This is a genomic window from Rhizobacter terrae, from assembly GCF_003852895.1.
In the GTDB taxonomy this organism is placed as follows: Bacteria; Pseudomonadota; Gammaproteobacteria; order Burkholderiales; family Burkholderiaceae_C; genus Albitalea; species Albitalea terrae.
This window is the reverse complement of sequence record NZ_QUSW01000007.1, coordinates 225,609-281,995: the sequence shown is the minus strand read 5'-3', so window position 1 is coordinate 281,995 and position 56,387 is coordinate 225,609. Positions and strand designations below refer to the sequence as shown.

At 65.8% G+C, this 56,387-nt stretch carries 46 protein-coding genes and 18 tRNA genes (2 of these 64 cut by a window edge); 20 read left to right on the top strand and 44 right to left on the bottom strand.

Going from position 1 to position 56,387, the window contains the following annotated elements:
- Both DZC73_RS23140 and DZC73_RS23135 read right to left on the bottom strand, forming a co-directional pair.
- Window positions 1–1,216, bottom strand: partial view of a cellulase family glycosylhydrolase gene (locus DZC73_RS23140; RefSeq protein ID WP_161974709.1) — the 5' portion only. The gene continues 98 nt to the left of window position 1, outside the view; 1,216 of the gene's 1,314 nt are visible here — the first part of the coding sequence; its start codon is at window positions 1,214–1,216; its stop codon lies off the left edge, out of view.
- Window positions 1,217–1,395: 179 nt separating this feature from the next.
- Window positions 1,396–2,085 carry an aspartate/glutamate racemase family protein gene (locus tag DZC73_RS23135; RefSeq protein WP_124542729.1) on the bottom strand — a complete coding sequence of 230 codons (690 nt, stop codon included), beginning with the start codon at window positions 2,083–2,085 and terminating at the stop codon, window positions 1,396–1,398.
- Between the two features lie 240 nt (window positions 2,086–2,325).
- Here DZC73_RS23135 and DZC73_RS23130 point away from each other — a divergent pair, with 240 nt between their 5' ends.
- Window positions 2,326–2,802 (top strand): hypothetical protein, encoded by a 477-nt coding sequence (locus DZC73_RS23130; RefSeq protein ID WP_124542728.1) that lies wholly within the window; start codon window positions 2,326–2,328, stop codon window positions 2,800–2,802.
- Here DZC73_RS23130 and DZC73_RS23125 read toward each other — a convergent pair whose 3' ends face one another.
- On the bottom strand, window positions 2,803–3,393 hold the full coding sequence (locus DZC73_RS23125) for a beta-1,3-glucanase family protein (RefSeq protein WP_124542727.1): 591 nt from the start codon (window positions 3,391–3,393) through the stop codon (window positions 2,803–2,805).
- Between the two features lie 163 nt (window positions 3,394–3,556).
- Window positions 3,557–6,952 carry a glycosyl hydrolase gene (locus DZC73_RS23120; RefSeq protein ID WP_161974708.1) on the bottom strand — a complete coding sequence of 1,132 codons (3,396 nt, stop codon included), beginning with the start codon at window positions 6,950–6,952 and terminating at the stop codon, window positions 3,557–3,559.
- A 495-nt stretch (window positions 6,953–7,447) separates the two neighbouring features.
- Here DZC73_RS23120 and DZC73_RS23115 point away from each other — a divergent pair, with 495 nt between their 5' ends.
- From DZC73_RS23115 to DZC73_RS23105, 3 genes are all read left to right on the top strand, one after another.
- Window positions 7,448–9,775, top strand: a complete 2,328-nt coding sequence (locus DZC73_RS23115; RefSeq protein ID WP_124542725.1) for an NADP-dependent malic enzyme — start codon at window positions 7,448–7,450, stop codon at window positions 9,773–9,775.
- A gap of 123 nt (window positions 9,776–9,898) precedes the next feature.
- Window positions 9,899–11,491 carry a S10 family peptidase gene (locus tag DZC73_RS23110; protein ID WP_235835247.1) on the top strand — a complete coding sequence of 531 codons (1,593 nt, stop codon included), beginning with the start codon at window positions 9,899–9,901 and terminating at the stop codon, window positions 11,489–11,491.
- 15 nt (window positions 11,492–11,506) lie between these two features.
- Complete coding sequence (locus DZC73_RS23105) at window positions 11,507–11,881, top strand: EF-hand domain-containing protein (RefSeq protein ID WP_124542724.1); 375 nt, start codon at window positions 11,507–11,509, stop codon at window positions 11,879–11,881.
- Window positions 11,882–11,902: 21 nt separating this feature from the next.
- Here the strand turns inward: DZC73_RS23105 and DZC73_RS23100 are convergent, their stop codons facing one another.
- The 7 genes from DZC73_RS23100 to DZC73_RS23070 all read right to left on the bottom strand — a co-directional run bounded on the left by DZC73_RS23100 (window position 11,903) and on the right by DZC73_RS23070 (window position 19,534).
- A complete protein-coding gene (locus tag DZC73_RS23100) occupies window positions 11,903–12,598 on the bottom strand; it encodes a hypothetical protein (protein WP_124542723.1) in 696 nt (231 codons plus the stop codon).
- A gap of 155 nt (window positions 12,599–12,753) precedes the next feature.
- Window positions 12,754–13,800: an RNA 3'-terminal phosphate cyclase gene (gene rtcA / locus DZC73_RS23095; RefSeq protein ID WP_124542722.1), complete on the bottom strand. Its 1,047-nt coding sequence runs from the start codon at window positions 13,798–13,800 to the stop codon at window positions 12,754–12,756.
- Window positions 13,793–14,620, bottom strand: a complete 828-nt coding sequence (locus DZC73_RS23090; protein WP_124542721.1) for a nucleotidyltransferase domain-containing protein — start codon at window positions 14,618–14,620, stop codon at window positions 13,793–13,795. Before DZC73_RS23090 ends, rtcA begins: the two co-directional genes overlap by 8 nt.
- Window positions 14,621–14,651: 31 nt before the next feature.
- Window positions 14,652–15,869, bottom strand: a complete 1,218-nt coding sequence (locus DZC73_RS23085; RefSeq protein ID WP_124542720.1) for an RtcB family protein — start codon at window positions 15,867–15,869, stop codon at window positions 14,652–14,654.
- 524 nt (window positions 15,870–16,393) lie between these two features.
- Window positions 16,394–17,971, bottom strand: coding sequence for a vWA domain-containing protein (locus DZC73_RS23080; RefSeq protein WP_124542719.1), 1,578 nt, complete (start codon window positions 17,969–17,971; stop codon window positions 16,394–16,396).
- A 44-nt stretch (window positions 17,972–18,015) separates the two neighbouring features.
- The gene (locus DZC73_RS23075; RefSeq protein WP_124542718.1) at window positions 18,016–19,155 is read right to left on the bottom strand and encodes a slipin family protein; all 1,140 of its coding nucleotides are present in this window, start codon (window positions 19,153–19,155) and stop codon (window positions 18,016–18,018) included.
- A gap of 308 nt (window positions 19,156–19,463) precedes the next feature.
- Window positions 19,464–19,534 (bottom strand) — tRNA-OTHER (locus tag DZC73_RS23070).
- Window positions 19,535–19,869: 335 nt separating this feature from the next.
- Here DZC73_RS23070 and rtcR point away from each other — a divergent pair.
- The gene (rtcR, locus tag DZC73_RS23065) at window positions 19,870–21,486 is read left to right on the top strand and encodes an RNA repair transcriptional activator RtcR (RefSeq protein ID WP_124542717.1); all 1,617 of its coding nucleotides are present in this window, start codon (window positions 19,870–19,872) and stop codon (window positions 21,484–21,486) included.
- 58 nt (window positions 21,487–21,544) lie between these two features.
- Here rtcR and DZC73_RS23060 read toward each other — a convergent pair whose 3' ends face one another.
- From DZC73_RS23060 to DZC73_RS22960, 20 genes are all read right to left on the bottom strand, one after another.
- On the bottom strand, window positions 21,545–22,126 hold the full coding sequence (locus tag DZC73_RS23060) for an HNH endonuclease (RefSeq protein WP_124542716.1): 582 nt from the start codon (window positions 22,124–22,126) through the stop codon (window positions 21,545–21,547).
- Between the two features lie 51 nt (window positions 22,127–22,177).
- A tRNA-Val gene (locus tag DZC73_RS23055) sits at window positions 22,178–22,252 on the bottom strand.
- A gap of 15 nt (window positions 22,253–22,267) precedes the next feature.
- A complete protein-coding gene (locus DZC73_RS23050; RefSeq protein ID WP_124542715.1) occupies window positions 22,268–22,816 on the bottom strand; it encodes an RNA ligase 1 family protein in 549 nt (182 codons plus the stop codon).
- Window positions 22,817–22,924: 108 nt separating this feature from the next.
- Window positions 22,925–22,998 (bottom strand) — tRNA-Lys (locus DZC73_RS23040).
- Window positions 22,999–23,009: 11 nt separating this feature from the next.
- Window positions 23,010–23,099 (bottom strand) — tRNA-Ser (locus tag DZC73_RS23035).
- Window positions 23,100–23,111: 12 nt separating this feature from the next.
- Window positions 23,112–23,186, bottom strand: a tRNA-Ile gene (locus DZC73_RS23030).
- Window positions 23,187–23,271, bottom strand: a tRNA-Leu gene (locus DZC73_RS23025).
- A 77-nt stretch (window positions 23,272–23,348) separates the two neighbouring features.
- Complete coding sequence (locus DZC73_RS30715) at window positions 23,349–23,624, bottom strand: SEC-C metal-binding domain-containing protein (RefSeq protein ID WP_124542827.1); 276 nt, start codon at window positions 23,622–23,624, stop codon at window positions 23,349–23,351.
- Between the two features lie 70 nt (window positions 23,625–23,694).
- Window positions 23,695–23,765 (bottom strand) — tRNA-His (locus DZC73_RS23015).
- A gap of 26 nt (window positions 23,766–23,791) precedes the next feature.
- A tRNA-Pro gene (locus DZC73_RS23010) sits at window positions 23,792–23,867 on the bottom strand.
- 9 nt (window positions 23,868–23,876) lie between these two features.
- A tRNA-Ile gene (locus DZC73_RS23005) sits at window positions 23,877–23,951 on the bottom strand.
- 4 nt (window positions 23,952–23,955) lie between these two features.
- A tRNA-Asn gene (locus tag DZC73_RS23000) sits at window positions 23,956–24,031 on the bottom strand.
- Window positions 24,032–24,038: 7 nt separating this feature from the next.
- Window positions 24,039–24,124 (bottom strand) — tRNA-Cys (locus tag DZC73_RS22995).
- A 7-nt stretch (window positions 24,125–24,131) separates the two neighbouring features.
- A tRNA-Trp gene (locus DZC73_RS22990) sits at window positions 24,132–24,207 on the bottom strand.
- 6 nt (window positions 24,208–24,213) lie between these two features.
- Window positions 24,214–24,300: transfer RNA gene (locus DZC73_RS22985), tRNA-Tyr, on the bottom strand.
- Between the two features lie 8 nt (window positions 24,301–24,308).
- Window positions 24,309–24,385 (bottom strand) — tRNA-Arg (locus DZC73_RS22980).
- A 4-nt stretch (window positions 24,386–24,389) separates the two neighbouring features.
- Window positions 24,390–24,465: transfer RNA gene (locus tag DZC73_RS22975), tRNA-Phe, on the bottom strand.
- An 8-nt stretch (window positions 24,466–24,473) separates the two neighbouring features.
- Window positions 24,474–24,549, bottom strand: a tRNA-Asp gene (locus tag DZC73_RS22970).
- A 92-nt stretch (window positions 24,550–24,641) separates the two neighbouring features.
- Window positions 24,642–24,716, bottom strand: a tRNA-Glu gene (locus DZC73_RS22965).
- Window positions 24,717–24,877: 161 nt separating this feature from the next.
- Window positions 24,878–24,953: transfer RNA gene (locus DZC73_RS22960), tRNA-Gly, on the bottom strand.
- A 550-nt stretch (window positions 24,954–25,503) separates the two neighbouring features.
- Here DZC73_RS22960 and DZC73_RS22955 point away from each other — a divergent pair.
- The 5 genes from DZC73_RS22955 to DZC73_RS22935 all read left to right on the top strand — a co-directional run bounded on the left by DZC73_RS22955 (window position 25,504) and on the right by DZC73_RS22935 (window position 32,209).
- Window positions 25,504–25,872, top strand: a complete 369-nt coding sequence (locus tag DZC73_RS22955; RefSeq protein WP_124542714.1) for a hypothetical protein — start codon at window positions 25,504–25,506, stop codon at window positions 25,870–25,872.
- A gap of 61 nt (window positions 25,873–25,933) precedes the next feature.
- Window positions 25,934–27,055, top strand: coding sequence for an AAA family ATPase (locus tag DZC73_RS22950; RefSeq protein ID WP_124542713.1), 1,122 nt, complete (start codon window positions 25,934–25,936; stop codon window positions 27,053–27,055).
- Window positions 27,052–27,504, top strand: coding sequence for a bpX5 domain-containing protein (locus tag DZC73_RS22945; RefSeq protein ID WP_124542712.1), 453 nt, complete (start codon window positions 27,052–27,054; stop codon window positions 27,502–27,504). Before DZC73_RS22950 ends, DZC73_RS22945 begins: the two co-directional genes overlap by 4 nt.
- The gene (locus DZC73_RS22940; protein ID WP_124542711.1) at window positions 27,501–29,351 is read left to right on the top strand and encodes a hypothetical protein; all 1,851 of its coding nucleotides are present in this window, start codon (window positions 27,501–27,503) and stop codon (window positions 29,349–29,351) included. Before DZC73_RS22945 ends, DZC73_RS22940 begins: the two co-directional genes overlap by 4 nt.
- Window positions 29,348–32,209, top strand: a complete 2,862-nt coding sequence (locus DZC73_RS22935) for a bpX6 domain-containing protein (protein WP_124542710.1) — start codon at window positions 29,348–29,350, stop codon at window positions 32,207–32,209. The genes DZC73_RS22940 and DZC73_RS22935 overlap by 4 nt, the downstream gene beginning before the upstream one ends.
- A 3-nt stretch (window positions 32,210–32,212) precedes the next feature.
- Here the strand turns inward: DZC73_RS22935 and DZC73_RS22930 are convergent, their stop codons facing one another.
- The gene (locus DZC73_RS22930) at window positions 32,213–32,944 is read right to left on the bottom strand and encodes an NUDIX hydrolase (protein ID WP_124542709.1); all 732 of its coding nucleotides are present in this window, start codon (window positions 32,942–32,944) and stop codon (window positions 32,213–32,215) included.
- 92 nt (window positions 32,945–33,036) lie between these two features.
- Here DZC73_RS22930 and DZC73_RS22925 point away from each other — a divergent pair, with 92 nt between their 5' ends.
- The 5 genes from DZC73_RS22925 to DZC73_RS22905 are packed head-to-tail and all read left to right on the top strand — an operon-like array spanning window position 33,037 to window position 36,798.
- A complete protein-coding gene (locus DZC73_RS22925) occupies window positions 33,037–34,092 on the top strand; it encodes an SPFH domain-containing protein (protein ID WP_124542708.1) in 1,056 nt (351 codons plus the stop codon).
- Window positions 34,076–35,008: a diacylglycerol kinase catalytic domain-containing protein gene (locus DZC73_RS22920; protein WP_124542707.1), complete on the top strand. Its 933-nt coding sequence runs from the start codon at window positions 34,076–34,078 to the stop codon at window positions 35,006–35,008. Before DZC73_RS22925 ends, DZC73_RS22920 begins: the two co-directional genes overlap by 17 nt.
- A 38-nt stretch (window positions 35,009–35,046) precedes the next feature.
- A complete protein-coding gene (locus tag DZC73_RS22915; protein WP_124542706.1) occupies window positions 35,047–35,607 on the top strand; it encodes an RNA 2'-phosphotransferase in 561 nt (186 codons plus the stop codon).
- Window positions 35,608–35,623: 16 nt separating this feature from the next.
- On the top strand, window positions 35,624–36,205 hold the full coding sequence (locus DZC73_RS22910) for an NADAR family protein (RefSeq protein WP_124542826.1): 582 nt from the start codon (window positions 35,624–35,626) through the stop codon (window positions 36,203–36,205).
- Window positions 36,202–36,798, top strand: a complete 597-nt coding sequence (locus tag DZC73_RS22905; protein ID WP_124542705.1) for a DUF4291 domain-containing protein — start codon at window positions 36,202–36,204, stop codon at window positions 36,796–36,798. Before DZC73_RS22910 ends, DZC73_RS22905 begins: the two co-directional genes overlap by 4 nt.
- 4 nt (window positions 36,799–36,802) lie before the next feature.
- Here DZC73_RS22905 and DZC73_RS22900 read toward each other — a convergent pair whose 3' ends face one another.
- From DZC73_RS22900 to DZC73_RS22885, 4 genes are read right to left on the bottom strand one after another with little or no spacing between them, the layout of a single operon-like run.
- Complete coding sequence (locus DZC73_RS22900) at window positions 36,803–37,870, bottom strand: bifunctional nicotinamide-nucleotide adenylyltransferase/Nudix hydroxylase (protein ID WP_124542704.1); 1,068 nt, start codon at window positions 37,868–37,870, stop codon at window positions 36,803–36,805.
- Window positions 37,871–37,880: 10 nt separating this feature from the next.
- Complete coding sequence (locus tag DZC73_RS22895) at window positions 37,881–39,581, bottom strand: NAD+ synthase (protein WP_124542703.1); 1,701 nt, start codon at window positions 39,579–39,581, stop codon at window positions 37,881–37,883.
- Between the two features lie 10 nt (window positions 39,582–39,591).
- On the bottom strand, window positions 39,592–40,779 hold the full coding sequence (gene pncB, locus DZC73_RS22890) for a nicotinate phosphoribosyltransferase (RefSeq protein WP_124542702.1): 1,188 nt from the start codon (window positions 40,777–40,779) through the stop codon (window positions 39,592–39,594).
- 19 nt (window positions 40,780–40,798) lie between these two features.
- A complete protein-coding gene (locus DZC73_RS22885) occupies window positions 40,799–41,668 on the bottom strand; it encodes a cysteine hydrolase family protein (RefSeq protein ID WP_124542701.1) in 870 nt (289 codons plus the stop codon).
- 153 nt (window positions 41,669–41,821) lie between these two features.
- Here DZC73_RS22885 and DZC73_RS22880 point away from each other — a divergent pair, with 153 nt between their 5' ends.
- Complete coding sequence (locus DZC73_RS22880) at window positions 41,822–42,514, top strand: NUDIX hydrolase (protein ID WP_124542700.1); 693 nt, start codon at window positions 41,822–41,824, stop codon at window positions 42,512–42,514.
- Window positions 42,515–43,004: 490 nt separating this feature from the next.
- Here the strand turns inward: DZC73_RS22880 and fusA are convergent, their stop codons facing one another.
- The 7 genes from fusA to DZC73_RS22845 form a co-directional block, all read right to left on the bottom strand.
- On the bottom strand, window positions 43,005–45,041 hold the full coding sequence (gene fusA, locus DZC73_RS22875) for an elongation factor G (RefSeq protein ID WP_124542699.1): 2,037 nt from the start codon (window positions 45,039–45,041) through the stop codon (window positions 43,005–43,007).
- A 455-nt stretch (window positions 45,042–45,496) separates the two neighbouring features.
- Complete coding sequence (locus tag DZC73_RS22870) at window positions 45,497–46,081, bottom strand: YceI family protein (protein WP_124542698.1); 585 nt, start codon at window positions 46,079–46,081, stop codon at window positions 45,497–45,499.
- 116 nt (window positions 46,082–46,197) lie between these two features.
- Window positions 46,198–47,385: a maltoporin gene (locus DZC73_RS22865; RefSeq protein ID WP_124542697.1), complete on the bottom strand. Its 1,188-nt coding sequence runs from the start codon at window positions 47,383–47,385 to the stop codon at window positions 46,198–46,200.
- Between the two features lie 126 nt (window positions 47,386–47,511).
- Window positions 47,512–48,636 carry an ABC transporter ATP-binding protein gene (locus tag DZC73_RS22860; protein ID WP_124542696.1) on the bottom strand — a complete coding sequence of 375 codons (1,125 nt, stop codon included), beginning with the start codon at window positions 48,634–48,636 and terminating at the stop codon, window positions 47,512–47,514.
- A 13-nt stretch (window positions 48,637–48,649) separates the two neighbouring features.
- The gene (locus DZC73_RS22855) at window positions 48,650–49,468 is read right to left on the bottom strand and encodes a carbohydrate ABC transporter permease (protein WP_235835256.1); all 819 of its coding nucleotides are present in this window, start codon (window positions 49,466–49,468) and stop codon (window positions 48,650–48,652) included.
- A gap of 68 nt (window positions 49,469–49,536) precedes the next feature.
- A complete protein-coding gene (locus DZC73_RS22850; RefSeq protein ID WP_124542694.1) occupies window positions 49,537–50,451 on the bottom strand; it encodes a carbohydrate ABC transporter permease in 915 nt (304 codons plus the stop codon).
- Window positions 50,452–50,475: 24 nt separating this feature from the next.
- Window positions 50,476–51,732: an ABC transporter substrate-binding protein gene (locus tag DZC73_RS22845; RefSeq protein WP_124542693.1), complete on the bottom strand. Its 1,257-nt coding sequence runs from the start codon at window positions 51,730–51,732 to the stop codon at window positions 50,476–50,478.
- Window positions 51,733–52,049: 317 nt separating this feature from the next.
- On the opposite strand from DZC73_RS22845, the gene DZC73_RS22840 reads away from it, so the two are divergent.
- Genes DZC73_RS22840 through DZC73_RS22830 form a run of 3 tightly spaced genes read left to right on the top strand, consistent with a single transcriptional unit; the run spans window position 52,050 to window position 55,445 of the window.
- The gene (locus DZC73_RS22840; protein WP_161974707.1) at window positions 52,050–53,255 is read left to right on the top strand and encodes an ABC transporter substrate-binding protein; all 1,206 of its coding nucleotides are present in this window, start codon (window positions 52,050–52,052) and stop codon (window positions 53,253–53,255) included.
- Complete coding sequence (locus DZC73_RS22835) at window positions 53,252–53,983, top strand: response regulator (protein ID WP_124542691.1); 732 nt, start codon at window positions 53,252–53,254, stop codon at window positions 53,981–53,983. Before DZC73_RS22840 ends, DZC73_RS22835 begins: the two co-directional genes overlap by 4 nt.
- On the top strand, window positions 53,976–55,445 hold the full coding sequence (locus tag DZC73_RS22830; protein WP_124542690.1) for an ATP-binding protein: 1,470 nt from the start codon (window positions 53,976–53,978) through the stop codon (window positions 55,443–55,445). Before DZC73_RS22835 ends, DZC73_RS22830 begins: the two co-directional genes overlap by 8 nt.
- Here DZC73_RS22830 and DZC73_RS22825 read toward each other — a convergent pair.
- Complete coding sequence (locus DZC73_RS22825; protein WP_124542689.1) at window positions 55,442–56,035, bottom strand: PEP-CTERM sorting domain-containing protein; 594 nt, start codon at window positions 56,033–56,035, stop codon at window positions 55,442–55,444. The two genes, DZC73_RS22830 and DZC73_RS22825, sit on opposite strands and share 4 nt — an antisense overlap.
- A 199-nt stretch (window positions 56,036–56,234) precedes the next feature.
- Here DZC73_RS22825 and DZC73_RS22820 point away from each other — a divergent pair, with 199 nt between their 5' ends.
- A protein-coding gene (locus DZC73_RS22820) for a hypothetical protein (RefSeq protein WP_124542688.1) crosses the window boundary here: on the top strand, window positions 56,235–56,387 show its 5' portion. It continues 192 nt past the right edge of the window; the window shows 153 of its 345 coding nt (coding positions 1–153); the start codon lies at window positions 56,235–56,237; the stop codon falls past the right edge of the window.

Genomic DNA, 56,387 nt, shown 5'->3' with positions numbered 1-56,387 from the left:
CGTTGTAGGCGTTGTAGGACCAGCGCGACCAGTGCAGGTCGTTGGCCTCGAAGAAGTCGATCAGGTCCTTCTCGTAGGCGATCTGGCCCGCGGCCTTGCTGCTCGCGCCGAACTGGTCGACGTAGAACGGCACGTTGTACTTGGCCCGGAAATCGAGCGGCCACTTCAGGTACCAGTTGATGAAGCCCTTGCTCAGGGTCTTCTTGTAGTTCGCTTCGCTCACGCGGTTGATGTTGAAGGTGCGCTCCCAGGGCACGGCGTCACTCTTGCCGTCCAGCAAGGACAGGTAGCCGTCCTTGGGATCGCTGTACGGGTAGTGCGGCGTCGCGCACGGCGGTGTGTCGCAGGTCACGCTCCAGCTGCCGTCCTGCACCCATTCCTTGGGCATGAGGAAGTTCACCTCGTAGACGATGCGGTTCGGATACAGCCCGATGCGCGGATAGGTGGCCGGCCGGTACTCCATCGTGTCGTAGTTGAAGGCCGGCCCGATGAAGAAGGGCGTGTGGTCGTCGATGCGCGTGATCTCCGCCATCAGCGCCTTCTGGAAGTTGACCAGCAAGCCCACCGGGTCCGGGTCGCCCGTCTTGTCGGTGCTGGGCTCGGCCAGCAGGCCGTAGCCGGCGACATAGTCGGTGTTCTGGTAGGTGCGCGCGAGGTACTGCCAGGCCTTGAGGTAGTAGCCGTAGTTGGGACAATGCGCGGCGTCGGTGGGGGCATCGCAGGCACCGGTCTTGGTCGTGTCGTAGAGGTCACGACTGTTCGCGACGTTGTCGTTGGCGCGCATCTCCAGCACCATCCAGACCTTGCGTGCGCGGGCCGCATCGACCCAGCTGCGGATCGCATCCTCATAGGTGGACTTGAAGCCCGACGCCCTGGTGCCGGTCTCGTCGCGGTTCTCCGGCGTGAACGAGATGCGCAGGCGGATCAGGTTCATGTGGAACTTGCCGACGATGTCGTCCAGCGCCTTGTCGTCCACCCCCTGCACGTTCACGCCGCGAAGGCGGATGGGCTGGCCGTCCGGGCCGAAGATCTTCGCGCCGTTGATGCTCAATCGGACTGGCGCGGGCAGCCCTTGGGCCACGGACTGGGCTTGCGCGGTAGCGCCATCGGTGCCCTGCTCGCCGCCTCCTCCGCAGGCGGCGAGCAGGGCTGCGGCGATGACCGTGGCCCCGATGGCTCCAACGCGGAACCGAAGGGTGTCGAATGTCGCGTGCATGGATGTCCTCCTCTCGGTGCCAAGCCGCCAGGCTCGGACTCCCCTGTCCGCCAGCTGCTTCTTCAGGCTTGACAGCCTAGCGAAGATGGCCCGCGGCATCGACAGCCACTGCAGTGAATCGACGGATCGGCCCGGTCAGCGGAAGGAATCGGATGTCGAACGGAAGCCTTGGCAGCGCATCAGCCCACCGCGCGACGCAAGGCCGCCCGTGCCAGCAGCCGGGTCGAGTCCAGCGTGGGCAAGGCGGAATTCGCGTCGCTGATGACCAGCGGGATCTCGGTGCAGCCGAGCACCACGGCATCGCAGCCCTGGGCCTTCAAGCGCTCGATGACCTGCTGGAACACCTGGACGCTGCCAGGCCGGACGATGCCGGCCACCAATTCGTCCATGATGATCTGGCCGATGCGGTCGCGATCGGCATCGTTCGGCCGCACCGCATCGATGCCGCGCGCTGCCAGCGCCTGCGGGTACACCGCGCTGTTCACGAGCCACGTCGTTCCGAGAACACCCACGCGCCGAAAGCCGCGCGCGGCAGCTTCATCTGCCGCCACTTCGGCGATGTGAAGCCAGGGCTTGGGCGATTGCGGCCGCACCAGGTGCATGGCCTGGTGGATGGTGTTGTCCGGGCAGATGAGAAAGTCCACGCCGATGGCGGCGAGCTTGCGGGCGGAATCGAGCATCAGTGCAGCCACGCCTTGCACGTCGCCGCGATCAAGGCAGGCGACGTATTCATGCAGGGACGGCGTGTGCATGGACACCTCCGGATGCGAATGCGCACCCAGCAGCGCGGCGCCTTCCGCGCAGATGGTGCGGTAGCACAGCGATGCGCCTTCGGCCGAGCAGGCGACGATGCCGATGTGTGCGGGCATGGGGGTTCCTCTTGTCGAGCGATCGCACATTGTTGCGGCATCCGCCACCAGCCCATGGCGCAGCCGAGGCCTCCGGATTGGCAGGGCACATCGTTGAACTGAAGGCCACTGGGGCCCCAGTCTCTCCATCAAACGTGGGAGGCATCCCCCTAACGCACAGGATGTGACCCCGCGGCAGCGGCGCCTAGAGTGAATCCACGGTCCGTGCAGGATCGCACTCGCACGCGAAGGGAATTCGCCATGACATCCGTTGCCGTCTCTCGCCGGGCCATGCTCGCCGGCCTGTGCCTCCCGGCCCTGGGCTGGCCCCTGGCCTCGCGGGCGCTGTGCGCTTCGCCCAGCGAAGCGGGCCGCTGGCGCAACATCGACGCCAAGGACACCGACCCGGCCGTCCTCGACGTGCGCATGACCAGTTGCGGTGATCAGGTGCTCAATGGTGAGCAGACCGAGACCGCCTACAAGCTGCGGGTCTGGGTCCGCCAATCCTCAGGCCAGTTCTATGGCCGGCCCAGCGTGGCCGCGTCCTACAAGACCTGGAAGGGCCAACGCTGGATGACGGGCCGCGTGCCCACCGGCGGCTACATCGACAACCTGTGGATGCGCTCCGTGGAGAACAACGGCCAGCGCCAGTTGCACGTGCTCATCAAGCACGAGTCGCTGGACAGCAAGCCGAGTTCCACCTCGGAGCATTGGTTCAGGTACGAGAAGGCGGTCTGATCACCACCCGACCGTGATCGTCACGCTGTCCGGATACGGCTTGGCCGCCAGGTTCGGAATGATGATCACCGAGCTCTGGTCGTTCGCGTCGTCATAGGCGAACGCGTAGGCCTTGCCGTTGATGCCGTTCACGTGCCAGAAGTGGGCGTACTCGTTCTGCATCACGCCGTTCTGGTAGTAGCTCGCCGGGGTGTGCCAGTTGGCGGTGTTGTGCGCCACGCCGCGGTTGAACGCGCCGCAGAACCCGGCTTCCAGCGCCAGCTCCATGGTCGAACCCTTGGCGAGGTAGCCGGTGCAGCCGAACACGTCGAAGGTGGTGGGCTTGTCGATGAAGAACGGACCCGCACCATTCCACGTGAACTGCAGACGTCCCGCGACGACACGGCCGCGGAAGGTGTCGCCCGGCCGCGTGAACACGAAGTCAGCGGCCGTGTACTGGTTCCACACCTGGTCGATGTAGCCGATCGACACCGACTGGATGCCGGCGTAGCTTCCGCCCGGCGGATTGAAGCTCGGCGCCGCCACTGTGGTGCCGCCACCTCCTCCACCGCCACCGCCACCGCCCTGCGTGAAGCTGGAATGCGGCGTCACGTACAGGGGCCCGTTCTTCTCGTAGGTGAACCAGTACTCGACGCCACGCGAAGGCGAGCGCGGTCCTTGAGATGATCCTCATGAATGTCTCCTCGGAAGTTGGGGCGGACGCACGCCGTGCGCCGCCCGCCCCGGGGTCAACTGCGTCAGCGCCGGTCAGTGATCAGCGGAACTGGATCCAGTCCACATTGACGAGGCCGTTCGGGTCGACGTAGGGGGTGTTGAACTGGATGTACAGGTCGTGCACGCCGGTCGTGGGTGTGGTGAGGTTCATGGCCACCTGTTGCCAGGACGACCATCCCCCCGTGTTGCCCACGCCCAGGCTCGCGATCTTGTTGGCCGCGCTGATGCCGTCGCGGTACAAGGTGACCGAGCCGCTGCCCGAAATGCCCGATGCGATGTTGAGCACGAAGTCGATCGGCGATGTGCTGCCGAAGTCGATGCTGCCCAGCTTGATCCAGGTGCCGTCCGCCGTCGTGCCCACCGCGGTGCCGCCGGCGACCTTGGTGATGCGCGGGTCGGCGCTGCTGTAGTTCTCCACCTGGATGGTGCTGCGTGCAGGCGTCGTGCTGCTCGCGCTCGCGGTCTTGCCGTTCACGGACGTGCTGGCGCCCGACACATTGCCTGCTGCATCGCGCGCCTTCACCGTGTAGGTGTAGGTGGTGTTCGCGGCCAGGCCGGTGTCGTTGTAGCTCGTGGCTGTGGGCGTGCCCACCACCGCGCCGTTGCGCAGCACCTGGTAGCCGGTCACGCCGACGTTGTCGGTGGACGCCGACCACGACAGCGCGATGCTGCTGGTGGTGACCGCACCAACGGCCAGGCCCGTGGGCACCGTTGGCGCGACCGTGTCCGATGCCGCCAGCGTGGTGGCATTCACCGCCGGGCTGCCTGCCGACTTGTTGCCCGCCGCATCCTTGGCGCGGATGCTGTAGCCATAGCTCGTGCTGGCCGCCAGGCCGGTGTCGACGTAGCTGGTGGACGTCGGCGAGCCCACCACGGCGCCGTTGCGCAGCACCTCGTAGCCCGTCACGCCCACGTTGTCGGTCGACGCCGCCCACGACAGCGCGATGCTGTTGGAGGTGCGTGTTCCCACCGTGACGCTGCCCGGCACGCTGGGCGGCGTGGTGTCGCCGCCGCCGCTGCAGGCGCCGCCATCCACCACGAGCTGCTTCGCAGCGACGCTCATGCTCTTGCCGTCGGAGTAGCTCACGCACACCGCCGACGCACCCGGGTTGTAGGCCGCGTAGTGCTTGATCCCACCCTTGTTGAACACCTGGTAGGACGCGATGTTCGCGGTGACACCGGTCTCCAGCTTGCCCCAGGTGTTGAGCGCCGACAGGAAGTTGTAGATGTCGGCCTTGGTCTGGCCCCACTCCGGCGGCGCGCTCGGGTTGGCGTTGAACTGGCCGAGAGCACCGGCCGGGTCGTTCACCGCCTGGTACGACCAGAACAGGTCGCTCCACTCCAGCGGACCCATCAGCGGCTTGAAACCGGGGGCCGAGGGTGCCGGCAAGCCCTGGTACTTGGCCTGGTAGGTGTTGGTCGCGTTCATGAGGCGCGTGACCTGGTCCGCACGCCGGCCGAAGTAGATCGAGCCCGAGGTGACGGGCAGGATGTTGATGCCATGCACCGCGCGCGGCTCGGCCGTCCACCAGGTGCCGTACAGGCCGCCGTTGCCCCAGATGATGCCCACCTGCGGCGGCTTGAACTCCGCAGGGTGGTTGCTCTGGTCCACGTCGAACCAGTATTCCTCGATGGCGCGCGACTGGTTCGCGTAGTACATGACGCCCAGGTCGCGGATGGCCTTGTTGCTGGTCGCCATGCCCCACAGCGCAACGCCGGTGGCGAAGTTCATGCCTTCGCTGGACGACTCTTCGTTCAACCCGTTGCCGAAGGCCATGCCGCTGGCCCAGCTGTGCCCTTCCACCGGGCTGAAATGACGCAGGAACCCGTACCTGGTGTCGCTGCGGTCCCAGTTCATCGGGTCCTTGATGAGCTGCTCCACCATCGGGCCCCACTGTCCCGCCCAGCTCGCGCCGTTCGGATCGAACATCGCCACGATGGCCGCCGCACGGATGAAGTAGCCGTTGATGAAGTGGTGGTCCGACATGTCGCGGCAGGCGTAGTGCATGTCGTAGATGGGGCACAGCGTGCGCCACTTGCTGTCGTAGGCAAAGTGCTTGTTGGCCTTGCCGGGCGTGTAGCTGAGCCAGTCCTGCAGCTTGGCCTTCACCTCGGTGAGCAGCTTGTCGCGCGCGGTCGTGTTGCCCGTCTGCTCGGCAATGGAGATCAGGCTCGCGAGCCGGCCCAGCGAGCGGCCGGTCCAGTAGGCGTCATCGATGGTGCCCTCGGGCGGCGTCTGCCAGATGCTGCCCGCGTTGTTGGCGACGTCGTTGACGTAGCCGTTCAGCTTGGCCACATCCGCCGAGGCCACCGGCATCACCGGCAGCAGGCCGTTGAAGCGCATGTTGCTGGTGTAGCTGGTGCCCTTCACCACCTTCATCTGCCCGCGCGGCGAGGCGTAGGCATAACCGGTGTTCACCGGGTTGTTGAGGTTGCCCTTCCAGGTGTGCGGGAACACCGCCGACAGCGTGGGCTGGTTGGTGGCCCCCGTGTCCTGGTTGGTGGTGCTGAAGCTGAAGGTCGACGACAGCGTGGCCGTGGCGTCGTTGTAGTTCCAGCTCAGCTGCGTGTCGGTGATGTGGTTGTGGGCGTACTGCGCGTAGTCGGTGACGGTGGCGTTGGATGTGTCGGGCAAGGCCGCGACAGTGAAGAAGCCCTTGCCGCCCAGCGGCGCGGTGAACACGCTGCCCGACTGCACCCAGTTCACGCCCGAGGGCGCGACCAGCAGGTAGTGGTGCAGCGTGCCCGGACGGTAGTTGGCCGCGGCCTTGCTCACCGACACGCCGATGACGTTGCCCGCGCTGTAGAACACCGTGAGGCCGCCGGTGGCCTCCACGCGCGCGTTGGCCGAGCCCGCCGTGCGCTTGAAGAAGAAGTACGGCGAGCCGCTGGCGCTGGTCATCTGCAGCGTGCTGCCGCCGCCCGTCCACTCCGCAGTCACGGCCCAGTCGGAATAGCCCGCGACCAGCGGGTCGCCGCTCACCAGGCCCTCCAGGCCCGCGATCAGGTCCTGGTCGTAGAAGTTGAAGTGCTGCGAGTTCGGGTAGCCGTTGTTGATGAACTCCATGCCGTCAATGGGTGTGCCGGCCATCCAGTCCGTGCCGCCGCCGTTGACGCGCAGGATGCTGGGCTGGTCGGGCTGCCACACGCCCGCGCCGCTGGGCACGGCCATGAAGGACAGCGGCAAGGCGTAGTTGGGCACCGAGTTGAGGCCGCTGGATTGCGTGCCCCAGTAGTTCCAGCCCAGGCCCGACCACCACTTGTTGCTGACGGCCGGCACGCCGGCCTTGAACTTCGGGGTGGCCGGGCTGTAGATGGGCACGCCACCCGGGCCCCAGCTGGTGATCTGCGATGGCACGGCCCAGCCGCTGTCGGCGGGGTTGCTGGTGGGCAGGCCGTCGCGGTAGCTGCCGCTGCCGAACTGGGCAGCGTGCAAGGGGGCCTGGGAAAGCGTTGCGGCGGCGGCAACGGCAAGCAAACGAACACGCATGGGAACACGTCCCGGATGACGGTCCCGGCGCTGGCTCTTCATGTCTCACTCCATCGGGTTGGGGGTTCACCGGGGGATGGGCGAAGACTTCGTCCCATCGGATGGCGCTTCTTGCGGCGCTCGTCCGGCGTTGCCGAGGACTGCGACAACCACTGCTTTTATGAAACCGCTTTCATCGGCGGAGGGGATTCTTGATCCACGGTGCCGGAGGCGTCAATCGGGTACGGGTGGGTTACATCCCCTCGGAAACCCTGAAAGCGGTTTCTTGACGTAAGTATGGCGTTGGCGCATGAGCTGATGCAAAAGCTGTCTTTGCACTGCGGGACTTGCGTATCCCAGGCGTGCCGGGCGGTCGCACAATGGCTCCCCCTCTCAATCGTCACTTGCCTTTCGGTCTCCAACGAGTCCCGAACGAGCCGTCCACAACAGGAGACATTGCCAATGTCCGCTGAAACCACCCGGAAACCCAAGGCCGAACTGTCCGCCGCCGAGCAGGCCCTGCGCGACGCCGCGCTGGAATACCACCGCTCGCCGGTGCGCGGCAAGATCGCCGTCACGCCCACCAAGCCGCTGGTGAACCAGCGCGACCTGTCGCTGGCGTATTCACCCGGCGTGGCCTATGCATGCCTGGCCATCGAGGAAGACCCGACGCTCGCCGCAGACTTCACCTCGCGCGGCAACCTGGTGGGGGTGGTCACCAACGGCACCGCGGTGCTGGGCCTGGGCGACATCGGCCCGCTGGCCGGCAAGCCTGTGATGGAGGGCAAGGGCTGCCTGTTCCAGAAGTTCGCCGGCATCGACGTGTTCGACATCGAGCTGGCCGAACGCGATCCCGACAAGCTGGTGGAGATCATCGCGGCGCTCGAACCCACGCTGGGCGGCGTGAACCTCGAAGACATCAAGGCGCCCGAGTGCTTCTACATCGAGAAGAAGCTGCGCGAGCGCATGAACATCCCCGTCTTCCACGACGACCAGCACGGCACGGCCATCATCTCGGCCGCTGCGCTGCTCAACGGGCTGGAACTGGTGGGCAAGAAGATCGGCGAGGTGAAGCTGGCGGTATCGGGCGCAGGCGCCGCCGCCATTGCCTGCCTGGACCTGATGGTGGAGCTGGGCGTCAAGCGCGAGAACGTGTTCGTGTGCGACTCCAAGGGCGTGATCCACGACCGCCGCGAGGACAAGCTGGACGAATCCAAGAAACGCTACCAGCAGAAGACCCCGGCCCGCACGCTGGCCGACGTGATGCAAGGCGCCGACGTGCTGCTGGGCTGCTCGGCCGCCGGTGCCGTCACGCAGGACATGGTGCGCAGCATGGGCCCGAAGCCCATCATCCTGGCGCTGGCCAACCCGGAGCCGGAGATCCGCCCCGAGCTGGCCAAGGAAGCGCGGCCGGACTGCATCATCGCCACCGGCCGGTCGGACTATCCGAACCAGGTCAACAACGTCCTGTGCTTCCCCTACATCTTCCGCGGGGCGCTGGACTGCGGCGCCACCCGCATCACCGAAGCAATGAAGATCGCCTGCGTGCGCGAGATCGCCGACCTGGCCAAGGCGGAGATCAGCGCGGAGGTGGCCAGCGCCTATGCCGGCCGCGAGCTGCGCTTCGGGCCGGACTACATCATCCCGACGCCGTTTGATTCGCGGCTCATCCTGCGCATCGCGCCGGCAGTGGCCAAGGCCGCGCAGGCCAGCGGCGTGGCCACCCGACCCATCGAGGACCTGGTGGCCTATCGCCACTCGCTCACCCGCTTCGTGACGCACACCGGCATGTTCATGCGGCCGGTGTTCACGGCCGCACGGCAGGCCCCCAAGCGCATCGTGTACGCCGAGGGCGAAGACGAACGCGTGCTGCGTGCGGTGCAGATCGCGATCGATGAAGGCCTGGTCAAGCCCATCCTGGTGGGCCGGCCCGCCGTCATCGTCTCGCGCATCGAGCGCGCCGGCCTGCGCCTGGAAGCCGGCCGCGACTTCGAGATCACCAACCCCGAAGATGACGAGCGCTTCCGCCAGTACTGGGAGGCCTACCACCGCCTCAACGCCCGCAACGGCGTCACGCCCGAGATGGCCAAGGCCACGCTGCGCCGCTCCAACACCACCATCGCCGCGATGATGGTGCACCTGGGCGATGCCGACGGCATGCTGTGCGGCCTGGTGGGCCGCTTCGACGGCCACTTCGGCCACGTGCGCGAGGTCATCGGCCTGAACGAGGGCGCGCGCGTGTTCGCCACGGTGAACGCGCTGATGCTGGACAAGCACACCCTCTTCATCGCCGACACCTTCGTGAACGACGACCCGAGCGCGGAAGAACTCGCCGAGATCGCGGCGCTCGCCGCCGAGGAAGTGCAACGCTTCGGCGTCACGCCCAAGGTCGCCTTCCTGTCGCATTCGATGTACGGCAGCAGCAAGCGCGCCTCGGCGGTGAAGATGCGCGCCGCGCGCGACCTGTTCGTGAAGCGCATGCCCGGCGTGGAGGCCGATGGCGAACTGCAAGGCGACGCTGCGCTGAATGAGGAAGTGCGCAGCAAGTTCATGATGGGAGACGGCACGCTCACGGGCGCCGCCAACGTGCTCATCCTGCCCAACCTGGATGCGGCGAACATCCTGTTCAACGTGCTGAAGATGACCGGCGGCCAAGGCGTGACGGTGGGCCCGATCCTGCTCGGCGCGTCGGCGCCGGTGCACATCCTCACGCCGTCGTCGACGGTGCGCCGCGTGGTGAACATGACGGCGCTGGCGGTGGCCGACGCCTGTGCGCGGCAACGGGCTTGAGTTGATCTGACAGCCCGGCGGCCCGCCCGTGCGCAGAACGCACCGGCGGGCTGCTATGAAGGCCCCATGGCGATCGTGCAATCCCCGTTGCCCGATGGGCCGCACGCGGCAGAATGCTGCGGCATGACGCACGAACGATTTGCTCGTTGGCCCGGCGCGTTGGCGGCGATGGCCGCTGTCGCCTCCATCGGCCTTGCATCCTGCGGCGGTGGTGGCGGGGGCGGCGGCACGGCCCCGCCGGCTGCCTGCCCCAGCCCGCCGCCGGCGCCCGTGGTCCAGGATTCACTGACCGACAGCACGGTGTACTCGACCAGCGCCTCCGCCTCCTTGAGCGCCTGCGCGGTGGAGGCTGCGGCCGCCACCAAGCACAGCATCACCCTCGGCGGCACGCCGCTGGCCTACACCGCCACTGCCGGCCACCTCGTCGCACGCGACCCGGGCACCAACGCCGAGGAAGCGTCCTTCTTCTACGTCGCCTACACGGCCGATGGCGCCAACCCGGCCACGCGGCCGGTCACCTTCTTCTACAACGGCGGGCCGGGCTCAGCCTCGATCTGGCTGCACCTGGGCTCCTTCGGCCCCAAGCGGCTGGTCACCGGCGACCCGGCCACCAATGCGCCCACGCCCTTCCCGCTGGTCGACAACGCCGAGACCCTGCTGGACGTGAGCGACCTCGTCTTCGTGGACGCCATTGGCACCGGCTACTCGGAAGCCATCTCGCCCAACACCAACCAGAGCTTCTGGGGCGTGGACAAGGATGCCGCGGCCTTCCGCGACTTCATCGTGCGCTACCTCGCAGCCAACGGCCGCAACGCCTCGCCCAAGTTCCTCTTCGGCGAGTCCTACGGCACCACGCGCACCGGCGTTCTGTCGCACCTGATGGAAACGGCCGGCGTGTCGCTCAAGGGCATCGTGCTGCAGTCCTCGGTGCTCAACTACGCCACCAACTGCGACCAGGTCACCATGACCGTGAGCTGCGCCGGCTACCTGCCGACCTATGGCGAGGTTGGTGCGTATTACTCGCTGACCAACCCGGTGCCCACCGACTCCGGCACCTACGCGGCGCAGATGCGCAGCTTCACTTCAAGCACCTACGACCCGGCGCTGGCGGACTGGCTCGCGAGCCGCACGCCGCCGTCGGCCGGCCTCGCGACGCAGCTGCAGAACCTGACCGGGCTGCCCGCCTCGCAGTGGGTGACCAAGCTGAACGTCGACCCGGGCACCTTCCAGTTCAACCTCGTCGCCGGCAAGCTCATCGGCCGCTACGACGCTCGCGTGTCAGCGCCCACGGGCAGCGCGCTGGCCAGTGAAGGCGACCCGTCGAGCACCTTCATCTCGGCGCAGTTCGGCGCTGCGATCGGCCCCTACCTCAGCAACACGCTGCACTACGCCAATGCATCCAGCTACGTGACGCTGAGCAATGCGATCAACACCTGGAACTTCAGCCACGACGGCAAGGGCGTGCCCGACGTCGTTCCCGACCTCGCGGCCGCGATGGCGCAGAACCCTGCGCTGAAGGTGCTCTCGGTGAACGGCTACCACGACCTCGCCACGCCCTTCCACCAGACCGAGCGCGACCTGGCGCGGCTCGATCCGAACCCCAACATCGCGATCAAGGTATATGACGGCGGCCACATGACCTACCTGGACGATGCGTCGCGCGTGAAGGAGGGTGCCGACGTGCGCACCTTCTATCAATCCCTGCTGAGCCGCTGAAGAAGGAGCAATGCGATGAACAAGCACTGGATCGGATTGCTCGCCTTGCCGTTCGTCGCGACCAACGTGCTGGCAGGCGACGGCAAGGCGGAAGTCCCGATGCGCGACCCCTGGGTCCCGCCGGCGGTGCGTGCCGCCGCGGCGGCTTCGGCATCGGCCGCCGAGACGCGGGGGGCGGCCCTGCATGCGCAGGTGGAGCAGAAGCTGCGAGCGAGCTTCGATGCCGCCGACACGCAGCGCACGGGCAGCATCACGCGGGAACAGGCCAAGGCCGCTGGCCTGGGCATGATCGCCGGCCAGTTCGACCAGATCGACACCGGCCGGACAGGCCGCGTCAGCTTCGAGGACGTGAAGCGCTTCCTGAAGAAGCGGGGCGCCTCGACGCTCTGACAGCGCCGAGGACGGGCGCGCTCAGACCGTGGTCAGCGCGCTGGGCGTGCGCCACGCGGCCTTCACCGCGTTGTGCGTCAGGCGGCGGGCGATCTCCACCGGCATCGCACGGCTGGGGATGGCTCGGCCCACGTGGTACATCCAGGCGGCCAGCACCGGGTTGCGGCCGCAAAGCGCCTTCCAGCTCGAACGCCAGCAGCGGGCCAGGTCGGAATATGGCGTCAGGATGGGGTCGTGGCTGCGCACCACGTCGGCACTGGGATGCGGGTCGAACACCTTGCCCAGGTCGAAAAGGAAGGCCGCGGCGGAGCAGACCTGCTCCAGCTCGTCGAGTTGCGTGGGCAGCGGCTCGAAGCTGCCGGGCTCGTGGCAGGGGTTCATCGCCAGTTCGGCGGCGGTGATGCTGGCTTCGAGCAGGCCGTAGGCGCCGTTGTGGTGGTCCACTGCGGCGGGCTGCACGAGGAAGTTGTCGAGGTTGCCGGTGTGGCGCAGGGCCTGGGCAATGAATGTCTGCAAGTCAGGCGACCAGCGTCCGCACAGTGCCGCCCAGCGGTACACGAGATTCGACGGCACCCGCAGGTAGGCCAGGCTGCCGGCGTTGACCCGCATGATCAGTTCCTGCAGCGCATGATCGTCGGCGCCCTTGGCGGGCGGCGTGATGAAGCCGGAAATCGGCAACAGCTCCGCGGGCATCACACCGCGGGACAGGTCAGGCACTTGGGAATTCAATGGAGCCTCGCTTAGCACTCTGGGTCGAGGCTTGATTCTGGGCGTTCGGTGCAGAAGCGAGGCGTGTAACAGAGGGGGATCGCGGCCCTATTTCTCGGCGGCGATGGGCTTGTCGTAGAAATATTTGCAGGAGCAGGCACAGCCTAGGACCATGCCTGCGGTGCCGCCACCGTGACCTTCCACACGGTCCCGGTACGTTGTGCGTCGAATTTCACGGGCAAGAACCTTTCGACCACGCCCATGTTGGTCGTCGAATGGTCGGTCAGCTCGTCGCAGGTGAAACGTGCCATGCCACCGGACTGCCACAAGGCCAGGGCCAGGGGCAGCATCCACTGGTCGGCCAGATGCGGCCCCAGTGCACCAGCACCGGACTCGAAGGCCCGGACCTCTCTGGCCAGGTCATCCGCTACGCGTTCCGCACTGACACCACGCTCGCCAAAGACCGTGATGACCTCGCTCACCTGCTCGCAGGCCAGCGTGGCCATGAGGACGTTGCCGGGGCCTTCGTTCTGTCGCAAGGCCGGCGTGCGCAGCTGATCGCCCGACCAGCCCAGCTCGCGCCCCAGTGCCTCCAGCTCACGTTGGCCAACGGCACGCGGCAAGGCCGCGGCCAGGCATTCCGCATAGGCTTCACGTGTCGCACCGCGCTCCATCACATCGAACGCCACCAGGCGGCCGGACGGATGAATGAGAGCCGACATCTCGCCGCCGCCGGCGGGATAAAAACCGTGGCGGCGCAACTCCAGTTCGATGCCCACGCCCAGTCGACGCAGCAGGGGCGCAAAGCTTCGATCGAGAAAGTGAAACGGCGGCGCCATCGGGTTGTGCGTGCCGCCCGCCAGCGCGACACGGCTGGACGAATCCGCCAGCATCAGCGCCGGCAGCACCGTCTGAAGCACCAGCGTGCAGCTGCCTGCAGTGCCGACGTTGAAGCTGTAGTCGCCCGCACGGACAGGGCCGGGTTCGAACACCAAGGTCTGTGAACTCAGCTCGGCCCCCTGCACTCGAGCACCGCACACCTCCACCGCCGCCTGCACGCATGTCAGGTGCTGCCGCATCAGTCCCGGCTTGGTCCGCTTCGCGCGGATGCGCTCGATGGTGAAAGGCTGACCCGTGCACATCGACAGGGCCAGCGAGGTGCGCAGGATCTGGCCACCGCCCTCGCCGGTGGATCCATCCAGTTCAATCATGTCGTTCTCTTTCTTGTTCAAAACGCATCACGCTGCGGTGCAGGAACGCATCCAGCGCCGGCATGTCGGGCTGCGATGACTGCCCCACGGACACCGACTCGGCTACCGCCAGTTCAGCCTCCAGGAAGTCGTGCAGCACCTGCCAGCGCGGACTCGTCGCCGCCTCACCGGCACGCATCTTCACCTCCAGCAGGCGGTTGACTTCGGCCAGCAACCGGGCGTCGGTCAGCGTGGCCTGCGCCAGCTCGGCGAAGCGCATCGGTGGCGCGCCGCGGCCATCGCGGATCCAGCGCGCTGCCAGCAGGGGCCTCAGCACGTAGAGGTACTTCTTGTAGCGCACCACCTCGCCCTTGAGATGTTCGCGGAAGTTCTTCTTCGCCATCGACACGTAGTGGTGGTAGCCGCGCACCGGCGAGAAGTTGGTTTCCGCCAGATGCTTCAGCTCCGTCGCCGCGGGCTCGTCCTGCCGGTACACCAGCGGCGACCGCAGCCACTCCAGCAGCGTCGGGTTCGATTGCTTGAGCAGTTGCAGCGCCTTGCGAAGGTCCCAGCCGTTCACATCGAGATCGCCACTGACCGGCAACTCGAGCACGTCGCGCCCCGCGTCCACCGTGAGGTACCAGGGCAGGCGGTTCACGTAGACGAAGCGCACGTCGTAGTCGCTGTCGGGTGAGGCGAAGCCCCAGCCTCGGCTGCCTGATTCGCAGGCGAACAGCACCTTCACGTCGTGCTTCGCCTCCAGGTCCTGCAGGCATTGCATCACTTGCTCGCGCACCTGCGGTTCCACCGGGTGCGCACTCAGCACGGTTTCCTGGTTCATGGCCTTCTTCCTTTCTGAAGGCCCAAGGCCCTCACCCCTTCACACACACCACCTGCTTCAAGGTGTGGACGACTTCCACCAGATCCTTCTGCGCTTCCATCACCGCGTCGATGTCCTTGTAGGCCATCGGGATCTCGTCGATCACGTCCTTGTCCTTGCGGCACTCGACCCCTTCGGTGGCCGCACGATGGTCGGCCAGCGTGAAGCGGCGCTTGGCTTCGCCACGACTCATGGTGCGGCCGGCACCGTGCGAGCAGGACTGGAAGCTTTCCTCGTTGCCCTTGCCGCGCACGATGTAGCTGCGCGCACCCATGCTGCCCGGAATGATGCCCAGCTCGCCTTTCTTCGCACTCACCGCACCTTTGCGGGTCACGAACACCTCTTCACCGAAGTGCGTTTCCTTCTGCACGTAGTTGTGGTGGCAGTTCACCGCTTCCACATGGCTCTGGAAGTTCTTGTGGATCACCGCCTTCGCGGCCTCGATCACACGGCGCATCATCACCTCGCGGTTCAGCTGCGCGAACTTCTGTGCCCAGCTCACCGAACGCACGTAATCGCCGAAGTAGCGGGCGCCTTCCTCGAAGTACGCCAGGTCGCGGTCCGGCAGGTTGGCGTTGTTGCGCATCGCGTCCTGCTTGGCCAGCTCGATGAACATCGTGCCGATGAAGTTGCCCACCCCGCGCGAACCCGAGTGCAGCATGAACCAGACCCAGCCGTCTTCATCCAGGCAGACTTCGATGAAGTGGTTGCCGGTACCCAGGGTTCCCAGGTGGTTGCGGTTGTTGGTCTTGGCCAGCTTCGGGTAGTCGCGGCACAGCTCAGTGAACTCGGGTTCCAGCTGAGCCCACGCGGTATCGACGGCGCCTGGCACCTTGTTCCAGGCCCCAGGGTCACGTGCGCCCGGCGCGCGGCCGTGAGGCACGGCACGCTCGATGGCGGCACGCAGCGGTGCCAGGTTGTCCGGCAGGTCTTCGGCGCGCAAGGTGGTCTTCGCCGCCATCATGCCGCAGCCGATGTCCACGCCCACCGCAGCCGGGATGATGGCCTTGATGGTCGGGATCACCGAGCCCACGGTCGCGCCGATGCCCAGGTGCACATCGGGCATGGCCGCGATGTGCTTGAACACCACGGGCAATCGTGCAGCGTTGGCCAACTGGCGCTTGGCTTCGTCTTCCACCGGCACGCCCTTGGTCCACATCTTCACGGGCACGCCACCGGGGACGTCTTCGATGTTGTAGTTCTGTTCCATGTTCATCTCACTTCAAAAAATCAATGCCACGCAGCGACAAGTATTGGCGAAACCTTCGTGCTCTATCCAACTGAGCTACGGTTCCCCTGATCTGGAACCGGCGGGACTCGAACCCGCGACCACGAGCTTACGAGGCTGTAGTTCCACCTGCATTCGCTGCACGACATCAAAAACAGCGCGACAAGGGTTTCGCAGGACAACTGCCATTGCCGGTTTCCCGGCTGGGGATTCGAACCCCTGGCCCCCAATGTAGTCCTGCATGCATTCGCGCAAAAACTCGAACTCCTTCAACTGCTCTCGGGTAGCGACAAGGAAAATGATGAGACGGATAGCGTCACAAGCGATGTAGTCCCATCAAGCATTCGCCACTCGACAACAGTCGAGCCGGATCGGTCGGCGCCGCATGCGACCAGATTCACAAGAGTTGCTGGCCGGTCGCCCGGCTGCGCGGATCCACGTTGCGAGCGTGGTGCTGTACTCCTGTGCGCCTTCGCATGCAGCGCCTTCCTCACCTCCCTACCTCTTCACTGGGCATCCAGCGAGACCTTCTCGATCTCGCCCACCCAGTGCTCCACATCGGCCTGGCCTTCCATGAAGGCCGAGACCGTATCAAACACCGCGTCGGAGAAACCGCCGACATTCAGGATGTCGGCACGCTCCGCCGCCTGCGTGGTCGCGTACGGCTGGATGTCGATGCACACCAGGCGCGCTTGTGGGTTGCGCTGCTTCAGCACCTCCCACTCACGCATGGTCTGCGTCGCACCATGGCGTTGCGCGTCGACCCACGACTCGTTGTCCGAGACGAGGATCACCACATCCACTTCCGCGCGCTCCTTGTTCAGCAAGGCCAGCGGTGCGCTGCAGTTGGTGCCCCCGCCACCGATGGATGCCAAGGCCTTCGCATTGGTCATCACCGAGTCGCGGGCATTCAACGAATGCTTCACCACCGCCTGCTCGAACGGGAGCACGCGCGCCGACGGGTTCTTTCGCAGCACCGACGCAGCCACCAGGGCAGCCACATCGATGCAGCGCACCGCCGACGTTGCCGAACCACGGTGGCCCGTCACCGCCGAGCTCATCGAGCCCGACACGTCGGGGCACACCACCACGCGACCGTCAAAAACTGGCGCATTCGAGATGGCAGCTTCCATCGCATCCTGCAACGCGTCGCGGACAACCGCAGGCACGCCGTCGCCGGTTGCCGTGAAGGCTGACATCAGCTGGTATGGCATCACGCCAGCCTTGGCCACGGCTTGCGGGTCACGCAGCTTGGCAGCCACCACCTCGGCCATGCCCTGCACCTCGAACACGCCGTGACGTGCAAAGGTGTTCAGGTTCTGACGCACCATCTGCCACGAACCGGTGCGCGCAATCTGCGCCCACTGGGCCGTGTTCAGGTCCAGTGTGGTCAGCATCTGGAACGGCACCTCCGGCACATCCATTGAGCTCACGCCCAGGGCCATGCCGCGCTTGAATCGCTCGAAAGACTGCGTGATCGGCGGCAGGTCGGCTTCCACGAAGGACTTGCCGATCAGCCATGCAAACCATGCGGCACGCCATGCCTCGGCAGGCTTGGGGTGGACCATCTTCACCACATCAGCCAGCGAAGGCGTGTTGCCCACCGCGGCATTCAGCAACTGCTTCTCGCTTGCGTTCAGCAACCAGGCCTGCACCAGCTTCTTCGGACGAGTTCCGAGCGACTTGCGGCCCACCGCACCGCTTCGCACGATCTGCACGAAATTGCGCAGCATCTTGCCGTTGTCCACCACGCGGCCGAAGACCTGGCCCAGCAGGCCCACGTCGCGCACGGCCAGCGTCGCGGCGAGGAATGCAGGCATGTCCTTCATGTGGCCGGACTGCCGGGCGTAGATGGCCGTCTTGGCCACGAACGAGGCGTCGACCTTCTGGGCCAGCTCGTGCACCGTCTGGAACTGAGTCTGCGCCGCAGCGTAGAAGGTTCGGTTCAGGCAACCGGTGGCCGCCAGCTGTGCGAGCTGGTGGCGCGGGCTCAAGGCGTATGCCAGCGCACCTGCCTCATTGCGGGCCTTCGCCTTGGGCAGCAGCACGCCTGCAGCCGTCTTGAACAATTGAGTGTTGACCATGAGTTTTCCTCTTTGCATTCAACTTGTCTGTCTTGCCTGTCCGGTCAACGCAGCTTCACGAGACCGTTCAGCACGCTGTCCAGGCCACCGAACACCGAGATCTTGTCGATGCGTTCGGCAACGCGTTCCAGCGTCTCCAGCTCCTTCAGGCGCAGGGCCGTCGGGTTGTCTTCCATCACCTTCGCGGTGTTCAGCAGCGAACGGGTCGCGGCCGTTTCCTCGCGGCGGCGGATCACGTTGGCTTCAGCCGACTTCTCGGCTTCCACCACCTGGGCCAGGATGGTCTTCATCTCGCCCGGCAGCACGATGTCCTTCAATCCTGCGCTGTCCAGCTCCACGCCATAGGCCGACAGCTTGCTGCGAACATGCGCGGTCACGACTTCGTCGATCACCGTCTTGTTCTCCAGCAGCTCGTCCAGCGAACGGGTACCGACCGCGGCACGCAGGCCGAACTGCAGTTCGCGATACAGGTGCTCCGCCGGCTTGCTCAGGTGCTTGTAGGCACTCAGCACGTCGGTGAAGCGGAAGGTCGCCACCAGGTTCAGCCGCAGGCCCACCTTGTCGCGGGTCAGGATTTCCTGGCCCGTCACTTCCACCGCCTGCAGGCGCAGGTCCACAAGATCCACCGACACGTTGCGGTTGAACTTCCAGAACGTGTGCGTGCCCGGAACCAGCAGACGATCGATCTTGCCGTCGACCCACAGCAGGCCTGCCGAGTGCTCAGGCACCTGCACTTGCAGCACGCCCGTCAGGCCAGTCACCGCGCGTTGGCGGAGCTGGGTCTGCGTCAGGCGCGATGCCACAGCGACCGGCACATCGACGGTTTCAGCGATGTCGATCACGTCCACCTTCACGTCCACCAGGCCCTTCCAGTACAGGCGACGCGTCGCCGGCGCCAGGATTTCCACCAGCACGCCGTTCTCGCTGCGCAGCCCCACCTGGGTCTCGCTCAGTTCCACCCGAACGAATTCGGCGGCAACCACCTCGGGCTCCTGCGACAGCAGGTACTCGGTCAGGCCGTGCGTGAAGGCCGGCTGCTCCAGTGCGAAGACTTCCACGCGCAGTTGGTCCAGCGCCGAGCCCAGCCAGTGCTTGCCAGGTTGGAGCACACGCTCGAAATCGCCGTTGCGCAGCAGCAGGCCGCGCTTGTTCTTGTTGATGGTCACACGAGTCAGCTTCAGCATCTCGTTTCCCCTTCCTTGTTGTCTTGTCTGAAAAAAACTTCGTTCGATGAATTGGTGCCGTTACAGCATGCAAGCGGGCGACGCTCGCTTCGGACCAGGCCTTCGCAACGCGCCTCGGACTGACTGCGTCCTTTGGCTGGTTGCGCGCATGCTCCGACCGATCGCGGCACTCGGGCTTCCACGCTGACGGGTGCCGATGCCCGACTCATCACGCCGTCATTGCGGCTGATGCCCCCTTCGTTCATCGGCGCCCGCATTCGGCGGGTGGTCTTTCGACCGATTTGCTTCCATGGCTTTGGAGGCCAAAGTTGTTCGGCGGGAGTCGAACCCGCGACCGACCTCTTTTGGAGGCTGCTCTACCGTCTGAGCTACAGAACTGGCGGCATGACGGGAATCGAACCCGAACCGTTTCCGGCTCACCAGAGATGTCCAACCCGACCTTCCGGTGGACGCGGCATGCAAGCCTCCAACTGCAGATGCAGGGCCCTTGCACCGGCGAGGCGGGTGTTGACCCGAACCTCTGACCTGTGAGCGTTCCAACTTCGTGTCAGATGCGAGAGATATTGCAGGCAGCGTGCCAGCCTACCCCCGGCGCCTGAAAAGTGGAGTTAACTCGTTGATCCAAATGGATTTCTTTCATTTCAACCAAATCGACAGTCACCCATCGATCAATCAAAAGCTAGAATATTCGCTAGCGATCTATCCATATAGAGAATGGCAAAGAAGACCATCGTCATCGGTTTCCTCGGCACCCAACTCGACTCCGGCCAAGGAGCCGGGCGCTGGGAGAAGTGGCGCCCCACCATCTCGCTGGTCCAGCACGAAGACACGCTGATCCATCGCCTGGAGCTGCTCTACACGCCACGACACCAGGCACTGGCCGAGCTTCTGAAGAAGGACATCGCAGCGTCGTCACCCGATACCGAGGTGCGCCTGGTGCCGTTGGACATCGCCGACCCCTGGGACTTCGGCGAGATGTACGCCGCACTCTACGACTGGGTCCGCACCTACGACTTCAAGCCCGAACGTGAGCAGTACTGGGCCCACATCACCACCGGTACGCACGTCGCGCAGATCTGCATCTTCTTGCTCGTGGAGTCGCGCTTCATCCCTGGCGTGCTGCTGCAGACTGCGCCACCCAAGAAGCAGACGCAGAACAACCCCGGCAGCTACACCCTCATCGACCTGGACCTGTCGCGCTACGACGTGCTGGCGCAGCGATTCCACCAGGAGCAGCGCGACGCACTGGACTTCCTCAAGAGCGGCATCGCCACGCGCAACCGGCGCTTTAACGCGTTGATCGAGGAGATCGAGCGCGTGGCGGTGCGCTCGCGTGCGCCCATCCTGCTCACCGGGCCCACCGGCGCGGGCAAGTCACACCTAGCGCGGCGCATGTACGAACTGAAGAAGAGCCGCCATCAGGTCTCCGGAGAATTCGTGGAAGTGAACTGCGCCACACTGCATGGCGACGGTGCGGCATCCACGCTCTTCGGCCATAAGAAGGGGGCATTCACCGGCGCCGCTACCGACCGCGCGGGCCTGCTGCGCACGGCGCACGAAGGCGTGCTGTTCCTCGACGAGATCGGTGAGCTGGGCCTGGACGAACAGGCCATGCTGCTCAAGGCGGTGGAAGAAAAGCGCTTCTTCCCGATGGGCAGCGACCGCGAGGTCACCAGCGACTTTCAGCTCATCGCCGGAACCAACCGCGACTTGCGTGTGGACGTGGCAGGCGGCCGCTTTCGCGATGACCTGTACGCCCGCATCAACCTGTGGGCCTACACCCTGCCTGGGCTGGCCCAGCGCCCAGAAGATCTGGAACCCAACGTCGACCACCTGCTGGCGCGTGCAGCGGCGGAGACCGGGCGCGCTGTCCGCTTCAATGCGGAAGCCAAGGCCATGTACCTGAAATTCGCGCAATCGGCAGAAGCCACGTGGAACGGCAACTTCCGAGACCTGTCGGCGAGCGTGACGCGGCTGGCCACGCTCGCCGACGGAGGGCGCATCTCCACGGCGCTCGTGGAGGCCGAGCTGCAACGTTTGCGCTGGCTGTGGCAACGTGGCGCCAAGAGCGGGCCCGCCGGTGAGGGTGTCGACCTCGACGCCCTGCTCGGCGAAAGCTCCCATGCCGAGTTGGACCTCTTCGATCGCCTCCAGCTTGAATCGGTTGTCCGCATCTGCCGCGAGTCACGCAGCCTCTCGGATGCCGGCCGCAAACTCTTCGACCAGTCGCGCACGCAGCGCACGGTCGTCAATGACGCCGACCGGCTGCGCAAGTACCTGCAGAAGTTCGGGTTGAACTGGGAAGCCATCTGCACCGCCCAGGAGCGCTGAAACGACAACGGGGCGCCCGTCTTTCGACAAGCGCCCCGTTGCGGGCTGGAATCGGCTCTCAGTTCAGCCGCGAGCCTTTCGGCAGCCGTGCGGCCAGCCATTCATGCACGTCGGCCCGGATGCTGCGGCCTTCGAGCAGGAAGTCTTCGAAACGCGTGGGCACGTACGGCAGGTACACCAGCGGCATGCCGGCTTCTTCCGGCGTGCGGTTGGCCTTGCGGCCGTTGCAGTGCGCGCAGGCCGCCACGATGTTCATCCAGCTCCAAGCACCACCGCGACTTTCCGGCACGATGTGTTCGCATTGAAGGTCACGCTCGGCGAACACGCCGGCGCAGTAGGCACAGGTGAAGCGGTCGCGCCGCACCAGCTTGGACTTGCTGAAGCCCGGCACGACATCGAACAGGTTGACCTTCGAGGCACCGCGCATGGCGATGATCGGATGCACTTCGATGATCGACTGCCGCGAGGTGGCGGTGTTCCAACCGCCGCGCAGGATGCGAAGCGGTCCGTCGCCATCGAACCAGGCGATCGAGTCGGTCGCATAGTGCAGTGCAGCCTGCTCCAGCGTGATCCACGCCTGAGGCGTGCCCTGGATGTCCAGCTGCAGGACGTGACGGTGACAGTGGTCTTCGCTTTGCATCGCGCCCTCCTTTCCGCGGGCTCGGCGTGTGGTTAACGAGAGATGTGGATTTGGTTGCCCCGGACGGTGTCGAACCGCCGACCCGCTGTTTGTAAGACAGCCGCTCTCCCGCTGAGCTACGGGGCATGTCCGTGAGGTTCCTCAGGCACTGCCGCGCTTCAGGCCAAAGTCCTTGCCCTTGATCTTGACCATGCGGCCATCTTCGTGATGCCACACAACACCTTCGATGTCGCGATCGCACAAGTACACACGCAATGCATCGAAGCTGCGTGGGCAGTCGGCCAAGACATCCTTGCCGTGACGGACCAGGATATGCCGGGCAAATTTCTCGGGGTTGCCTTGAACCTTGGGTCCGCACAACTCGTAAGTACCGTCTGCCAACGCCTGGGTCATCGCCTCACGATGACGAGCATCGTCAGGGCCGTCGGCAACAGGCAACCAACCTGGCCAGTGCCCGGTCAAGGCATCGGGTTCCTGTGCGGGTTCAAAGCCAGGGGGCGGAACCTTGCCCGCCTTGGCGTCGTAGCGCTTGTACAAGACGCCACCACGCATCAAGCAGCAGGTTCCGTCGAACTTGCGGGTGGCCACGCCTTCGCCGGCCATCACCCATTCTGCGCCAGGAACCACTTCGTTGCGGACCAAGCGGTCGCCTTCGTAGTTGCGAGCGAACAAGGAAACGGTCTTCTTCATGGGAGTTCCCCTTTGTGTTGTTGGCAAGGGCGGGAGGACTCGAACCTCCAGCCAGCGGAGTCAAAGTCCGCTGCTCTACCGTTGAGCTACGCCCCAGTTGTCTTGGTTTGGTGCGGGCGCTGGGGATCGAACCCAGACCTGCCGGTTAAAAGCCGGCTGCTCTACCCTTGAGCTACACCCACATGCATGTCGATGGCGGAAAGCAGAGGAATCGAACCCCCGCGGCGTTTCCACGCCGGCCACGCCTTAGCAAGGCGGCCCCTTGCCACTCGGGCAGCTTTCCGCAAGGTTGAAATGGTGGTCCTGGCCGGTCACGATCCGGCGACCTGCGCCTTATGAGGGCGATGCTCTGCCTCTGAGCTACAGGACCTGGTCCCCTCGGTCCGAGTCGAACGGACATGCCTTGTGGCCACGGCTTCTGAGACCGCTGCGTCTGCCAATTCCGCCACGAGGGGTTGATGGGTTGATGAATGCCCAGCGAAGGAATCGAACCTTCTTTGCCGATGGTCGCGTCAGGGGGCGCGAGCGCTTGTCATGGCGTTGTCCAGGCTGACTTGCCGCGGTGGATGCGGCGGTCAATCACGTCGGTAGTCGTCACGGTTGACGCCGTCAAAAGCAGCCTGTCTTCAGGCAACAGCTCTTGAAACGACCTCCCAGATCCGCAGACGCACGGGTCGTTGCGGCCAAGGCGTTCATGGAGTTCCTTGTCCCCGTGAACAAACCGATCACCGCGTTTAACCCTGGATTCAGACGGAAAACCGCGCCTGCGTTTGCTGCTTGGAGTGAAAGCAGAATTCGTTGTCTGGATGTCGTTTCATGATGTTCTCCTTGGATTGAATCCGCACGCTTTCGGCGGGACGCCGATGCCTGCGCTTGGGGGTGACCGGTCGGAGTCGAACCGACATCAACGGATCCACAATCCATGGCTCTGCCATTGAGCTACGGCCACACCCAAACACATGCATCGAAAGAAGTTGGTCTCCGCGGCAGGGTTCGAACCTGCGACCCCGTGCTCCCAAGGCACGTGCGCTCCCAGCTGCGCTACACGGAGACTGACCATTGGTACTCGCGGTTGGGCTCGAACCAACGACCTCTCGCTTATCAAGCGAGTGCTCTACCACTGAGCTACACGGGCAAACTGGCTCCCCGACTTGGTCTCGAACCAAGAACCTCCCGGTTAACAGCCGGGCGCTCTACCCATTGAGCTATCGGGAAACAAAGCTGGACTCGACGGTCCGATTCGAACGGACGTGGGCTTGCGCCAACTGATTTGCAATCAGTCGCCTTCGACCACTTGGCTACATCGAGAAGAATCTGGCTCCGGACCACGGGGTCGAACCGCGAACCTTCGGCTTTGGAGGCCGCTGCTCTGCCAATTGAGCTAGCCCGGATTTGTCTGGTGGGTGCGGATGGATTCGAACCACCGTGTCCTTTCGGGAGGCTGCTTTACAGGCAGCTGCAATCGGCCTCTCTGCCACACACCCAGGAGAATTGGCGCCTCGTGCATGACTCGAACATGCAACCTCCGGCTTCGTAGACCGGCGCTCTCATCCATTGAGCTAACGAGACAAACTGGTGCCGCGGGAAGGGTTCGAACCTCCTACGCCCGGCTCTTCAGGCCGGCGCTCTACCCATTGAGCTACCGCGGCAAATTGACTGGCGCCTCGTGCGGGATTCGAACCCGCGGCTTCCGACTAGACAGGCCGGCACTCTGACCACTGAGTTAACGAAGCAAATATTTTCCGGTGACGGGTTCCGGTGCCGCCCAATCGTTGCGGCCGATTTCCGCCATCGAAGCGTGAGCTCGACGATGGCTTCTGTTTGCTGGTATCGCGTGCGGGAGTCGAACCCGCATTGCCGGATTGAAAGCCCAGCGTCCTGACCGTTAGACGAACGCGACCAATTCATGGCAATCCACTTCGGCTGTGCCCAAGCGCGAGCGTCCCGTCGGACGTGGTGTCTCGCTGCACGGAGCCTCAGGCCTGCGACCGCGCACATCCCGCGCCGCCAACACCATGCAAGTGCGGCCACGGAGTGCAAGGACACACCCGAAGTGAATCGTGGAGCGGATGACGAGAATCGAACTCGTGGCCTGAACCATGGCGTGGTCCCGCTCTGCCTGCTGAGCTACATCCGCATGTGTGCAAGACGCTGATGGCCAGCCAGTACTGGCGTCGTCTTGCGGCAAGTTTTGAAAGAACAATGCACCGTTGCCGGTGTGCGACCCGGTGGATCGCTGCGTCGCGGCTGCCGGCCACGACGCGGGTTGGAGGTTGAAAACAAAAAGGCCCGGATCCTTCGCGGAATCCGGGCCTCTGCGTACAGAGCTTGAAGGGGTGCGGCTATGCGCCTCCCTCTCCCGGATGCATCGGATCCTCGTCACTCTTGATGTGCCATTGCGGGCACTCCAAGGCAGCGGCCAGATGCATGGACTTGCTGTTGCGATACGAGCAACCATCGGCCGCTCCTAGCTGGAACGTCGCGACGACGCGCACAAACGCACCACGGCCCTGGCAGGGTCGAAGGTTTTGTTTGGCGGCGAATCGGGTCACGTCGAGTCCTTGAAATCGTTGAAGAATGTCGCTTCATGCAGCGACGGGAGCGGACTGTAAAGAGTCTTTACGCCATCGTCAACCCCCCCGACAATCGCGGCTCGAAATTCTTGTCGTACGCAACACACACTCAGCGTGAGCAACATCACCATCCATCGGCGCCGCAACGTGCTGGCGCTCTTCCAGGCCTATGCCGAGTCGGCCGTGGCCAATGGCGCCGCTCCCAAGGGGCTGGAGCAAACCTTCGCCACGAGCCTGGAGATTTCGCCCAGCATGTGGAGCCAGATCAAGTCATCCCGACCCATCGGCGACAAGCTCGCCCGGCAGATCGAGCAGCACTGCAAGAAGCCGGTGGGCTGGCTTGATGAAGAGCGCGAAGCCGCGGGCCTGAACCAGGCCGAACAGCAGTTTCTCGCGCTGGCACTCAAGGCCTGGCGCTCGACGAACAGCGACGGCCGCAAGAAATTGCGCAGCTTGCTGAAGGACCTCACGGTCGGCGCCTGACACCTGCATCCCACTGACGGCCTGCTCAGGCAGACTGTCTCTTTCGAACCCGACGCACATCATGACCCTCTCTCTCCAAGACTCCGCCAGCCAAGTCCGGCAGGGCATCCGCGCAGCCACGGCCGGCCTGGTCGGGCGCGATCAACTGGCCGAGCTGATCGTGCTGGCCGCTGTCGCCCAGGAGCACCTGCTGGTGATCGGGCCGCCTGGCACCGCCAAGAGCGCGGTGGTTCGCCGCGTCGCGCAAGCCATGGGTGGGCGCTACTTCGAATACCTGCTCGGACGTTTCACCGAACCGTCGGAGCTCTTCGGTCCGGTGGACCTGAAGAAGCTGCGCGAGGGCACCGTCGAGACCGACGTCACCGGCATGCTGCCGGAGGCCGAGGTGGCGTTTCTCGACGAGGTGTTCCTCGGTTCCACGGCCATCCTGAACACGCTCCTGGGTGTGCTGAACGAGCGGCGCTTTCGCCGCGGCCACACACAAATCCAGTGCCCGCTGCGCGTGTGCGTGGGTGCTGCCAACGGCTTGCCGGAAGACGAAGCACTCGCCGCCTTTGGCGACCGCTTCCTGCTGCATCTGTTCATCGAGGCCGTGCCCGATCACCAACTCGAAGCGATGCTGGCTGGCGGCTGGCAATCGGACCAGCAGCGCGTCGAGCCGCAGGCCGGCATGGCGCACCTGGACGTGCTGTGTCACGCGGTGAAGCTCGCGAACCTGGACATCGCCCGCCCGGCACTGGCCAGCGCGATCCGTCAATTGCGCCAGGCCGGCATCCAGCTCTCGGACCGCCGCATCGTGAAGGCGCAGCGGCTCATCGCGGCGGCCGCCGTGCTGGCGGGTCGCGTGCAAGCCACGCAGGCAGACCTCTGGCCGCTGCTGTATGTGCTGCCGACGCAGGAGGCCCAGCACAGCGCACGCGAGGTCCTGCGCGAACTGTTCGCCGATGCGGCGCATCCGAACCTGCTCAGCGCCGTGGAGCAAGCCACCTTGCAGCCGCTGTCCAGGGCCGCACGTCTCAAGGAATCGGCCCAAGGTCTGCTGGCCGGTTCCGTCGAAGGACGCCGCCTGGAAGTCGAAGCCTTGCTGCGTGAGATCGACGCGAACTTCGATGCCGACACGCTGCCGGCCGATCTGGCCGAATGGCGCGTGAAGCTGGCTGCGCTGATTGCGGTTGCCGCGTGAGCCTCGCTGGACGATTCGACTGGCGCTGGGCCGGCCAGCCTGAGCCCGCGCCCGCACGCGCGGTCGTGGCCTTCGGCCCCGCGGCGCGCCGGCTGCATGCACGCCTGCAACTCATGAGTGCCGAAGAGCAGGCACGCCTGCACGCCACGGCCAGCCGCGACGTGATGGTCGTCAGCGGCGCGACAGCCGCGTTGCCCTGGATCGATGGCGCAGCCTACGCCGCGCCCTGCCCCGAAGCGCCCAACCTGTGGCTGCCCACCTTGCGGCGCCCGGACGTTGCCTGCGATCTGCTGGCGATCGCACTTGACCGGCGCCACCAGCGCAAGCCGCTGCTGCTCTGGCCTGATCCATCGGTCCTGGTGCCGATGGATCGCCAATTGCCCGTCTCCGCAGCCCTTCTCGCACGAATCGCAGCACTGTGGGACGACCAGCCCGGGGCTGCCGCATGAGCAGCCTTCGCTTGCCCGACGCGCTGGAATCCTGGCGCCCTTGGCTGAGCTGGTTCGATGCCGACCTCGCCGCCCAGGTCGGCGAGCTTCTGCTGCGGATGCATCCGTGGCTGGGCCGGTTCCGCGGCCGGCGCCCGGGCGATGCGGCCGAACCGGACGGCGTGGACGACCTGCGCCGGCGTGGCTCCTACGAGCGGCTGTTGTCCAGTGAATGGCTGCTGGCGTCGGAGTTGCCCGATGAATTCCTGCGCCGCGCTGCAGGCGGCGAGCACCTCTTTCTCGCGCCGCGGCCGCGAGCGCACCAGGCCGACAGCCTCATCGTGGCCTTGTTCGATTGCGGCCCCATGCAGCTCGGTGCGCCGCGCCTGGCGCATCTGGCCCTATGGATTCTTCTCTCTCGCCGTGCCGTCGAGGCAGGCGGCGTCATGCGCTGGGGCAGCCTGCAACAGCCAGGCCAGTGGCATGAAGCGGCTTCAGCGGCCGATCTCAAGCGATTGCTGAACGCGCGCACGTTCGCCAGCGTTCGGCCTGAACACTGGGACGAATGGATGCGCTGGTTGGACCAGCACGCCAACGGCATCGGCGAGCGCTGGCTGGTCGCGCACGACACCGAGGCCATCCAGCGTGCGACACCACCGCCTTCCCATGCGGTCCAGCTGCGGCGGTCGCTGGACGGCGAATCCCTTGAATTGAAGCTGTCTGCCGGCGCAATGGCACGTGGACTCCACCTGCCACTGCCGTCGCCGCGCCGCACACCGGAGTTGCTCAAGGGCCGCTTCGAGAAGGAAGTCCCACCGGATGTGCGCAGCTTGCGTTCGGAGCGCTTCTCGTTGACCGTTGCGCCGATCCTGTCGAGCACTGGCGCGAAGGTGGCTCTCATGGCGCTGGATGGCCATGGCGTGCTCGTTTTCCAAACCGTGTCGTCCCGCAGGCAAGGCCCGAAGCCGCCTCGACGGGAGCAGTTACCTGTCCGCGCCGAGCCTCTGGCCGCTGCGTTCGCGGGCAAGACCCTGGGCATGGTGATGTCCCGGCAAGCCTATCCCAGTCCGGCATCGCACCTGCTGTTCTGGCAGATGTCGGGCCTCGGCATACAGACGCGCCCTTCCGCCGATGAGTTCAACGCACCGCCGGGTCGCGCTGGGTTGCTGCCGTGCGTGTGGCTTCGCAACGCCGGCATGCAACGCCTGTACGTACTGGACGCTTCGGGGCACCTGGTGCTGTGGATGGCCGACTCGAAGCATCGCGCGCGCGGTCCCATGTTGATGGACAAGAACGTGCTCGCCATGGCCCGCGTCGGCGATCGCGGCGTGGTCTACGCCTGCTCGGATGGGCACAGCGTCGCCATCCGGGCGCTCGCCGACCACGGGCGCGAAAAGCTGGATCACCGCATCCCCTACGCCCTCGATGCCTCGGCGCCTGTCTTCCTCGTCGGCAGCACCGACCAGCGCAGCGGCCTGGGTGCCTGCGCCGTGCGAAGCGCGCTGGAGGACTCGCAGGAAAGCTGGCTGGTCAGCGATGTCGAGGCAGGCGAGGAGCTTCCCAGCCTGTCGTGGCAAGTCCGCCTGCCGGCCGGAGCCACGGTGGCGGGGCTCTTCAAGAGCGCGCCGACACAGCGCTGCGCACTGGTGGTGAAGTCGGCCAACGGTCGAGACATCTCGCTTCAGACCTCGGGCGAAACAGAGCTCACCTACAGCACCGGCGCCCCCATCGAACGGATGACCGTCTGCGCCAACAGCGGCGTCATGGCGCTGACCACCCGCACCCGTGAGCTGCACGTCTTCGACATCTCGCGGCGGCAGGCCCGCCTCGTGGTGCAGGCCGATGTGCAGACGGGCGACAACGCATGACACCACACGATCCCATCTTCACGAGGCCCGCCGAGGTTCGGCAGCCGCTGTTGCAGGGGCAGCAGAAGGTCTGCGCCCTGTGGTTCCCAGTCTCCTGGTTCGACGAAACGCAGCGGGCCCGGCGCCTGCTGGCCGCATGGCGTCCCGGTGCGTCGGCCCACCGCTTTGCGCAAGGCGACCTGCTGCGCTTTGCCGAACCGTTCGAGCAGTCGTGCGATGCGTTGGAAGGCTGGGCACTCGTCCGGCAGGGACGCACCCTGTGCTCCGCACCTCTGGCTGACGCCGAGCTCGCGGCCTTGCCTGCGGCGGACTTCCATGTGGTGCACGGGGCGCAATGCCTGTCGATGCACTTCGACGACGGGCAGCCTCTGGATCCGGCCGAGTGGCTGGCCACCGCGTCCGTCGCATTGCACGACACCTTCGACTGCCGCGAAGCTCTGCCGCCATCTGTATTCGTCACGCCGGTTCCAGTGCAGGACCTGCGTGCCATCTTCGACGGCAAGGTCCCGCCAGCCAGCGACGAGCACCGGGAATTCCTGCGGGCGATGGCGCAATCACGGGAATCCGACGGGATATCCGGCTCGTCGCGATCTCAGCAGTCAAGCTCCCGCCCAGGCCATGCCCTGCGGCTGGTGCTGTGGGTTCTCGTCGTCATTGCCGTCATCGCCGGAGTCTCCAGCACCGGTGTCGACGCCATGCCGCTGTGGACGATCGTGCTCTTCGCCATTGGCTTCTTCCTGGCCAGGAGCTCACGCGCCCCGACGAGTTGGACATCGGCAGGCGCCCCGGCTCAGCCGGTGGCCGCTGCACGCCCTGCCGGCACACCCACCGGCACCATCCCGCCACGGCACCGCCCTCGCAACCCTCGCCAGATGTGGCGCGACTGGCTCGCGCGGCTGGCGATCACCTCCCAGATCGCCCGGTTGCTGGGCCAGCGCCAGGCAGCCTACGTCCGCAAGATGCTCGATCTGTTCGAGTCGGGCCAGCTCGACGAGGCCCTGCGCCACGCCATTCCGCTCGGTGGAGACAACCAGTCCCTCGGCCAGGCCTTCGGCACGCCGGGCGCACGCAGCGACCTCGGCCTGAGTTCGGGGCCGACCTACCACACCAGCATCAACCTCGGATCGGATCTGGAGTCCCACCTGCGGCAGCTCTACCGCCGCAGCTTCGAGAAGCTCGACCGCGAGGGGCGCATCGACGAAGCGGTGTTCGTGCTGGCCGAGCTGCTGCATGCGCGGCAGGAAGCGCTGGACTACCTGGAGAAGCATGGCCGCTTCAAGCAGGCGGCCGAACTGGCGTTGGCATGGGACCATCCGGCCGCCGTCATCGTTCGCCTCTTCTGCCTGGCTGACGACTGGCGCAAGGCGCTGGCCGTGGCGCGGCGGGACAACGCCTTCGCCACAGCCGTGCTGCAGATGGAACCCAAGTGGCCCGACCCGGCACGCCGCCTGCGCCAGGAATGGGCGCACGCCCTTGCACAACGTGGAGACTGGCTCGGTGCGATCGACGCCATCTGGCCGGTGAAGGAGCAGCGGACGCTCGCCATCCAATGGCTGGAGAACGCGCAGGCCGCCGGCGGCCGCCTCGGCGCCCGCGCGCTGGTCAAGCGGGCCGTGCTACTGCCCGACACCATGACGCAATCTGCCGATCGTCTGCACGAGCTGCGCGACGACCCCGAACTGCATGCCGAGCGCGAGGCCATTGCTGCGGCCTTGCTCGAACTCAAGCAGGCGGAAGCACGCACCTCGGGCATCGCTCGCGTGATAGCCCCTGGCCTGGTGGCAGACCAGGCCGCGGGTCTGGGCGGACTGAGCCGCAACGATCTACAGCGGGTCGTGTCCCTGGCCAACGACCCCTGGCTGAGTGCGGACCTGGAGAACACAGCGCTGCCGGCCCACCAGCGGCAGGAGCTTTCGCAGTCGGCCGCGCCCGTTCAGGGCCGGCTGCCCGACGCTGGCCAGCTCGCGCCGCTGGATGCGGTGGCGCTCGACGATGGCCAGTTCCTGCTCGCGCTGGGCGAGACAGGCGCCGTCATCGTGAACCGGCATGGCAAGGTGCAGTCGCGCTTCGCCGTGCCCGCGGACCAGCTCGTCATCGCGCCCAGCCGGCAGATGGCGCTGGCCGTGGCGCGGCGCGACCTCGTGTGCCGCGTCAGCCGGCTCGACCTCGCCAACCGGCAGGTCACCGACCTGGGCATGGCCGAGCTGCATCACTTCGCCCGCGAATTCGACGGCATCGCCTGGACCGTCGCGAGCGGCAACCGGCTGCGCGTGCTGGACACGCAGCGTTCACTGAACGAAGTGCTCTGGCAGGTGGGCGACCTGCCCGGCAAGGTGTGCGACCTGTCGGTGAACTCGCGCGTCGAGCAGGTCTGCCTGGCGCTGCCGACCGCGCAGTATTCGCTGTGGCGCTACTCGCTGCCGCAGCGGCGCCTGTTCGTGCGCGACGAACTGGTGCCCTCGCCGATCTCGGCGGGCTCGACACAGGTGCTCGCGCCGAATGGCGGCGTGATCGAGGCGTGGATCCAGGTCGATGCCGATGGTGCGCAGACGCTCGCCTTCATGCTCAACGGCCGCAAGCAGAACATCGCCTGGCCGCAGATGGTGGCCGAAGGGGATCCGCTGCGCGTGGTCGTGGCGGGCTCGTGGCTGCTGGCGGGCATCGGCGACGAGACCACCACGCACTGGGCCGCCATCGCCATGGGCAACGGGCGTGTTTGCGCGCGCATCGACTGGCCCGCCCCATCCTTGCCGCAGGCGCGGTTGAGCGAGAGCCACCTCATCGTCTTCGACCGGCAGGGGCGGCTGTGGGCGCTGGACGTTGCCACCAGCGCGCAGACCAGCATCGGACTGCGCTGAGGCCTACTCCGCCCCGCGTGGGCTGAAGGTGCGGGGGAAGGTGACGGGCTCCTGCCGGTCGCGCAGCCGGTAGCCCATGGCCGGCCGCTTGGAGCTGCCGTCGGCGTAGCCATCCTCGACCAGGAAGTCCGCCGCCAGCATGCGGGTCCGAAAGCCGCTCTTGTCCACCGGGCGGCCCAGCACGATTTCATAGGTTCGCTGCAACTGCGGCAAGGTGAACGGCTCGCTCAGCAGGAACGCCGGCAGCGAGGTGTACTCCACCTTGCTGCGCAGCCGCTCGGCGGCCGCCTGCAGGATCTGCGCATGGTCGAAGGCCAGCCTGGGGCGCTTGAGCATCTCGTCGACCTTGAACCATGCGACGTCCGCCGCATTGGCCCCCTTCTCGATCACCAGATGGTCCGCCGCCACCAGCGCGAAGTACACGTGCGTGGCCGACCAGCCGCGCGGATCGCGCGACCGGCTTCCCCAGCTGCCGAGCTGTTCGAGGTAGGGGCTCTCCACCGCCGTCTTCTCGCGCAGCTTGCGGCGCGCACAGGCGATGAGGTCCGCGTCGCGGTCGATGTCCACGAAGCCGCCCGGCAGCGCCCATTTGCCGGGGTGCGGCTCCTTGGGCGTGTCCGGCCGCTGCACCAGCAGCACCTGCAGCGCATCGTCGAGCACGGTGAAGATGACCACGTCCACCGTGGTGAACGGCAGAGGAAACGGCGGCATGCGGCCGGGGGCCTTGCTGACCATGGGTTGGGGCTCCTTGCTTGACGCATCGGATTTTAAGTTGTATTGTGCAACCATTAACAAGTTGTACAGAACAACCAAACAAGGAGTCTGCCATGTTCGGCATCCAGTTCATCAAGGCCCAACCCACCGTCCACCTCATGCAGTTCAAGGGCGGCAAGCTGCTGCGCGAAGGGGCGGGCGAGTCCTTCTTCTACTACGCACCCACCACCACGCTGGTGGCCGTGCCGGTGGCCAGCCAGGACCGGCCGTTCATCCTCCAGCTCGTCACCGCCGACTTCCAGACGGTGACGGTGCAAGGCCAGGTCACCTACCGCATCAGCGATCCGCGCCGCACCTCGGCGATGATGGACTTCTCGCTGAACAAGGATGGACGCGGCTACGTGTCCGAAGACCCCAAGCGCCTGGGCGACCGGGTGGCGATGCAGGTCGAGGTCATCGTTCAGCAGGCGGTGCAGTCGCTGGAGCTCAAGCAGGCGCTGCGTTCGTCGGCGCTCATTGCCCGGGCGGCGCAGAAGGAGCTGGGCAACCAGCCGGAGATCGCGGCGCTGGGCCTGGAAATCCTGGGCGTGTCGGTGATGGCCGTGAAGCCCACGCCTGACATTGCGCGCGCACTGGAGGCCGAAGCCCGCGAATCCAACCTGCAGGCCGCGGACGATGCCGTGTATGCGCGCCGCATGTCGGCGGTGGAAAAGGAGCGATCCATCCGCCAGAACGAGCTGGACACCGACATCGCGGTGGAGCAGAAGAAGCGGCAGATCCGCGAGACGCAGATGGAGGCCAAGGCGGCGATGCTGCGCAAGGAGAACACGCTGCGCACGGAGCAGATGGCGGCGGACGTCGCGCTGGAAGACCAGCGCAAGGCCTTCGTCGATGGCCAGGCGCAGAACCAGCGGACGTCGGCCGATGCCGAGGCCTACCGGGTGAGCGCGGTGATGCGCGCCCTCGAAGCCGCCGATCCGCGCGTCGTGCAGGCGTTGACTGCAGCGGGCATGCAGCCGGGACAGCTCATTGCGCAGGCGTTTGGCGGCATCGCCGAACGGGCCGAACGCATCGGGCAGCTCAACCTGTCACCGGACCTGCTGCAGTCGTTGATGGGCAGCAGCACGCAAGACGAACGAGGAAAGGCACACCGTGAACGCAAGGAATGACTGCAAGGTCGTGCTGGTGACGCGCCGCACGAGGCTGCAGGAGCTGGTAGCGCGCTATCACACGCTGGAGCAATCGCGCTTCTATGTCGAGCACTTGGGCGCCGACTTCTCCGACTACGTGAAGGAGGATGAGGTGTATGCCAGGCAGCTGCGCGTCGCGATGCAGACATTGCAGGCCTGGGGCCGCTACCAGGTCATCGACCGCGGCTACCTGCCGAACTTCGTGTTCGCGCCGGACGACATCGTGGTGGCCCTGGGCCAGGACGGCCTGGTGGCCAACACGATGAAGTACCTGGAGGGGCAACCCCTGGTGGGCGTGAACCCGGAGCCTGCGCGGTGGGATGGCGTGCTGCTGCCCTTCGAGGCCGGCGACCTCGGTCCCATCCTGCGCGAAGTGGCGGGCGGTCGCCGCGCCCACAAGGCGGTGACGATGGCCCAGGCGATCCTGTCGGACGGGCAATGCCTGCGCGCGGTCAATGACCTGTTCATCGGCCCGCGCACGCACACCTCGGCGCTGTACGACATCGAACTCGGAGGCCGTCGCGAATCGCAGTCCTCGTCCGGGATCATCGTGTCCACCGGGCTGGGATCGACCGCATGGCTCAAGAGCGTGGTGACGGGTGCGTCCGGCATTGCGCGTGCGGTCGGCACATCCGCGCCGCTGGCGTATCGGCCGCAGGCCTGGGACAGCGACCAGCTGACCTTCGCCGTGCGCGAGCCGTTTCCGAGCAGGGGTTCACAGGCGGAGCTCGTGTTCGGCGGCGTGACGCACGAACAATCGCTCAAACTGCGCTCACGCATGCCGGAGAACGGCGTGATCTTTTCAGACGGCATGGAAGCCGACTACCTGGCCTTCACCGCAGGCATGGAAGCGGTGGTGACGGTGGCGGCGAGCAAAGGACATCTGGTGGTGTGAGGCCACCGAACGAGAACAACACAACAAGGAAAACAACCATGACCAACAAGCACAACATCGTGTCGATCAGCAAGTTCCTCAGCCTGGTGCTGAGGCACCAACCGGAAAAGATCGGCCTGTCGCTGGACGATGCAGGATGGACAGACGTGGGCGAGCTGCTGCAAAAGCTCGCCATCGCCGGACGCCCGGTGAGCCTGGATCTGCTGCGCGAAGTGGTGGCTGGCAATGACAAGCAACGATTCAGTTTCAGCGAGGACGGAACACGCATTCGCGCCAACCAGGGACACTCGATCGACGTGGAACTCGGGCTGGAAGAACTCGAACCTCCGGCGGTGCTGTACCACGGCACGGCATCGAGATTCATCGACTCGGTGATGCGCACGGGGCTGGACAAGCGGCAGCGTCATCACGTGCACATGACCGCCGACATCGGCACCGCCCGTTCGGTCGGGCAGCGCTACGGCGTCCCGGTCATCCTGGCCATCGACGCTGCCGCGATGCGTGCCGATGGCCATCGCTTCTACCGATCGGACAACAACGTGTGGCTCACAGATCATGTGCCGGTGCGGTATCTCAGCCGGCATCAGTCGCTGGTGTGAGCAGGAGAGGAAAAGAATGAACAGCCAGCAAGTGCGCAGCATCGAACAACTCATCGCCGCCGTCGAGCACGGCCATCGGCCCAAGTACCTCTTCTTCTGGGGTCATCGGCCGCTCCCTGGCGGGGAGATCGGCAAGAGCGTGTTCAGCCAGTGGTACGAGGCGCCCTTCGTCGTGGAGGGAACCCGCTACACCACGGCCGAGCACTTCATGATGGCTGGCAAGGCCCGCTTGTTCGGCGATGCGCAGGCCCACGAACGAATCGTCGCGGCGGCAAGTCCGAATGAGGCCAAGAAGCTGGGCCGTACCGTCCAGGGATTCGACGACGTCCAATGGAAAGCCGCCCGGTTCGATCTGGTCGTCGCGGGCAACTTGGCCAAGTTCTCCCAGAACGCGGCCATGGGCGAGTTCCTGAAATCGACCGGCGACCGCGTCATCGTCGAAGCCAGCCCGGTCGACAAGGTCTGGGGCATCGGCACGGCGGCGGATGAGCCTCACGCGGAGAACCCGCTGCTGTGGAAAGGCTTGAACCTGCTGGGCTTCGCGCTCATGGAGGTTCGAGAACGCCTGATTGAACAAGAACAACAGAAACGACAATGAATTTCAGCAACCATCTCCAACAACAGCATCGCTGGCCATCGGAAGGCCGGCACATCCTTGCCCAATTCGACGACACCTCGGTGATCGTCTACCAGGCCTACCGGCCGTCCATCGCACGCCATGCCATCGAGCATGGCCGCTTCGGTGGGCCGGACTTCAGCTTCCAGCGGATGAGCTGGATCAAGCCCAATTTCCTGTGGATGATGTACCGCTGTGGATGGGGCACCAAGGAAGGCCAGGAGATGATCCTCGCGTTGCGCCTGAAGCGGCCGTTCTTTGACGAACTGCTGGCACAGGCCGTCGAGTCCGCATACGACCCGTCCGTGCATCCAAGCCGCGAAGCGTGGCAAGCCGCGGTGGAAGGCTCCGAGGTTCGCCTGCAGTGGGATCCGGACCACTCACCCAGCGGCGCGCGGCAGAGTCGTCGCGCCATCCAGCTGGGCCTGCGCGGCAGCATGCTGCGGCGCATGGCCCATGACGATCTGCTGGAGGTCATCGACATGACCGGTTTCGTGGCTGCGCAACGCGAGCATGCGCAAGACGACAACCGGGAATTGCAAACGCCCACGGAAGCGGTCTACCCGACCGCTTGAAGGCTCAGGCTTCCTGCGTCAAGCCCAGGAAGTGGTCCAGCATGTGGAAGTGATCGTCCAGGAAGCGGTCCTCCATCTCGACCAGCCGTTCGATCGGCACCCACTCCACCGCCGCGGCATCGTCATCCGCCCTGACCTCGGGGAACTCGCGCTCGCCCAGGTCGAAGAAATGCGCATGGGTGATGGTGCGGCCACGCTGGCTGCGGTCTGGATGGTCGAACACCACCGCGGCCTTCAAGGCATGGCGCATGGCGGTGTCCAGCAACTTGAGGTGCGTCTCTTCTTCCAGCTCACGCAAGGCGGATTGGTAGGTCGTCTCACGCTGCTCGATGAAGCCTCCCGGCGCCGCGAACAAGCCTTTTCCAGGCGCCTGTCCGCGCCGGATCAGCAGCACGTGCTGGTTGCACTTGACGATGGCATCCACCGTCACGAACACCGGTGGATAAGGCGCTGCGTCCCACGACTGCTTGTAGCGCCTGAGCATCTCCCATTCTCGGACCAGTTCGTCGAAGAAGGGCAGCTCGGCCCACGCGCGCAGGAAGGCGACCGTGCTGGGCGGTGCCTGGCTCACCAGCGCCGCCAGGCTCGCATCGAGTTCGCCGGCGGCATGGCCGAAGTAGGCATCTCGAACAGCCGTCGCGTCGAAGGACGACACGCGGTCGATGTTCTTGAAATGCCAGCCCGCAAATCCACGAAGGTATTCGCTGGTCGGATCCTTCAGGTGCCCCACCAGCGCGACACGCGCGGTGGGCATGCCGCGCTCGGCCAGCAGGCTTTCGACGCTGCGCCGGACCACCGACAACCATCGCGATTCATCGTAGTAGTCGCGCACGGGAATGAACGACACGCGGGCACGATCCGGCTCCGGCAACGCCAGCCGGATCATCTCGACCCGCTCTTCCCAGCTGAACGGGTTCTTCGGCGTGCGGGCCTGGTGGGCCGACCCGATCACCACGATGCAGGCGGGCGCCGCCGCCAGCGCCTGCCGCAGCACCGCGAGGTGGCCGTTGTGGAAGGGCTGGAAGCGGCCGATGGTGACGGCCACGTCATGGGTGCTCACGCTGGTGTTCACGCTCGACTCCTCACAGGGTCTTGGCGGCGATGGGCATCTGGCGTCCCGTGCCGAAGGCGCGCGAACGCACGCGGATGATGGGCGGTGCCTGGCGGCGCTTGTATTCGTTGCGGGCGATCATGCGGCGCACGCGGGCAATGAGCGCCCGCCCTTCATCGCTGGCCTGCAGCCTGGCGCAGAAACCCGACGCCTGCTCGAATTCCGCCTTGGCCAGGCCCTGGCCTTCGATCTGCATCTTGAGGACTTCGTCGAGCACCTCATAAGGCGGCAGGCTGTCGGTGTCCTTCTGGTCCGGCGCGAGTTCGGCGGACGGTGGCTTGTCGATGATGGCCGCCGGAATGATCTCCCGGCCTGCACTGTCATTGAGGTGCCTGGCCAGCGCGAACACCTCGGTCTTGTAGAGATCGCCGATCAGGCCGAGTCCGCCGTTGGTGTCGCCGTACAGCGTGCAATAGCCCACCGAGATCTCGGACTTGTTGCCCGTGGTCAGCAAGAGGTGGCCGAAGGCGTTGGAGAACTCCATGAGGATCGTGCCGCGGATGCGTGCCTGCAGGTTCTCCAGCGGCAGCCCCTGCAAAGGCTGCTGGAAGCTGTCGGCGAACTGCGCCGAGTAGCCGGCCACGAGGTCAGCGATGGGGTGGGTGTGCAGCCGAATGCCGAGGTTGCGGCACAGCGCGACGGAGTCATCCACGGAACCGGCCGATGAGTAGCGCGAGGGCATGGTCACCGCCTCCACGTTCTCGGCCCCCAGTGCCTCCACGGCCAAGGCCAGCGTCAGCGCACTGTCGATGCCGCCGGAAGATCCCACCACCGCCTTGGAGAAACCGCAGCGGCGTGCGTAGTCCTTCAGGCCGAGCACGATCTGTGCGCGATAGAACGCCATGGTGGGCAGGCCTTCCGGCGCAGGCCGGGGCAGCTCGGATCCATCGACGGCACTGAAGTGTCCGTCCTCGAAGCGCAGCGTCGTCACGTCCTCGACGAAGCGATGCGCCTCGTGCATCACGCCGGCCTCCGGCTCGACGATGAACGAAGCGCCGTCGAAGATGACCTGGTCCTGTCCACCGACCTGGTTCACGTAGACCAGCGGCAACCCATGCCGCCTGCTGGCCGCGCCGAACACCTGGTGCCGCTGTTCGCGCTTGCCGATGTTGGAGGGGCTGGCGTTGATGCTCACCACGAAATCGGGCGCCGCATCGCGCAGGCGCTCGAAGGGGTTGACGGCGTAGTCGGCGCCGCCGTCGTTCCAGCCGTCCTCGCAGATCATCATGCCCACCTGCGTCTGGCCGATGCGCAGCACGCGGCCCACATCGGGCCCGGGCTCGAAGTGGCGGCGCTCGTCGAAGATGTTGTAGGTGGGCAGGAGTTGCTTGGCGTAGCGCAGCACGACGTCGCCCGCCCTGAGCACCAGCAGCATGTTGGACAACCGCTTGCCGGGCCCGTCGCGACGCAGCGGTGCGCCGATGACCCAGTGCAGGTTGCGCAGTTGGCGCGACGCCTGCAGCAAGGTGTCGATGCCGGCGTCCACTCGAGCGAGGAAGTCGGGCTCGTCGAGCAAGTCGCCGGGGTAGTAGCCCGTGAGCGACAGCTCGGAAAAGATGACCAGCTCGGACCCGTCCCGCGCGGCCTTCTGGGCAGCGTCGATCATCTTCTGGGCATTGCCCTCGATGTCGCCGACGGTGTAGTTGAGCTGAGCCAGCGTGAGTTTGAGCATGGCAATGCCCTCAGGCCGGGACGTTGAAGACCTGGCGCAGGTAGGCCAGGAAGGTCTGGTCGTCGCACAGCGTCTTGCCGGGGCTGTCGGACAGCTTCGCCACCGGCTGGTCGTTGCAGCGGGTGAGCTTCATCACGATGTTGAGTGGCGTCTGGCCCACGTCGTTGCTCAGGTTGGTGCCGATGCCGAAGCCCAGTTGCGTGCGATCGGCGAAGTGTCGGTAAAGGTCGATGGCGCGTGCGATGTCGAGCCCGTCGGAGAACACCAGGCGCTTGGTGTTGGCATCGATGCGCAGCTTTGCATAGTGCGCGAGTGCCTTCTCGCCCCAGACCGTCGGATCGCCGGAGTCGTGGCGCAGGCCGTCGAAGAGCTTGGCGAAATACAGGTCGAAGTCGCTGATGAAGGCGTCCATGCCCACCACGTCGGTGAGCGCCACGCCGAGGTCGCCGCGGTATTCCTGCACCCAGTCTTCGAGCGCCGCCTTCTGGAAATCGCGCAGCCGCACGCCCAGGGCCTGATAGGTCTGCAGATATTCGTGGGCCATGGTGCCGATGGGCACGAGCTGGAGGTCGCGCGCCAGCAGCACGTTGGACGTGCCCTTGAAGAACTGCGGCACCTCGCGCTTGAGCGTGGTGACGACTTCGCGCTGCCAGTCACCAGCGAAGCGGCGGCGCACACCGAAGTCGAAGAATTCGAAGGGGTTGCGGCGAGCCGGTTCCTGGCCGAACGCGCGAAGCTGTTCGATCTTGGCCTGCAGGCGCTTGCGGCCCTCTATCAGCGCAGGTTCACGATCGAATCGGCGGAAGTACAGCTCATTGACCATCGCGAGCACGAAGATCTCGAACGCCATCACATGCACCTGCGGACCGCGGGCCACGATCTCCAGCTTGTCGCCGTTGGCGCGTGCGCTGATGAACTCGCGCTGGAAGTGGAAGATGCGCAGGAAGTCGACGAAGTCGGACTTGATGAAGCGCAGGCCCGCCAGGTATGCCAGCTCATCGGGCTTGAAGCTGAGCGTGCACAGGTGGTCGAGCTGTTCATTCACCTCGGCCACCAGCTCGGCGAGCGGGTAGGTGGGCTGGTTCCGGCAAACGAACGTGTACTCGGCCTGCGTCTGCGGATGGCGATGCAGCATGGTCTGCCACATCGTGAACTTGTAGAGGTCGGTGTCGAGCAGGCTGGTGATGACGGGACGCATGGTGTCTGTGGTTCGTTGTTCAGCGGGTGGCGTTTGCAATCAGCGAAGGCAGCACGTCGGCCGTGGTGGCCAGTTGCACGCCCTTGCCGCGCATGTCGGCCAGGAAGGCCGCGTGCTGGGCCTCGAAGCCCCCCACCGGGCTCATGCAGTCGGTGAGCAGCACGATGCGCTCGAGCCGGCCGCCCGGCAGGTTCTGCACGATGTGTTCGGTGGTGGCCTTCACGCAATGGCTGCTGGCTTCACCGGTGATGAGCAGCGTGTCGGCCTGGTCGAGCTGGTCGATGAGCGCCTGGTTCAGCTGCGTGTCGGGGTCCTCGGCATCGGGCACTTCGGCCAGCAGGGCACTGTAGTGCTCGGTCCAGGGGTTGGAGCCCTTGTTGACCTTCTGCACCACGCCCAGTTGCCGTTCTTCCCAGGCGTTGTAGGCGGCACGCACATCGGCATGGACGTTGTGGCCCCAGGAACCGATCTCGCAGTGAACGGGCCACACCATCAGGGTGTAGCGGCCGCGGGCTTCCAGCGCATCCAGGTAGCTCAGCGTGCGCGGCAAGGCGGATGGATCACGCGGCAGATACTCGCCGCTGCGGACCTGCGCGGCAGTGATCTGCGTGAAGGGCGTGACCGCGGCACCCTGCCCCGTCTTCCAGAACGTGGGGTGCGCAATGTCGAAGCGGTGGTGGGAGTCGAGCGTGATGGCGATGTCGGTGAGGCCGGCGCCGCCTTGGCGGATCAGCTCGGCGGTGCGCTGCATGTCGGCATGTGCACCGGCCACGGGCAGCGCGGGGGCGACCTTCGCACCAGTCACCGGGTCTGCGGGGCGGTAGGCTTCCGGCAGATCGCAGAAGTCGTTCTGCGGATCGATGATGAGGAGCTGGATCTTGCGCTTCATGATGCTGTCCTTTCGTTCGGTGTGATTGAACTATAGCTTTGTTAGTTCTATTTTGCAACTAAGTAAGTTGTGACAAATTTCCACAACTTTTGAGGTGGAGATCGAAGAGATTCCGATCAATCAATCCCTTAGTTGTGGAAATAAAATAAGTCCATGCCCCGTCCAGACGCCGAAACCATCATCTGCACCGTCGACGTGGTGCTGCTCACCCTGCGGCAGGACCAGCTCCACGTCGTCCTGCTCAAGCGCGACCGCGAGCCCTTCCGCAATGCGCTGGCGCTGCCAGGCGGCTACGTGCACATCGACACCGACCAGAGCGCCTCCGACGCGGCCGCCCGTGTGCTGCTGGAGAAGACGGGCATCGTCAGCCCTTACCTCGAACAACTGGCCAGCTTCACCGGGCCGGGGCGCGATCCGCGCGGCTGGTCAGTGTCCATCGCCTACTACGCGCTGGTGCCCGAGAGCATCCTGCCCGCCCAGGACGAAGGCATCCACGTTGTACCTGTGAACCGGCTGCCCAGCCTGCCCTTCGACCACAAGAGCATCGTCGAACACGCACTCGATCGGGTGCGCTCCAAGAGCCTCTATTCCTCGCTGCCGGTCTACCTGTGCGGCGAAAGCTTCACCTTGCCGCAGCTCCAGGCCGTGTACGAAAGCGTGCTCGGCGAGCCGATCAACAAGGTGAGCTTCCGGCGCAAGGTGGATGAGCTGGGGATGCTGGAGGCCATCGAAGGCGAGATGCAGTCGGGGCGGGCGAATCGGCCGGCGCAGCTGTATCGGCTGCGCAGGGAGTTTCGGCATTCGCTGTCGATGCTGGATCGGGGGTTGAATTCGCGGATGTCTTGAGCGCTTCTTTCACCAACCTGGGGTTGGGCAAAGGTGCGAGCGGGCTGGGGGCGCTGCTCCGCTCATGTCCCCCGGTCCGGGCTTCGCCCGGCCCTCCTCCTTTACTTCGCTGCGCAACGCCCCCAGCCCGCCCGCACCTTTGCAAAGCAGCACCGGGTTTTCTCGTCGAGCAAAGCCTTCGCCACTTGAGCGGCAGGCGGCATGGGCCAGGGGCTCCGTGTGTGGCGGCGAGCAGCGCAGCACCGAGGGGTGGCGCGCGCAGCGCGCTTCGTCTTCATACTTGCCGCGGCTGTTTGAGCGGCGCGCACCGCAGGGGCGCAGAGCGAGTTCCGCGGCACACCCCTTGGTGCGAGCAGCGCAGCGAAGTCGGCGCTCAGCGCCGACCGCCACAGTCGGAGCCCCTGGCCCATGCCGCCTGCCGCGGACCCACCCGACGGAAGGCGAAAGCAAAAAAGGGAGGTGCAGATCACCCCGCACCTCCCTCAACAGCTCACGCAGCAACCACTTCAGCCACAACGCCAGCCGGCGCCACAGCGTAATGATCCAGCTGCATCGAATAGCTGGCCCGCCCAGACGACAGGGCACGCAAACTGCCGATGTAGCCGAACATCTCCTTCAGCGGCACGTGGGCCTCGATGGCCGTCGCGTTGCCGCGCGGATGCTGGCCGCGTACATGGCCGCGACGACGGTTCAGGTCGCCGATGCAATCGCCCAGGTACTCGGCCGGCGTGATGACCTCCACAGCCATCACCGGCTCCAGCAACTGAGGCAGAGCAAGCGCCGCAGCCTCGCGGAACGTGGCCGCCGATGCCAGCTCGAAGGCTAGCGACGACGAGTCGCGTTCGTGGAAGCCGCCGTCCACCAGCGTCGCCTTGAAGTCGACCACCGGGAAGCCGGCCACCACGCCTGTCTGCGCGGCGCGCCGCACACCCGCTTCCACCGCAGGGATGAACTCCCGCGGCACCGCGCCGCCGACAACCTCGTTGTCGAAGCGGAATCCCTCGCCTCGCGGCAAGGGCTCGATGCGCAACACCACCTCGGCGAACTGCCCAGGGCCACCCGACTGCTTCTTGTGCACGTGGCGAACCTCGCTCGCGCGGCCGATGGTTTCGCGATAGGCCACCTGCGGGCGACCCACCGTGACTTCCACGGCGTGCTTGCTGCGCAGGCTTTCCAGCGTCACCTCCAGCTGCAACTCGCCCATGCCCGAGAGGATCGTCTGCCCGGAGTCGGCGTCGTGCCGCACCCGAAGGCTCGGATCCTCCCGCGTCAAGGTCTGCAAGGCCTTGCCGAGGTTCTGCTGGTCGCCCTGCGTCTTCGGCTCGATGGCCACGTCGATCACCGGATCGGGCGCGCTGATTTCTTCCAGGATCACAGGGTGGGCCTGGTCGGTCAGCGTGTGCCCGGTCAGCGTGTCCTTCAGGCCCACGATGCCGGCAATGTCCCCTGCCACCACTTCATGGCGCTCGACGCGGTCGGCCGCATGGATCTCATACAGCCGACCCACTCGTTCGCGCTTGCCGGTGCTGGCGTTGAAGACGCTGTCGCCCTGGCGCAGGCGGCCGCGGTATACACGAATGAACACCATCGAGCCATGGTCGTCGCTCGTCACCTTGAAGGCCAGGGCCGCCAGGGTGCCGTCGGCGTCCGCTTCCGGCTGGCCGATCTGCGACGCGAGCTCGCCGGGGCTGGGCAGGTACGACACCACCGCATCGAGCAAAGGCTCGACACCCTTGTTGCGGTAGGCCGCACCAGCCAGCACCGGCACGAAGGCGCCCGCCAGCGTGCCGCGGCGGATGCACTCGCGCAGTTGGTCGACAGTGGGCTCACGGCCGTGCACGAAGGCTTCGAGCAGGGACTCGTCCTGTTCGACGGCCAGTTCCACCAGACGTGCGCGATGCGAGCGTGCGGCGTCGAGCAGATCGGCAGGCACGTCGCCCACGACGGCCGGCTGTTTCGCTTCATCGTCCAGCCACACCAGCGAACGCATCGTGAGCAGATCCACCACGCCGCGGAAGTCGCTCTCCGCGCCGATGGGCAACTGCGTCACCAGCGGCACCACACCCAGCCGGTCCGTCATCATCGACACGACACGGTGGAAGTCCGAACCCACGCGGTCCATCTTGTTGATGAAGGCCACGCGCGGCACGCGGTACTTGTCGGCCAGGCGCCAGTTGGTCTCTGTCTGTGGTTCCACGCCGGCCACGGCATCGAACACCACGACCGCGCCGTCGAGCACGCGCAGCGAACGGTTCACCTCGATGTTGAAATCGATGTGCCCGGGCGTGTCGATGACGTTGACCTGCGTGCCCTTCCAGAACACGGTGGTCGCCGCGCTCTTGATGGTGATGCCGCGCTTCTTCTCCTGCTCGTCGTAGTCCATGCGGGTGTTGCCGTCATCGACGTTGCCGATGCGGTGCGTTTCGCCCGTGTGGAACAGGATGCGCTCGGTGGTCGTGGTCTTGCCTGCGTCCACGTGCGCAATGACGCCGATGTTGCGGAGGTTTCTGAATCTGGTGGTGTTCATGCGAATCTTTCTTGCAGCGCCTCCCGGCGAGATTCGCACGATGGAGGTCAGCCGCTTGCTGTGAGAAAAATCGCGTGCCCTTGATCTTGACCGACAAGGCAGCACGCGTCCACGACGCGGCCGAAACACGGGTGCAGTGTGCACGTGCTTCGGCGGTCGTGAATCGTGGCGATCAGCTTGTCGTAGGTGCGCATGATCAAAGGCTCAAAAAACAAAAACCCCGGAGGGGGTGCCGTCCGGGGTTCAGGTGGAAAGACGGCGTTTGCTAGATAAGGACGCGAGCGAAGAAGGCAAGGCGCACAGCCTTGGCTTCGATGGTCGCTTGGGTCACTTGATGGGCAAACATGATTCGTCTCTGTGAAGGCTGCGGATTTTGAACGATCGACACACCTGCGCGCAAGGACTTTGTTGGCATCACACCATTGCGCAAAGTTGCATCAATCGTCGCCCGCGCATCACTTCTCGGCCACGGCCTCGACCTGGATGCGCAGGTCCACGTTCATCTTGAAGCCCCAGTCCTTGCCTGCCGCGAGGCCGAAGTCGTCGCGGTTGAAGGTGCCCACCGCGTCCGCCCCGCACAGCTCGCGCTTGAGCATGGGATGCGGCACGCACTTGAGCTGGTTGATCTTCAGCGTCATCGGCTTGGTCACGCCGTGCAGCGTCAGCTCGCCCACCACTTGCGTCGGCACGCCGTTGGCAGGTGCATCGAACATGCCCTTGAAGGTGGCCTTGGGGTTCTTCTTCACGTCGAAGAAGTCCTTGCCCATGGCCCACTTGTTGAGCTGGTCCTGGCCGAAGTCGATGGCCGCGAGGTCGATGGCGATGTCCACCGTGCCGGTGCCGGCCGCCTTGTCGTAGACGATGGTGCCGCTGTTCTTGTTCATCTTGCCGCGCCACACGGAGATGCCCATGTGGTCGGCCTCAAAGCTCGGGAAGGTGTGGGACGGATCGACCTTGTAGGTCACCGGTGCCGCATTGGCCGTGGCGGCGATGAAGCCGGCAGAAGCGATGGACAGCAGAAGAAGGGTCGAGTAGCGCATGGGAGCCTCCGTGAAGTGGGTGGGATCATAGAGGCGCCGCTTTGCTTTTTCGAGGCCTCACGATTCCACGACGAACCAGCCGCCGTGGAATCGACAAGGCCGAAACAATTTCTTTCTCAGAACCAGACTTCGAACTGCGCCCCCAGGCTGGTGGCGTGGCTCTTGTCCGTGGGCAGGCTGTTGGCCGCATCGGCCGAGGCCGCCGCGTTCCACTTGCCGAAGGTCGCATAGACACGGAACTCCGGGCGGCTCCAGAAGTCCGCCGCCGGGGCGATGGCCGGGCCCAGGGTCAGCTTGTCCACGTGCTGCTTGCCGCCGGTGGGCGGGGTCTTGCTGGAGATGCCCAGCTCAGCCAGCAGCTTGACGTTCTTGCTCACCGCATACGAGGCACGGCCGCCCAGGCTCATCTCCTTGGTCTCGCCGGCCGGCTTGGTGGTCTTGGCCAGCATCAGCAGGCCCTGGCCGCCCAGCGGGCCGACCTGCCAGGTCGGGCTTTCCACCAGGCGCCAGGTTTTCACTTCCGAGCCTTCCGTGGCCACACCGAACGAGCCGTTGATGTTCGCAGACCCCTGCGCGTACTGCAGCATCAGCTCGTTGGCGCCGCCCAGGCCGAGGAAGTTCGACTGCGTGTGATGCAAGTTCAGCGCGATGCCCGACTTGCCGCCGCTGAAGTCGCCGCGCGACAGGCTGGCGTTCACGCGCAGCTTGCCATCCGGATTCACCTCGATGCCCGACCAGTCCATGTGCAGGCGGCTCGAAGGCATGGTGCCGTCGGCGGCTGCGCCGTCGGTGCGGAAGTAGGCCAGGCCGAACTTGCCCACCGGAATCTTGATGTCATCCACGCCCGCACCCACGCTGCCGGCGCCCGGCTTCCAGAACCAGGTGTCGACGATGTGCACGCCCTGGTTGGCGTAGTAGAAGCGCTTGCCGGCCCAGAAAGTGGCCTCGGGCAGGAAGTCCACGCCCTTGATGGTGCCGAAGAGCTGGCCGATCTCCAGCCGTTCGGAGCCGCTGTCGGTGGCACCGTTCCACAGGTCGGTCATGATCACCGCGCTGGCCTCGATGTTGTCCACCTTCATCGGCTGCGACAGGATGAGCTCGGCGTAGATGTCGCATTCGTTGCCCAGCCGGTACTTCAGGCCCGGGTCGGCGATGCCGTAGCACTGCCGTGCATGGCCCTTGCTCGTGGACCCCGGTCCGGCACGGAAGTAGCCCGACGCATCGACTGCGTTCGCTGCCTGGGCTGCCGCCAATGTCATGGCGCACAGGCCCAGCCGTGCGCACCCCTTCATGAGTTGGTTCATGTTTCGTCTTCCTCGTGGTGTTGTGAGAATCGTGGGGACGAGTTCGCCCACGCGCAGGCCCCACGCCGCGCGTCGGATGTGGAAAAGGTGATGGGAGGGGAAGTGGCCTAGGCCAGCTTCAGGAGGTCAGGCGTGGACCGGACCCTCGGGGTGCAGGCGCCGGTAGGCGCGGCCCTTGGCGTCGAACACGTGCAGCACCTCGGGCGAGGCGTGCACGACGATGGCGCCGTCCATGCGCAGCCGGGTGTGGCCGCTGCCGCGCACCACCAGCTCGTGGCCGGCCGCGGTGCGCAAATAGATGAGGTGGGATTCGCCCAGCTGCTCGACCAGCGTGATCGTGCCGTGCAGCAACGTGCCTTCGACGGCACAGGCTTCGGGCATCACGGTGAAGTGCTCGGCGCGGATGCCGATCTCCACCTCCTGGCCTTCCTTCATGCCCTCGCCCCAGACCATGGCGAACACCGGCCGGCCGTCGGACAGCTCCAGCTCCACGCCGTCGTCGCGCACCGCCTTCACGCGGGCGGGCAGCAGGTTCATGGTGGGCGATCCGATGAAGGTCGCGACGAAACGGTTGGCGGGTTGCTGGTAAAGCTCCAGCGGCGATCCAGCCTGCTGGACGCGGCCTTCGTGCATGACGACGATGCGGTCGCCCAGCGTCATCGCTTCGGTCTGGTCGTGGGTGACGTACACCATGGTGGCTCCGAGCTCCTTGTGCAGCCGCGCGAGTTCGATGCGTGTCTTCACGCGCAGCGCGGCGTCGAGATTGGACAGCGGCTCGTCGAACAGGAAGAGCCGGGGATTGCGCACGATGGCGCGACCGATGGCCACGCGCTGGCGCTGGCCGCCCGAAAGTTCTCGCGGCAGCCGTTGAAGCAGGTGATCGATGTGCAGGGCCTTGGCCGCGTCGGCGATGCGCCGGTCGCATTCTTCGCGGCTCGCACCGTGCAGCTTGAGGCCGAAGGCCATGTTCTGCCGCACCGTCATGTGCGGGTAGAGCGCGTAGCTCTGGAACACCATCGCGATGCCGCGCCGGGCCGGCGGCAGGTGGTTCACCACCTCGCCGTCGATGCGCAGCTCGCCTTCGGTGATGTCTTCCAGCCCGCACAGCATGCGCAGCAGCGTGGACTTGCCGCAGCCGCTCGGTCCCACGAGCACGATGAGCTCGCCGTGTCCGATGGACAGGTCCACACCCTGCAGCACTTGCGTGTCGCCGTAGGTCTTGGAAAGATTGGAGAGTTGAAGTTGGGCCATGGGTCAGGCTCGCTTACTTGACGGCACCCGCGGTGATGCCGCGGATGAGCTGGCGCGACGACAGCGCGTACAGCACGAGGATGGGCAGCACGGCCAGCGACAGCGCGGCCAGCACCGCGTTCCAGTCGGTGGCGAACTGGCCGATGAACTGCTGCACGCCCAGCGTGATGGTCTGCGTGCCCTCGGACGGCGCGAGGATCAGCGGGAACCACAGGTCGTTCCAGATCGGCACCATGGTGAACACGGTGACGGTGGCGACCGCAGGGCGGATGAGCGGCAGGATGATGCGAAAGAAGATGGTGAACTCGCCCACGCCGTCGCAGCGCGCCGCGTCCTTGAGCTCGCCGGGCACCTGCTGGATGAACTCCGACAGGATCATGATCGCCAGCGGCAGCCCCTGCGCCACATAGACCAGCACCAGCGCGGTCAGCGTGTTGACGAGGTCCAGCGCGACCATGGTCTGCAGGATGGACACCGACCCGAGGCGGATGGGCACCATGATGCCGAAGGCGAAGAAGAGCACGAGCCAGCGGTTGCCGCGAAAACCGTATTCGGTGAGCCCCCAGGCGGCCATCGCGCCGAACAGCAGGATCAGCGCCAGCGACACGCCGGTCACGAGCGCGCTGTTGGCGAACATGCCCAGCACGGAGGCGTTGGACAGCACCTTCAGGTAGCCCGCCACGCTGAAGCTGGCCGCCGCGGGTAACGCGAGCGGGTCGTCGAAGATGGCGCGCCGCGTCTTGAACGAGTTGAGGATGACCAGCAGGATGGGGCACAGCACCAGCAGGCTGTAGCCGCCCAGCACCAGGTGCACGAAGGTGGAGCGCGCCATGGCGGCGGCACGCAGCCCACCGTGCGATGCAGCGCGGTCCGTGGAAGGAGAAGACATGATGACCGCGCTCACAGTGCGAAGCGCTGCAGGCGCCGTTGGATGACAAAGAAGTACAGCGCCACGCCCGAGAGGATCACGAGGAACATCAAGGTGGCCAGCGCCGCGCCCATGGTGGCGCTGCCGACTTGCGACTGGTAGCCGAAAAAGGTGCGGTAGAACAAGGTGCCCAGCAAGTCGGTGCTGAAGTTGGGCCCGGCCGAGGCGCCCTTCACCGAGTAGATGAGGTCGAAGGCGTTGAAGTTGCCCACGAAGGTGAGGATGTTCACGAGACCCAGCGTGGGCAGGATGAGCGGCAGGCGGATCTGCCAGAAGATGCGCCATGGGCTGGCGCCTTCCACCTGCGCGGCCTCGATCACGTCATCGGGAATCGCGATCAGCGCGGCGTAGATGAGCATCATCGGAATGCCCACGAACTGCCACACCGAGATGAGCGCGATGGTGGGCAAGGCGGTGTTCTCCATGCCCAGCCACGGCCCGAACCAGTCGGCCAGGCCGAAGACGCCGAGGACCTTCTCCGCCAGGCCCCACAGCGGCGAGAGGATGAGCTGCCAAGTGAAGCCGATGATCACCACCGACAGCAGCGTGGGCAGGAACAGCACGGTGCGGTACGTTGCCGCACCACGCACGCCCTTCAGCGACAGCAACGCCGCCAGCAGCAGGGCCACCGGGTTCTGCACCAGCGTGTGGATGCCGAAGAACACGATGTTGTTGCGCATCGCATTGCGAAAACTCTCGAACCACTGCGGGTCGAAGAGCAGCTTCTGGAAGTTGGCGAGGCCCGCGAAGGCCACGCCCCCATGCTCGTCGGTCGCGTAGAGCCCGAGACGCAGCGTGTCGGCCAGCGGCCAGGCGCTGAAGGCGCTGTAGATCAGGAACGCCGGCGCCAGGAACACCAGCACATGCCAGCCGAAACGCTGCTTCATGAGGTCAGGACTCCACGCGCTCGATCACTGGCCCTGCTGGGGCGCGTACCACTTGGCAAAGCCGGCCTGGATGCGCTGGCCTGCGTCCTTGGGCGTCATCTTGCCGTTGAGCACCTGCGAGTTCACGGTCCACAGTTCGTTTTCCATGCTGGGCTCGCCGCGGCTCATGATCTGCGCGTTCAGCCGGATGGTCGACTTGCAGGTGTTGCGCCAGCCGAGCATCTGCCTGGCCACCGGGTCCTTCACGTCAATGGCATGCTTGGACAGCGAGAAGAAGCCCGTCACCTTGTTGGTGTAGAGGTCGGCGAATTCCTTGGACGCCAGCCAGTTCAGGAACACCTTCGCGTCGGCCTTGTTCTTGCCCTTGCTGTTGATGCCCATGCCGATGTCAGTGTGGTCGCTGATGTAGCAGGTGTCGCCCGCCTTGCGCACCGGCGGCGGGAAGGCGCCGAAGTCCAGGCCGCCTTCCTTCTGGTAGAAGGCGATGTCCCACGAACCGGTCGGGATCACCGCGGCCTTGCCGGAGCTGAACAGCGTCTGCGAGTCGCCATAGGTCTGCGCCTGGTAGCCCTTGGGCAGGTAGTTCGCCCACTTCGCCATCGTGGCCCACACATCGGTGAACTCGGGGTCGGTGAACTTCTTCTTGCCAGCGATGAGCGCGCGGCGTCCTTCTTCGCCATGCCAGTAGTTGGGGCCGATGCCGGTGAAGACGATCTGGTTGGCCTCCCACTGGTCGGCGGTGCCCAGGTCCAGCGGCGCGGCCTTGCCCGAAGCCTTCACCTTGTCGAGCACGTTGAAGAACTCGGCTTCGGTGGTGGGCGGCGTGAGACCCAGGTCCGCGAAGATCTTCTTGTTGTAGAAGAAGCCGTGGATCACCGAGGCCATGGGCATGCAGTAGGTGTCACGGCCGTCATCGGTCTGCCAGGCCACCTTGGCGGAGTCGGGGAAGTTGGCCAGGCCCGCTTCGCCGTTGAGCTTGTCCAGCCGGCCCTTCTTGTACAGGTCCAGCGACACGTCGAAGGGGCGGCAGGTGATGAGGTCGCCCGCGGTGCCGGCGGTCAGGCGGGCGCTGAGCACCGAGTTGTATTCCGGCGGCGCGGTGGGGGCGAACTTGACGCTGATGCCCGGGTGCGCCTTGCTGAAGGCCGGCAGCAGCACTTCTTCCCACAGCGCCTTGTCGTCAGTGCGCCAGCTTTCGATGATGAGCGTGCCGGCCTGGGCGCGCATCAGGGCGCAGGTGCCCAGCAGGGCTGCGGCGGCGATTCGGATCGATGTCTTCATGTCGAAAGTCTCCTGGTCGTGTGTCCGTGAAGTCGCGGGTGTTGCAACGCGGGGCGCAAGGTAGCATCGCGATCCATGTGACACGAGGGTTGTGCGGCTCTCGTTCAAGCCAGCGCTAAGTGCTTGTGCACACGAGGAAAAACGCCATGCGGCGAAGGGCAGCGATCACGCTTCATTACATGGACCGGCCAGCCCGCCTGTGCAGCGCCATGGGGTGCCCTTGCGCCCCGGACTTACACAACATTGCAATTCCTCAGGCTTTGAAAGGCGCACTGCGGCATGGGCGCCGTGCCCTGGCTCTCATACTGCTGGCTGGCATGGCAGCAGTCGCACATTCGCAGTCCCTGGACGTCTTGCATTGGTGGACCTCCGCGGGCGAACGGCGCGCGGTGGATGAACTGGTGCAGCAGCTCGACAAGCGTGGCATCGCCTGGAACGACGCGGCCATTCCCGGCGGCGGCGGCGTGGCGGCGGTGAAGGTGCTGAAGAGCCGCGTGCTGGCCGGCGACCCGCCCGACGTGGCGCAGGTGATCGGCCGCACCCTGGCGGACTGGGCGGACCTGGGCCTGGTGCTGCGGCTGGACGACGTGGCCCTGCGCGGCAAATGGTCGCAGGTGATGTTCCCGGTGGTGCTGCAGGTGGCCAGCCACCAGGGCCGCGTCGTGGCCGCGCCCCTGGGCGTGCACCGCATCAACACGCTGCTCTACAACCAGAAGCTGTGGTCGCGCCTGAAGCTGCCCGCGCCTCGCACCTGGAGCGACATCGAGGACGCGGCCACGGCCTTGCGCGCCGCCAAGCTGGTGCCCATCGCCTGGAGCGACGAACCCTGGCAAGTGCTGACGGTGTTCGAGGCCATCTTGCTGGGCGATGCCGGCCCCACGCTCTACGCGGAACTGGCCACCGCCAGGCGCTGGCAGGCCTGGCAGGATCCGCGCGTGGCCAAGGCCCTGGCGCGGCTGCGCTGGCTGCGCGACCTCAACGGCGACAACGTGGTCGAGCAGCGCTGGACAGCCGCCTCACGCCAGATCTACCTGGCCCAGGCGGGCATGCAGTTCATGGGCGACTGGGCCCGTGGTGAGCTCATGGCCTGGGGCGCCGAACCCGGCACCGACTTCGGCTGCGCAGCCGTGCCCAACACCGACGGCATGCATCTGTACAGCATCGACACCCTGGCCATGCTCGTGGGCAAGAAGCACCGCGACGCGGACCAGGAGCGGCTGGCGGACATCATCACCCAGCCGGCTGTGCAATTGGCCTACAACAAGGCGAAAGGCTCGGTACCTGTCCGTACCGACATCGACGTACAGCAGCTCGACGTGTGCGCCCGCGATTCCTGGCAGACGCTCTCGCGGCCCGGCAGCGTGCAGGTGCCCAGCATCGCGCACCGCATGGCGGCGGACGAATCCACCAAGGACGCGCTGGCCGACGTGCTGCACCGCTTCGTGAAGAACAAGGGGCAGAGCCCCGAACAGACCCAGCAGCGGCTCGCCGCCATCGTGCGCGCCGCCTCACGACAACCATGACCACGGCACCCCGCAAGCGCACCATCCTCGCGGTGGACGACGACCAGAAGACGCGCCACCTGCTCAAGCTCTACCTGGAGAAGCACCAGTACGTGGTGCAGCTCGCGCACGACGGCGCGAGCTTCCGCAATGAATTCGAACGCTACAAGGACGACCTCATCCTCGTCATCCTGGACGTGATGCTTCCCGACACCGACGGCTTCGCGCTGTGCCAGATGGTGCGCAACCGCTCGGCGGTGCCCATCATCATGCTCACCGCGAGCTCCGACGAGACCGAGCGCATCGTGGGGCTGGAGCTGGGTGCGGACGACTACATCGGCAAGCCCTACAGCCCGCGCGAACTGCTGGCGCGCATCAAGGCGATCCACCGGCGCACCGGCATGGCCGACGCCGCGGGCGCACCGCGCTTCCTGCGTTTTGCGGGCTTCTGCCTCGACCGCCTGGAGCGCACGCTCAAGGGCCCGGACGGCGCACAGATCACGCTCACCGCCATGGACTTCGACCTGCTGCGCATCTTCGCCGAGCATGCCGGCGAAGTGCTCGACCGCTCCCGCCTGATGGAGCAGACGCGTGGCCGCGACCTCGGCCCCATGGACCGCTCGCTGGACGTTCAGATCAGCCGATTGCGCCAGCGCCTGGGCGACGACGGCAAGCAGCCTGCGCTCATCAAGACCGTGCGCAGCAGCGGCTACGTGCTGTCGGTGGAAGTCAGCGCCAGTCATGAGTGACACGCCGCGCTGGCGCGACCGGCTACTGCCGGACACGCTGCGCGCCCGCGTGATGCTGATGATGGTGGCGGGCGTCCTGCTGAGCCAGCTGCTGGGCACGGCCATCTGGGCCTGGCAGCTGCGGCAGAACGCCCAGCGCGATGCGAAGGAGGCGGCGCAGCAGCTCGCGGTGAGCGCGGCCGGGTCGATCCGCTTCTTCCGCGACCTGCCGGCGCAGTACCGGCCCATCCTCATCGAGCAGCTGCGTACCATGGGCGGCACGCGCTTCTTCGTGAACGTGAACCGGGCGCACGTGATGGTGCCGGCGATCAACGATTCATCGCTGGCGTCCGCGGTGACGCGGGCCGTGCGCGAGCAGATCAATGCGGAACTGTCGGGCAGCGCGACGGCGGATGCGGCCTTCGCGTGGCCGGACAACCTCGCCGTGACCGACGATGGCCGCCGGCTGAAGGACCTGCCCGACAACTGGGTCGAAGGCTCCTTGCTGCTGCACTCGCGGCCGGCGCCGCTCCTGGTGATCCAGACCGAGTTCGAGCCCGGCGGGTGGCTGCTGCTGGCCACCACCATGCCTGACCCCTACTTCCTCGACAACGCCGACCCGCTGCCACGCGACCGGCTGCTGCTGCAAGGCGTGACGCTGCTGACGGTGCTCGGCCTGGTGATGCTGGTGGCGCGCGGACTCACCCGGCCGCTGCAAGTCCTCGCGCAGGCGGCCAGCGCTTTCGGCAACGAGATGCACTCGAACCGCGTCGAGGAAACCGGCACCCGGGAACTGCGCGGTACTGCCCGCGCCTTCAACGACATGCAGGCCCGCATCCAGCGCTTCGTGGACGACCGCGAGCGCTTGTTCGCGAGCATCTCGCACGACTTGAAGACGCCCATCACGCGGTTGAAGCTGCGCACCGAACTGCTGGACGACGATGCCCTGCGCGCTGATTTCCATGAAGACCTCGATGAGCTCGACGTGATGGTCAAGGGTGCGCTGCAGACGGTGAAGGACACGCAGATCCACGAGAACATCGCCGACGTGCGGCTGGACCGGCTGGTGGAGCGATTGACGGCGACGGCGATTGCATCGGGGGCGCAGATCAGCGTGGACCTGCCCGAGATGACCGTGCTGGGCAAGCCGCTGGCGCTCAAGCGCGCGTTGGGCAACCTCATCGACAACGCCTTGCGGTACGGGCAACGCGTGGAGGTGTCAGGCCAAGTGGGCGATGACGCGGCCAGCGTCATCATCCGCGACCATGGCCCTGGCCTGCCCGAGGGGTCGCTGGAGGAAATCTTCGAGCCCTACGTGAGGCTGGAGCATGGCCGCGAGATGCATCGCGACGGATCAGGCCTGGGGCTGGGCATCGCGCGCGGCATCGTCGCCGAGCATGGTGGCGAGCTGGGCCTGCGCAACCATCCCGAAGGCGGACTGGTTGCGACGGTCCGATTGAAGCGGCAGCCTGCGGCCAGCTAATGCCTGGCCCGCAGCCTGGCGAAGCAGGCCACCAGAAGGCAACCCACCAGCATCATTGCGACCGTGGCCGGTTCGGGCACAGCCGCCGCGTCGAAGTGCACGGCATTGACCTCCACGCCAACCCAGATCTTCTCCGCCGCATTGGCAAAGGCAGTGCCGAACTCCGGCAGCGCCGAGGCGTCCAGGTGCAGGCTCGACGGGTCCAGCCCCGTGAAGAGGCTGCCCGACGCCCCTGTCAACGAGAAGATGGCGCCCTGGTACTTCGGGATGAAGTCCGTGAGAAAGGTGGCCGACTGCCCGCCCGCACCGCCTGCCGGGTTGTCCAGCAAGATGACGCTCGCATCGGCGGTGTAGGCAAAGTGCTGGTCCTTGATGTCGTAGGTCACCAAGTAGATGCTGCCCGGCCCGTTGACGTAGTACGCATAGTCGACGCCGCCGACCTGGAACGTGGGGTTCACCACGTCGAGGCTGAAGGTGCCGGTGACGGGCGCGCCGTCGTAGAACCCGATGGGCCGGGGCGCTGGAAACGGCAGCGGCAGCTCGCTTGCGTGCTCGATGCCGGAAAACGATCCGCTGACATGGAAGGCCATGGCGTTTTCTCCCTGTGTGGTGGGCGCCGACTGTAGCGAGCCGTGATGGCGCACCGTTTCGGTTCCCCTGCCTCCAGCGTGGCTTGTCGGCCGATCGACTGTTGCGATTTCAGGAACCGCGCGTTGCCGAATGCCGCTCTTATGGCCGCCAGTCCTGTCCCTACCTTGGAACTACCCAACCAAACACATGAGGTCTTCCATGGACTCCAAGCTCAGCACCCTCTTCCAAGCCGTCGTCGTCGCCGCTGCACTGACGTCCGGCGCCGCCTTCGCCGCCGATGCCGACCCGGCCCTGCAAACCTACAAGTCCGTCGTGCTGGGCGACAGCGCGGCCAAGCGCGACGTCTCGATT

What these genes read in the sequence shown, in the direction of transcription:
- DZC73_RS23130 (WP_124542728.1), top strand. Translation starts at nt 2,326, where the DNA reads ATGACATCCGTTGCCGTCTCTCGCCGGGCCATGCTCGCCGGCCTGTGC.
- DZC73_RS22885 (WP_124542701.1), bottom strand. Translation starts at nt 41,668, where the DNA reads ATGAAGCGCAAGATCCAGCTCCTCATCATCGATCCGCAGAACGACTTC.
- DZC73_RS23060 (WP_124542716.1), bottom strand. Translation starts at nt 22,126, where the DNA reads ATGCAAAGCGAAGACCACTGTCACCGTCACGTCCTGCAGCTGGACATC.
- pncB (WP_124542702.1), bottom strand. Translation starts at nt 40,779, where the DNA reads ATGCGTCCCGTCATCACCAGCCTGCTCGACACCGACCTCTACAAGTTC.
- DZC73_RS23075 (WP_124542718.1), bottom strand. Translation starts at nt 19,155, where the DNA reads ATGCTGAAGCTGACTCGTGTGACCATCAACAAGAACAAGCGCGGCCTG.
- DZC73_RS22930 (WP_124542709.1), bottom strand. Translation starts at nt 32,944, where the DNA reads ATGGTCAGCAAGGCCCCCGGCCGCATGCCGCCGTTTCCTCTGCCGTTC.
- DZC73_RS23090 (WP_124542721.1), bottom strand. Translation starts at nt 14,620, where the DNA reads ATGAACCAGGAAACCGTGCTGAGTGCGCACCCGGTGGAACCGCAGGTG.
- DZC73_RS22865 (WP_124542697.1), bottom strand. Translation starts at nt 47,385, where the DNA reads ATGAACCAACTCATGAAGGGGTGCGCACGGCTGGGCCTGTGCGCCATG.
- DZC73_RS23105 (WP_124542724.1), top strand. Translation starts at nt 11,507, where the DNA reads ATGAACAAGCACTGGATCGGATTGCTCGCCTTGCCGTTCGTCGCGACC.
- DZC73_RS22870 (WP_124542698.1), bottom strand. Translation starts at nt 46,081, where the DNA reads ATGCGCTACTCGACCCTTCTTCTGCTGTCCATCGCTTCTGCCGGCTTC.
- DZC73_RS22860 (WP_124542696.1), bottom strand. Translation starts at nt 48,636, where the DNA reads ATGGCCCAACTTCAACTCTCCAATCTTTCCAAGACCTACGGCGACACG.
- DZC73_RS22830 (WP_124542690.1), top strand. Translation starts at nt 53,976, where the DNA reads ATGAGTGACACGCCGCGCTGGCGCGACCGGCTACTGCCGGACACGCTG.
- rtcA (WP_124542722.1), bottom strand. Translation starts at nt 13,800, where the DNA reads ATGATTGAACTGGATGGATCCACCGGCGAGGGCGGTGGCCAGATCCTG.
- DZC73_RS22840 (WP_161974707.1), top strand. Translation starts at nt 52,050, where the DNA reads ATGGCAGCAGTCGCACATTCGCAGTCCCTGGACGTCTTGCATTGGTGG.
- DZC73_RS23115 (WP_124542725.1), top strand. Translation starts at nt 7,448, where the DNA reads ATGTCCGCTGAAACCACCCGGAAACCCAAGGCCGAACTGTCCGCCGCC.
- DZC73_RS23080 (WP_124542719.1), bottom strand. Translation starts at nt 17,971, where the DNA reads ATGGTCAACACTCAATTGTTCAAGACGGCTGCAGGCGTGCTGCTGCCC.
- DZC73_RS22880 (WP_124542700.1), top strand. Translation starts at nt 41,822, where the DNA reads ATGCCCCGTCCAGACGCCGAAACCATCATCTGCACCGTCGACGTGGTG.
- DZC73_RS23135 (WP_124542729.1), bottom strand. Translation starts at nt 2,085, where the DNA reads ATGCCCGCACACATCGGCATCGTCGCCTGCTCGGCCGAAGGCGCATCG.
- DZC73_RS22850 (WP_124542694.1), bottom strand. Translation starts at nt 50,451, where the DNA reads ATGAAGCAGCGTTTCGGCTGGCATGTGCTGGTGTTCCTGGCGCCGGCG.
- DZC73_RS23110 (WP_235835247.1), top strand. Translation starts at nt 9,899, where the DNA reads ATGACGCACGAACGATTTGCTCGTTGGCCCGGCGCGTTGGCGGCGATG.
- DZC73_RS22905 (WP_124542705.1), top strand. Translation starts at nt 36,202, where the DNA reads ATGAATTTCAGCAACCATCTCCAACAACAGCATCGCTGGCCATCGGAA.
- DZC73_RS23085 (WP_124542720.1), bottom strand. Translation starts at nt 15,869, where the DNA reads ATGGAACAGAACTACAACATCGAAGACGTCCCCGGTGGCGTGCCCGTG.
- DZC73_RS22895 (WP_124542703.1), bottom strand. Translation starts at nt 39,581, where the DNA reads ATGCTCAAACTCACGCTGGCTCAGCTCAACTACACCGTCGGCGACATC.
- DZC73_RS22925 (WP_124542708.1), top strand. Translation starts at nt 33,037, where the DNA reads ATGTTCGGCATCCAGTTCATCAAGGCCCAACCCACCGTCCACCTCATG.
- fusA (WP_124542699.1), bottom strand. Translation starts at nt 45,041, where the DNA reads ATGAACACCACCAGATTCAGAAACCTCCGCAACATCGGCGTCATTGCG.
- DZC73_RS22855 (WP_235835256.1), bottom strand. Translation starts at nt 49,468, where the DNA reads ATGGCGCGCTCCACCTTCGTGCACCTGGTGCTGGGCGGCTACAGCCTG.
- DZC73_RS22835 (WP_124542691.1), top strand. Translation starts at nt 53,252, where the DNA reads ATGACCACGGCACCCCGCAAGCGCACCATCCTCGCGGTGGACGACGAC.
- DZC73_RS22935 (WP_124542710.1), top strand. Translation starts at nt 29,348, where the DNA reads ATGACACCACACGATCCCATCTTCACGAGGCCCGCCGAGGTTCGGCAG.
- DZC73_RS22950 (WP_124542713.1), top strand. Translation starts at nt 25,934, where the DNA reads ATGACCCTCTCTCTCCAAGACTCCGCCAGCCAAGTCCGGCAGGGCATC.
- DZC73_RS22845 (WP_124542693.1), bottom strand. Translation starts at nt 51,732, where the DNA reads ATGAAGACATCGATCCGAATCGCCGCCGCAGCCCTGCTGGGCACCTGC.
- DZC73_RS22940 (WP_124542711.1), top strand. Translation starts at nt 27,501, where the DNA reads ATGAGCAGCCTTCGCTTGCCCGACGCGCTGGAATCCTGGCGCCCTTGG.
- DZC73_RS23050 (WP_124542715.1), bottom strand. Translation starts at nt 22,816, where the DNA reads ATGAAGAAGACCGTTTCCTTGTTCGCTCGCAACTACGAAGGCGACCGC.
- rtcR (WP_124542717.1), top strand. Translation starts at nt 19,870, where the DNA reads ATGGCAAAGAAGACCATCGTCATCGGTTTCCTCGGCACCCAACTCGAC.
- DZC73_RS22825 (WP_124542689.1), bottom strand. Translation starts at nt 56,035, where the DNA reads ATGGCCTTCCATGTCAGCGGATCGTTTTCCGGCATCGAGCACGCAAGC.
- DZC73_RS22915 (WP_124542706.1), top strand. Translation starts at nt 35,047, where the DNA reads ATGACCAACAAGCACAACATCGTGTCGATCAGCAAGTTCCTCAGCCTG.
- DZC73_RS22910 (WP_124542826.1), top strand. Translation starts at nt 35,624, where the DNA reads ATGAACAGCCAGCAAGTGCGCAGCATCGAACAACTCATCGCCGCCGTC.